Below are 57671 nucleotides of genomic sequence, written 5' to 3'. Positions count from 1 at the left end.
TCTCATGACCCAGGAGTACTTGAGCAGCCAAGCGGAAACCGATGTTCCGACATCCGTCGCTCCGGCGTCCACCTACCGTCTCCAGCTGTGTCCCGAGTTCCCGTTCGCGGCGGCCGGGGAGGTGGTTCCGTACCTCGCCTCGCTGGGCGTGTCCCACCTGCACCTGTCTCCGGTGCTGGAGGCCGTGCCCGGTTCCACGCACGGGTACGACGTCACCGACCACACCCGGGTGCGGGGCGAGCTCGGCGGGGAGCGGGGGCTGCGGGCGCTCGCCGCGACCGCGCGGGAACACGGGCTGGGCGTGGTGCTCGACATCGTGCCGAACCACATGGCGGTGCCGTCGCCGCTGCGGCTGAACCGGCCGCTGTGGGAGGTGCTGCGGGAGGGGCCGCAGTCCTCGTACGCGGCCTGGTTCGACATCGACTGGGAGGCGGGCGGCGGGCAGGTGCTGCTGCCGGTGCTCGCCGAACCGCTCGACCCGGGCGAGGTGAAGGTCGTCGGCGGGGTGCTGCGCTGCGGGGAGCACGAGTTCCCGCTGCGGGAGGGAACGGCCGCACTGCCGACGGCGGAGCTCCTGGCCGCGCAGTGGTACCGGCCGGCGTGCTGGCGCGAGGCCCGGACCGCACTGAACTACCGCCGTTTCTTCACCATTTCGGATCTGATCGGGGTGCGGGTGGAGGACCCGGAGGTCTTCGCGGCCACCCACGTCAAAGTGCTGGAGCTGGTCCGCGACGGGGTGGTGTCCGGCCTGCGGATCGATCACGTGGACGGGCTCGCGGATCCGCGGGAGTACCTGCTGCGGCTGCGCGCGGAGGTGGGCGAGGAGTGCTGGATCGTGGTGGAGAAGATCCTCGCGCCCCGGGAGCGGCTGCCCGCCGACTGGCCGGTCGCCGGGACCACGGGCTACGACGCGCTGCACCGGGTGGACGGGGTGTTCACCGATCCGGCCGGGGTCGACGAACTGGCGCGCCTGTACCGGGCGTCGACCGGGGCGCCCTCCTGGGAGGAGACCGCGGCGGCGGCGACCCGGGAGGTGTTGACCGGCGATCTGGCGGCCGAGCTGGCGACGCTCCAGCGGCTCGCCGGCGCCGATCTGGCCTCGGCGGTACGGGAGTTGCTGATCGAGTATCCGGTGTACCGGCCGTACCCCGGCGAGCCGGACATGCCGCCGCGGGCACTGGAGCGGGCCGCTTCCCGGGTCGGGGCCCACGCGGTGGCCGGCGTACGGGACCTGGTGGCGCGGGACCCCGCCTTCGCCGCCCGCTTCGCCCAGACCTCGGCCGCCCTGCGCGCGAAGTCGCTGGAGGACCGGGCCTTCTACCGCTGGGCCCCGTTGCTGTCGGCCACGGAGGTCGGCGGGGAACCCGGCCGACCGGCGGTGTCCGTGGCCGGGTTCCACGCGTACTGCGCCGACCTGGAACGGGACTGGCCCGCCTCGGGCACGGTGCTGTCCACCCACGACACCAAGCGGAGCGCGGACGTCCGGGCGCGGATCTCGACCCTCTCGCAGGCTCCGGGGCAGATGGCCGGACCGGGAGACGGGGGCCCGGACCCCCGGGCCGCGTGGGTGGCGCGGCAGACGGCCCTGGGCCTCGGGGAGGTCCCCGAACGCGGGCCCCGACTGTCGGCGGCCCTGCTGAAGGCGGCCCGCGAGGCCGGGCTGCACACCAGTTGGACGGAACCCGACGAGAGGTACGAGGCGGGCATCACCGAGGCGGCGTCCCGCCCCGGCGCGCTCCCCCCGGACCTCCCGCCGCAACTGCGGGAGGCCGCCCGGGCCAACCTCCTCGGGATGACCCTGCTCCACCTGACGATGCCCGGGGTCCCGGAGGTGTACCAGGGCGAGGAGAGCGAGTACCGGGCCCTGGTCGACCCCGACAACCGGCGTCCCGCCGTCCACCCGTACGAGGCCGCGGCCCTGCTCGACGCGGGCGGGACCCCGCGGGGCGTGGCGCAGGAGAAGCTGGCCCTGACCAGCACACTGCTGCGGCTGCGGCGTTCCCGACCCGACCTGTTCACCGGGTACGCGCCGTTGGCCGCGCGGGGCCCGGCCGCGGACCACTGCGTTGCCTTCGCCCGCTCGACCGGCCTGATCGCGGTGGCCACCCGGCTCTCGCACCGGCTCGCGGGCGCGGGCGGCTGGCGCGACACCGCGCTGACCCTGCCGGCGGGGCGCTGGACGTCCCTCCCGTACGGGGACGCGCACGAGGGCGAGGTCGCCTTGTCGGTGCTGCTGGCGGACCGCCCGGCGGTGGTGCTGCTCCGGTCGGAGTCGGCCGGGTAGCGCGGCCCCCTCCCCTCCCGGGGGCGAGCCCGGGAGGGGAGGGGTGGCGGCCATCTCGGAGCGGGTCAACGGACGTACGTTCGGGGGGACTTCAGCCGGAATGCCTGCGTCACCGCGCGCGGGGTGGGCAGAATCTCACGGGTCCGTCAGACGGCGTCCGCACCACCACCACTCTGGGAGCAGCCGGTGTCGCCTCAGGAGATCCCCCTCACGATCACCCCGCAGCAGGCCGCCCACGGCGTGATCCTCACGGTGGCCCTTGCGTCGGGGCCCGCCCGCCTGCGGATCCCCTCCTGCACGGACGGCCAACTCGTCCGGGCCCGCGTCGGCGACACCGACGTACTGCTGCGCATACGGGTGGGCCAGGTCGCAGGCGCGGCCCCGGGGCAACCCGCGGCCTCGGGCAAGTCGGGCGCGAAGGGGTGCCTGGTGGCGGTCGGGCTCCTCGCCGCCGTGGTGGTCGGCGTGGTCCTGCTGAACAGCGGGGACGACGACAAGGGCGTGGCCACCCCGACACCCACCACCACGCCCATCGCCACGCCCACGGCCGGCGTCTGGTCCCCCGCGCCGGCCCCGCCCCCCGTGGTCCTCCCCACGCCGACCACGTCGACCGGCGTGTCCGTGCCCGACCCCACGCCGTCGCCGTCCGAGGCCGCCCCGAGCCCCTTCGACCGGGGCACCTGCCTCAACGGGACGCTGCCGGACTCGACGACCGCCCAACGGGTCACCGGGGTCCGGGAGGTCCCCTGCTCGGCGTCCGACGCGCACTACCGGGTGATCGAGAGCATCCCGTTGACCTCCGACCTGGACCGTTGCAACGACAACCCGAAGACGGAGTACGCCTTCTCGTACAGCTACACCCGCAACGGGATCCCCCTCAACGAGTACGTCTACTGTCTGGTCGGAATGGACTGACCGCCACGGGGAGCCCGGGGACGAGGCGTTGGCCAGGGGTTTTCCTCGGGATTCGGGGAAGTGCGGGGCGCCCGGAGCAGTAGGGGGCGTGCGCGGCGGGCATGGCATGACATGTGACCCTCCTACGAGACATGTGCTACCCCACTCCGCACGAACTCGCCCTGGCCGCACGCGCCCTGGCGGACGAGCATCCGGCCCTGGTGCGGCTGCGCCAGGTCGGCGCCTCCCGGGCCGGCCGGCCGCTGTGGCTGCTGTCCGTCGGCGGGGAGCCCGACGGGGCGGGCGCGCCGGGCCGCAACGTCCTCGTCGTCGCCGGGGCGCACGCCAACGAACCCGTCGGCGGCCCGACGGCCCTCTCCCTGGCCCGGCGCGTCATCCGCGACCTCGCCCCCCGGGCCGGTTGCGGCTGGCACTTCCTGCTCTGCGCGGACCCCGACGGGGCGGCCCTGCACCTCACTCCCCGCCCGTACTCCCTCCTCGACTACCACCGGAACTTCTTCCGACCCCCCGGGCCCGAACAGCCCGAGTGGGCACCGTCCTTACTGCCCCCGGACCGACTGCCGCCCGAGACCCTGGCCCTGACCGCGCTCATCGACGAACTGCGCCCCGTACTCCAGATCTCCCTGCACGGCACCGACCTGGGCGGCTCCTGGGTCCAGCTCACGCAGGACATACCCGGGCTCTCGGAGCCCTTCACCAAGTCGGCGGCCGAACTGCGGATCCCGGTGGAGACGGGCGCCTCCGACGCCACCGGGTGGCCCTCCCCCGGGCCCGGCATCTTCGTGATGCCCGAACCGGGCACCGAGGCGGCCGGAGCCTTCCACCCTGAGGACACCCGGCTCAGCACCTGGTACCACGCCCACCGGTACGCGGGTACCACCGCGATCGTCGAGGTGCCCATGTGGGCCTCCGACCTGGTGGACGACCCGGCCCCGCACCCTGACCCGCGGCGCGCGCTGCGCATGCTGGCCGGGCGGCTCAGCGGGGACGCCGACCGGGTGGCCGCCGTACGCGAGGGGGTGTACACGGCGGACCCGGACGCCGCGCCGCTGCTGAGGGCGGTGGACTGGACACTCGCCCTGATCCCCCGGATCACCGTCGAGTGGACCGGCCCCGGGGCCCCCGCCGAGGCCACCACGGCGCACATCGGCAGCATCGACGCGTTCGGGCGGCGGCTGTCGCTGCGCGCAGCCGCGATGCTGCTGCGCGTGCTGCGGGCGCAGGGGCATCCGGCGGCGCAGGGTCTGGACCGCCTGGTGACGGGGTGGTGCGAGGAGTTCGCGGCCCGTTTCCAGGCGCGCTGGATCCCGGTGGCCACGCAGGTGGAACACCAGGCCCGCACGGTGCTGGCCACCTACGAACGGCTCACGGCGGTCAACCGGTAGCGGGCCACACCGGGCCGCTCGCCCGGTTCCCCCGGCACGGGCCCGAGGGTCACGTTCGCAACGTCCTCGGGCTCACCCACCGGCCGGCCGGAAGGACGCTCGTGACATGGTGAGCGCCGAACTCCCGCCGAAACGAACCCCGTTCACCCACGCCACCGACCCGGCCCGTCCGACGATGGAGTCCTCCCCAGGTCTCCCCCGGCGGGCGCGCCGTCCTCCGCCGGGGGGACATGACCCGCCGTGGCGGTTGACGCGCGGCCGGCGTGTCCAGGACCAGCATGTACGTCATGAACACAGCACCCGCTCCCCACTTGCCCGCCGCCGCTCCCGCCCCGGTTTGGGCTCGTCGCGCCGCCCACGCCATCGCCCTGTGCGCGGTCCCGTCCGGCCTGTGGCGCATCGCCATGGCGTCCGGCGTCCACGTGGGCTACAGCGAACAGGTACTGCGCGACGTCTTCGACATACCGGGCTGGGGCATCGCGTACGTCGTCGGCCTGTCCGTCCTCACCGAACTGGCCGCCTTGTTGCCGCTGTTACTCGTCAGCGACCGGTGGCGGCCGCTGCGCCCCAGGGCCATGAGAGCCGTGGCCTGGACCGCCTCGGCGGTCCTGGTCCTGGTGGCGCTGTGGCAACTCGTGGTCGCGTTCACCGTCGAGAGCCAGACGTACATGTCGAGTGACACGGCACAGATCGTGTGGGCCTTCGCCTTCGCCCCACTGTTCGCCATCCCGGTCCTGATGACCGCGGTGACCTGGTCGTACGCGAAGCGACACCGGGGACGGGCGTAGCCCCGGCCTGACGTCTCCCACCCCTTCACACCCCGAGAAAGAAGCACACCCGACGGCCGGGCGGGCCGTGTCGGCCCGCGGACCGGGCCCGGTCAGGGGACGAGTGGCCAGGCGTCGCCGAACGTCAGCACGTCGAGCCTGGACATGACCGCCCGACACCTCTCCAGCTCCGGGTCGGTGACTTCCCAGGTGTGGCCCCCCTGGTGGCCGAGGAACTGGCAACACCCGTCACCGGTCCCGCCGGGACCGGCATCACCGACCGGGCAGTCCGGCAGCCACATCAGTTCGTCGAGCGGGCCCTGATCCGTCCACCGCGCCCAGAGGGCCGACCCCTCTTCGTCGTTCTCGCACAGGATCTCGGCATGGGAGCCGTCATGCGTCTCCAATGCGCACCGCAGATCACCGCCGTGTGATGCCACGTCCCGGACGGTGTCGCCGTCGACGCCGGCCCGAAGCAGGAGCATCAGCAGCCCCGGAACGCTCACCCGGATTCGCGCGCCGCAGACGTACCGCCCGGGCGTCACGCGCTCCACCCCCGGGCGACGATGCACGCCACGACGGCGATCCAGGCGACGGCCCCGAGTGTGACGGCGAGCGCGCCTCTCCTGGTCCTTCGCACGTGGTCCCGGTGCTCGTTGTCGTCGGTCACCGGTCGCGCTCCCTCGCACGCCTCTGCATCACGGCGGTGGCCAGGGCGAGCGCTTCCGGGCAGCAATGGATGAGGGGCATGTCCCCCCAGTCCGGCCGCGGTTCGTCGCGCTCGATGGCGGCAGCCAGCTCCGCCAACGCGTCCCCCATGGTCACCAGGGCCCGCTGATGCCGTTCCGGCGACACCGGCTCCACGTTCTCGGGCACCGCGACTCCTCTCTGTAGTCGTTCCACTACCAAGAGGCTTCAGCGTGGCCTAGAGTCGGGAACCCTTCAAGTAGTCAGCAACGAAGGAAGGGTTGGAAAGGCATGGTCAACCGCAAGGAGTTGCGCCCCGAAAGTCGGCCCTCCGCAGCCTTCGGGGCTCGGGTGCGCAGTGCACGCGAGGATCGCGGCTGGAGTCAGGAAGACTTGGCCAGCCGGATGGCATATTCCAGTCAGCACATTTCCGCTGTCGAAACTGACCGCAAACCGCCGACCCTTCCGTTCTCACGCAAAGCTGATGCTGTTTTCGGTACTGCGGGGAGCAGTGGTTCCTTCGAACGCGAGTGGCGCGAGATCCGGCACGGTGTACTGCTCGAAGGCTTTCCGGAGTACGCCGAGTACGAGAGGCGGGCGGTAGAGATCAGACTGTTTCAGATCGGGATCGTCCCCGGCTTGCTTCAGACACCCGGCTACGCCATGGCGCTCGCACGGAGCGACATACAACGCGGCTCCATCACACCTGAACAAGCCGAGGAACGCGTTTCCTTCCTCGCGCAGAGGCAGACGGCATTGGGAAGGGATCGCCCTCCCATGGTGCTCGTGGTGATGGATGAAAGCTGCATCCTGCGTTCCGTCGGCGGCTCGGCAGTCATGAACGCACAACTGGCAAAGTTGACCGAGTTCGCCGCTCTGCCCAACACCGTCGTACAGGTGGCACCCTTCGCCATGGGCGAGCGACGGCCGTTCCATTTGCCAGTGAACCTGTTGACGCTGGCGGACCGCTCGCTCGTCGCGTACGCCGAAACACATGCGCAGGGGCACGTAGACCGCGAGAGCACAGCCGTTCTGCCTTTGCTCGCGGGCTACCATCACCTACAGGCCGAATCACTGCCCCAGGCGGCATCCGTAGCCATGATCGAAGAGCTTCGAAAGGGTTCACCGTGACGACCGAATCCCCCTGCTGGTTCACGTCCTCTTACAGCGCGAATGGTGGTGACTGCGTCCAGGTCGCAGTCAACCTTGTCGCCTCGCGCGGGACGGTTCCCGTACGGGACTCCAAGAACCCCGGTGGTCCGGTCCTCAGCATCTCTGCGGATGCGTTTGCTTCATTCGTGATCGGGGTCAAGTCCGACGGGTCGACTCCGGCCTGACCGTGGCTCGCACGCTACCCCGGCCCCCGCCACTCCACCCCCGCCGCCGCTCAGTCCAGGGAGAGGCGGAACGTCATCCGGCCGAAGCCGATCTCGTCGCCCTCCCGGACCACGGCCGAGCCCGTCACCCGGCGGCCGTTGACGGTGGTGCCGTTGGCGGAGCCGAGGTCCTTGAGCACCCACAGGCCGTCGCGCAGGCTCAGCTCGGCGTGCGCCCGGGACACCGTCTCGTGAGTGAGTCGCAGACCGTTGCCGGGGTCGCGTCCGATCGCGAGGGGCAGGGCGCTCGGATGCGGCAGCAGCAGCTTGGGCAGCCGCTCGGCGTGCCAGGCCTTGCGGACGCCGACGCTCACGGCCGAGGCCCGGCCCACCCAGCCGAACAGCCGACGGGTCCAGGGGCTTTCGGTGGCACGCCGGCTCTGGAGGTCGGCGGTGAGCACCGCGAGGTCCTCGGCGCGGCGGGCCACCAGGGCCAGCTCCATGCGCCGCAGGAAGGTGTCGTGGGACAGCTTTCCCAGGGCCGCGCCCTCTCTGAGCCGGCCCAGCGCCTGGTCGCGCTCGGCGTCGGAGAGGCGGGGCGCGGGGAAGCCGGGGTACTCGAAACTCGACGTCACAGGGTGATTGTCGGCCCGTCGGGGACGAAGTGTCCAGAACTCCCCCGCCGGGGCCGGGATGATGGGCGCAAGACGCAGGCTGGGTACCGCCGGAGACGAGGGGACCGTCCGTGCAGTTCGAGGTGTGGGCACCGCTGACAGGTCGGGTCGCCATGCGACTGAACGACACCGCCTACGAGATGACACCCGACCCGGAAACGGGCCGGGACGGCTGGTGGGTGGTCGACGCGCCGGCCGCCGACGGGGACGAGTACGGGTTCCTGCTGGGTGACGATCCGGTGGTGCGCCCGGACCCGCGCGGGCGCCGGCTGCCCCACGGGCCGGACGGCCACAGCGCGGTGGTCGACGTCGCCACGCTGCACCCGGGCGCGCCCGCGCCCCGCGTCACGCTCCAGGACGCGGTCCTGTACGAACTGCACGTCGGGACGTTCACCCCGGAGGGCACCTTCGACGCCGCCGCGGCCCGCCTGCCGTACCTGGTGGGGCTCGGTGTCACGCACGTCGAGCTGATGCCGGTGTGCCCTTTCCCGGGCCGGCACGGCTGGGGATACGACGGCGTGGCCCCCTGGGCGGTGCACGAGCCGTACGGCGGCCCGGCGGGCCTGGCCCGGTTCGTGGACGCGGCGCACACCGCCGGGCTGGGCGTGGTGCTGGACGTGGTCCACAACCACCTCGGGCCCTCCGGGAACCACCTCCCCGTCTTCGGCCCGTACTTCACGGAGTCCCACCACACGCCCTGGGGCGCGGCGGTGAACCTGGACGCGCCCGGTTCCGACGAGGTCCGCGCGTACTTCATCGGCAGTGCCCTGGCCTGGCTGCGGGACTACCGGATCGACGGCCTGCGCCTCGACGCCGTGCACGCGCTGGCCGACGGGCGGGCCCTCACCTTCCTGGAGGAGCTGGCGGCGGCGGTGGACGAACTGGCGGCGGAGACCGCCCGGCCGCTGTTCCTGATCGCCGAGACCGACCAGTGCGACCCGCGCGTCACGACCGCGCGGTCCGTCGGCGGCCTGGGACTGCACGCCCAGTGGAACGACGACTTCCACCACGCCCTGCACTGCACGCTGACCGGCGAGTCCCAGGGGTACTACGCCGACTTCGCGGAGGCCCCGATCGGCGCCCTCGCCAAGACCCTGACGCGGGCCTTCTTCCACGACGGCACGTGGTCCTCCTTCCGGGGCCGCACGCACGGCCGGCCCGTGGACCGCCGTCGCACGCCGGCGCATCGTTTCCTGGGCTACACCCAGACCCACGACCAGATCGGCAACCGGGCGCTGGGCGACCGGCTGTCGGCCTCCCTGTCCCCGGGCCTGCTGGCCTGCGCCGCGACGATCGCGCTGACCGGTCCCTTCGTCCCGATGCTGTTCATGGGCGAGGAGTGGGGCGCGGGCACGCCGTGGCAGTACTTCACCGACCATCCCGACCCGGAGCTCGCGGAGGCCGTGCGGACGGGCCGGCGGCGGGAGTTCGCGGCGCACGGCTGGAAGGCGGAGGAGATCCCGGACCCGCAGGACCCGGCGACCCGCGACCGGTCCTGCCTGAACTGGGACGAGCCCGAACAGCCGGCGCACGCACGCCTGTTGGACTGGTACCGGACCCTGATCGCACTGCGCCGCACCCATCCGGACCTGCGTGACCCGGACCTCGCGGCGGTGCGGGTCGCCCACGACGAGGAGCGCCGCTGGGTGACGTTCCGGCGCGGCGAGGTCCGGGTGGCGGTGAACCTCTCGCGGGAGCCGGTGACCATCGCGCTGGGCCGCAACGGGGTGCGGGTGCTGGCCGCCTGGGAGCCCGTCGACCACCCGGGCCCCGACGGCCGGATCCACGTGCCGGGCGAGTCGGCGGTGGTGCTGGGCCCGTAGGCCCTGTCGTCGAGGCGGCGCCGGCCGGCTACTCGACGATCGCCATCTCGCGCGGGGCGTTGTTGAGGCGGCGGACGCCGTCGTCGGTCACCGTCACGATGTCCTCGATGCGGACGCCGAAGCGGCCGGGCAGGTAGATGCCCGGCTCGACGGAGAAGCACATGCCGGGCAGCAGCGGCTGCTCCTCGCCCTCGATCATGTAGGGCGGCTCGTGGGTGGTGACGCCGATGCCGTGGCCGGTGCGGTGGATGAAACGGTCCCCGTAGCCGAACTCGGTGATCACCGCGCGGGCCGCCCGGTCCACGTCCTGGCAGGCGATCCCGGGCCGGACCACCTCCACGCCCGCCCGCTGCGCCTCGCGTACGACGTCGTGGACCCGCCGCTCCTCGGCGGTGGGCTCGCCGACGTGCACGGTGCGGGAGATGTCGGAGCCGTATCCGTGCAGGAGGCCGCCGAAGTCGAGGACGACCATGTCCCCGTGCCGGATGACGCGGTCGCCGGCCTCGTGGTGGGGGTTGGCGCCGTTCGGGCCGGAGCCGACGACGGTGAAGTCCACCTGCGAGTGGCCGTGGACGCGCAGCAGCGCGGCCAGGTCGGCGGCCACGTCGCTCTCCCTGCGGTCGGCGAAGGGGACGTGCAGGATCTGCGCGTACGCGGCGTCCGCCGCGGCCCCGGCGGCCGCCAGCCGGGCCAGTTCCCGCCGGTCCTTGACGGCGCGGAGCATCGGCAGGACGTCGGTGAGCGGGGCGTACGCGGTCCCGGGCAACTCGCGTTGGAGGCCGAGCAGGTGCAGGGCCCAGGTGTTGTCGCTCACACCGAAGCGGCCCGTCGCGTCGAGCAGCGGCGCGGTGGCGTCGTACGGGTTCTTCCCGTCGGCCCAGTCGCGCAGGGTCAGGGCTCCCGCGCCGGGTGCCTTCGCGGCGTCGGGGGCCTCCAGGGCGGGCACGACGAGCACCGGTTCCCGGTCGGCGGCGAGCACCAGCAGGGTCAGCCGCTCGGTGTCGACGGGCCGGTACCCGGTGAGGTGGGTGAGGTCGGGCCCGGGGGCGATCAGCAGCCCGGCCAGCCCCGCCTCGGCGGCGGCCCGCGCGGCGGCGGCCATCCGGGCGGCGTAGTCGGCGGCGGTGAAGGGCTCGGTGTCGGCGAGGAGCGGGTCGAGGTCCATGTCGGGATCCTGCCGTGCGGCACGCGACGGCGGCAGGGGCCGCGCCGCACGAATCCCGCCGGGGCGGGGCCGGCCGGCTGGGCGTGGCCGGCCGGCGGGCGGCGGGCGGCGGGCGGCGGGCGGCGGGCGGCGGGCGGCGGGCGGCGGGCGGCGGGCCGGGATATGGCGTCGCGGAGGCACCCCGCTGATCGGCTATGCTGTGCTTGCACATCGAACGGGTGGTCCGCCGCCCTTCGTGGTGGGTGTAGCTCAGTTGGTAGAGCACCTGGTTGTGGTCCAGGTGGCCGCGGGTTCAAGTCCCGTCACTCACCCTGTTTGATCCCGTGAGGGGTACGAGGTTTCCTCGTACCCCTCACGGGCGTTTCCGGGGTCGGAGACGGCCGCCGACCACCCCGCCTCAGCCGCGCAGGAAGGCCTCGATCGCGGCGGTGAACGCCACCGGTGTCTCGTGCGGCGGGTAGTGGCCGGCGCCGGGGAGCGGTTGGATCCGACAGTGCGGGTACCAGGTCTGCCAGGTGGCGCGCATCACCTCGACGCTCAGTGCCGGGTCGTACTCCCCGACGAGGGTCAGCACCGGCACGGTGTTGCCCTTGACCGCCGCGGACAGGTCGAGGGACTCCCAGCTCACGAGGTAGGCGGCGAAGGCCTCGGGCAGGGAGACGGCCATCGAGTGGGCGGCCATCCGGTCGATCCAGTGGCCGGTCGCGCGGTTGCCGGTGACGAGGTCGAGGATGGCGCGCCGGTTGTCCTCGTTCGCGGCGGCGCCGTGGAAGAGCGCGTGGGTGGCGTCGTCCATCGGGTAGGGGCCGGCGGGGACCGGATTGACGCCGATCAGCTTCTCGATCCGCTCGGGCGCCCGGACCAGCACCTGCTGGGCGGCCTTGCCGCCCATGGAGTGACCGAGGAGGGAGAAGGTGTCCCAACCGAGCTGATCGGCCAGTTCGAGGACGTCCTCGGCGATCTCGGCGAGGTCGTACCGGCCGACCACGTCGCGGCGGTCGCCGTAGCCGCGGTAGTCGAGGAAGGCGTAGCTGAACTCCCGCGGGTCCAAGTGGTCCAGTACCGAACCCCAGTTGGCGGACGTGCCGAACCAGTCGTGCAACACGATCACGCGGACGGGTCCGGTGCCGATCCTTCGGTGGGCGATGGCCATGCGTTCTCCCTCGGTGACGGAACGTGAGGACGTCGACGCCCTACGTTCTGCCCACCGGGCCTACCATCACACCGTGAGGTCGACATCCCGCACGGTGCGCGGCCACCGGCCCCGAGACCCTGCGGTCCCGGGGCGGCGACCGCCGCACGCGGCGGGCGACCGCGTCACACGGTCTTGATCGCCGGGTCGGAGACGCCCGGGGCTCCCGTCTCGACGTGGCCCGCGAAGCGGCGCAGGAAGCCCGCGTCGGCGTCCGAGACGACCTTCACGTCGTACCAGCGGCCCGTGGCCCGCAGGTCGACCGAGTGGGTCACCGTCGCGCCGGGGTTGACCTTGAAGGTCTGCGGCGCGCCGCCGTAGGTGTTGGTCACGGTGAGGTTCACGGCGGCCGTGCCCGCGTTGGCGAGGGTCAGCGCGAGGTTGCCGGCGGTCGCGTCGTGGCGGGCCGTGACCTCGGGGCCGGCCTTCTTCGCGGGACCCTTCCAGGTGCGCAGGAAGCCGTTCGGACCCCAGACGGTGAGGTTGACCTGGTTCCCGGTGGAGGCGCTGGTGCTCCAGGTGTCCGAAAGGGTCTTGCCCGCCTCGACCGTGTAGGGCCAGGGCCCGTCCGTGCGGTTGCCGGAGGTGCTGTGGAAGTGGGCCCCCAGGGCGGGCCCGGAGGCGAAGGTCAGGGTGAACTTGCCCGTCGAGACGGTGGCCTTGCCGTCCACGTACGGCTGGTAGCCCAGCGCGCGCGTCGGCTTGGAGCCCGCCTCCTGCTTCGGCAGGGCGCCGGTGGCCGGCGGCACCGGGTGGTAGGACGGGTGGGCGTCGTGGTCCGGCGGGAGGTAGCCGGCCGTGGGGGGCAGGGCCGCCGGGGAGGCGTCCGCCTTGGTGAAGTCGAAGGCCGAGGTCAGGTCGCCGCAGACGGCGCGGCGCCACGGAGAGATGTTGGGCTCGCGGACTCCGAAGCGCTGCTCCATGAAGCGGATCACCGAGGTGTGGTCGAAGGTCTCGGAGCAGACGTAGCCGCCCTTGCTCCACGGGGAGACGACGATCATCGGGACGCGGGGGCCCAGCCCGTAGGGACCGGCGGAGTAGCCCCCGCCGCCCGCGTACAGGTCCTTCGTGACGTCCGCCGTGGACAGGCCCCAGGCGGCCGAGGCGGGCGGGTACGGGGGCACCACGTGGTCGAAGAAGCCGTCGTTCTCGTCGTACGTGATGAAGAAGGCCGTCTTCGCCCACACCGCCGGGTTCGCGGTCAGCGCGTCGAGGACCTGCGAGATGTACCAGGCGCCGAAGTTGACCGGCCAGTTCGGGTGCTCGCTGAAGGCCTCGGGCGCGGCGATCCAGGAGACCTGGGGCAGGGTGCCGTTCACGACGTCGGCGCGCAGCCGGTCGAAGTACCCTTCGCCGGCCTTGGCGTCGGTGCCGGTGCGGGCCTTCTCGTACAGGGCGCTGCCGGGCTGGGCGTTGCGGTAGGAGTTGAAGTACAGCAGCGAGTTGTCGCCGTAGTTGCCGCGGAAGGCGTCGCCGATCCAGCCCCAGTGGCCCGCGGCGTTCAGGCCGTCGCCGACGTCCTGGTAGATCTTCCAGGAGACCCCGGCCGCCTCCAGCCGCTCGGGGTAGGTCTTCCAACCGTAGCCGGCCTCCTGGTTGCCGAGGACCGGTCCGCCGCCGGTGCCGTCGTTGCCCGTGTGGCCCGACCACAGGTAGTAGCGGTTCGGGTCGGTGGCTCCGATGAAGGAGCAGTGGTAGGCGTCGCAGACGGTGAACGCGTCGGCGAGGGCGTAGTGAAACGGGATGTCGTTCCGCGTCATGTACGACATGGTCGTGGCCGTCTTGGCCGGGACCCACTTGTCGTACTTGCCGTTGTTGTACGCCGCGTGGCCGCCGGCCCAGTCGTGGTTGAGGCCCTCGACGAACTGCATGCCCAGGTCGTCCACCCGCGGGTTGAAGGGGAGGATGTCCTTCGTCCCGTTGGACTGGTGGAAGACCGACTTTCCGTTGTCCTGGAGGACGGGGCGCGGGTCGCCGAAGCCCCGGACGCCCTTCATCGAACCGAAGTACTGGTCGAAGGAACGGTTCTCCTGCATGAGGACGACGATGTGCTCGATGTCCCGGATCGTTCCGGTGCCGCCCTGCGCCGGGATGGCGGCGGCGCGGGCGATGCTCTCGTTCAGCATCGTGGCGGCGGCCGTACCGCCCGCGATCTGCAGGAACCTGCGACGGTTGAGTTCAGCCATGGGGTGAGGTCCTCTGGGGGTGAGGGGAAGGCGAGGGGCGCCCCAAGGACAGCGGTCCCGGGGTACCGGACGGAGATCCCTGTCTGACCGTGCGCCGTACAGCCGGCGAACGGAAAGCCATCGGAAAGCTCCCGAAGCAGCCGTACATCTGCTGAAATGACCTCCACACACTGCACGGGGGGACGCGGACTGATGGCGGGGACCGAGTTCTGGCATGCCCTCGGGCCCTCCCACACCCGGCTCGGCCGCCCACCGGCGCCCCCGGTGGCACGGTACGGGGAACCGCTCGCCGCGCGACAGGGCCCGGACTTACGCCACCTTGACGCATTACCGACCCCGCCCGGCGGCTCGGAGGCGGGCGCGTGAACCTCGTACAACTCCACTACACCTGCGCCCCGACCGGGCCCGACGGCTCCGGCTTCCGCTTCACCGCGGTCAGTCCGGGAGCGCCCGTGTCCCTGCTCCGCGAGGCGGAACAGTTGATCGGGTACGAGCCGCCCCGGGGCGCGCCGGACCGTCCGACGGGCGAGCAACCGGCCCTCTTCCCCGAGGCGTTGAGCCTGAGCGTGCTGTCGGACGGCAGCCGACTGTTGGCCCGCTCGGTGTACACGGGCGCGGACCACGACGGCCGGCGGGGCAACTTCCACACGCACGCGGTGCACTTGCCACAGCCCGCCGACTCCGGTCCGGCGAAGGGCGCGCTGCCGATCACCTCCTGGGGTTCGGCGCAGTGGGCCTCGGACACCCCGCCGGGTGGCCCGCCCGCGCCGCTGGAGAGGGTTCCCCCGCCGGGCCGGCACGACGCGGCCGGGCTGGCGGAGTTCGTCGCCGCGCGCGGGCCCTGGCTGGCGGGCTTCTTCGCCGACGTGCGGAGGCTCGCCGAGGACCCGACGGCCCCGCGGGTGGTGCTGGTGGAGCGGGACAGCACGGCCGTGGCCCGTTGGATCATGCTGGCGTGCAGCGTGCTGCCGCACCAGCGGGGACAGTGGCTGACCTTCACCACGTACACCCGGCGGCCCCTGCTCGCCCGGCAGCGGATCATCGGCGTGCTGCCGGAGGACGCCGCCGGCCTGGGCGGGCAGGACCACCGGTACCGGTTGTACGACGCCACGCGCGCACTCGGCACGGACGCGGAGCCGGGCGTCGGCGCGGACACGGGCACCGGTTCGGGGGACGTGTGGGCCGACACCGCCGCACGGGTGTGGTCGGTGGGCCGTCAGGCGTTGTTGGCGGAGGTACGCCGGTTGCCGCCCGGCCGGCCCTACGATCCGGGCCCGCTGGCCGCGCTGGCCCTGGCCGCCGGGATCACCCTGGACTCCGCGGGCAGGGCGGCGGCGGCCGAGTGGGCGGCGGAGCACCGGGCGGCACTGGACGAGGGACGCCTGCACGCGCTGACCGAGGCCCTGGCGCGGCCGGTCGGGGGCCGCTCGCCCGCCGGGACCGCCGCCCGAGGGCCACTGCCGGCGGCGCCGGACGCCTGGGGTCGCCCCGCCGCGTACGAGTCGTGGGTGGCTTCGGCACTGACCGAGGCGGTGCGCGGCGCCGGTCCCCAGCCGCCGGTCGGCGCGCTGGGCGCGGCCACGCGTGGCCGGCTCGCGGCGGAACTGGGACCGGAACTGCGGGCGGCGCTGGCCGACCCGGAGCGCGAACCGGGCGAGCGGGCCGGACTGTTGCGGGTGGCCGCCGCGATCGGGGTGGACGCCACCGAGCTGGTGCCCGAGGTGGCGCGCGGGCTGGCGTTGGCCCTGCTCGCGGAACCGGAGCGGGCGTACGGGGAGGGTGCGCGGGCCGCGCTGACGGAGCTGCCCTCGCTGCGGCACCTGCTCCTCGACCGCCTGAACGCCTTCGCGGTGGGTGATCCCGCGGCGGGGGTGCGGGTGTTCGCCCGGACCGGGTTGCGCCTGCGGGCCGCGGACCCGGTGCGGTACCTGCACATGTGCGCGGCGGCCCCCGAGGTGCTGGCCTCGACGCCGGACCGGGTCGCGGCCCTGTCCACCCTGGTGGAGCGGAGCGGATCCACCGTCCACGCCGACCCGTTGGTGCTGCGGACGGCGATGCGGCTGGTGTGGGACGGGGAGCCGCCGAGCGCGGCCGAGGCCACGCTGCTGCTGTCGACGACCGGGGCCGAGCCGCACGTGGAGGCCGGCACCTGGGGAACGCTGGTCCAGGCCGCGGTGCGGGCGCCGGCCGAAGACGCGGCGGCGGCAGAGCTCGCCCCGAAGCTGCTGGAACACTTCCGGGCGGAACTGCCCGAACCGCTGCGGCCGTCGCTGCTGATGCTGGAGCTGGCCCGGAACCTGCGGGCGGGCACGGTCGGCCCCGGCTGGGTCCGGACGGCGCTGACCCTGCGGAGCCTGGACCCGGAACCGGGGCCGAGGGACCACGCGTACGCGGCGGTATCGGTGCGGCTGCTCGGCGAGGAACGGACCGAGGGCGAGCTGCGTGCACTGATCGAGAGCGACGACGTCGAGCTGCTGGCCGCGTACCGGCGGCTGGCCCGCGATCCGGCGGTAGTGGACCGGCTGCGGCGCTCCCCGCGCCGGCTCGCGGACTGCTTCGTCGCCTGGTCCTCCCAGCCCCAGGCGGGCCCGGTCTGGCAGGAGGCCCGTACGGACCTGCTCGACCGGGTGCTGCGGCCCGTCGTGCGGGGGCTGGCGCCCGCGGAGTCGACCGCGGTCGAGGAGGAGCTGAACCGGCTGGGCGGCCGCTGGGCCGAGGAGTTCCGCGCCTGGCGCCGCCCGGGCGCGTTCGACCGGCTGCGCGACCGGCTGAAGCCGTCCTCCCGGCGCCGGCGGCCGTCACCCGGCTCGACCGGCCGGGTCCCGTCGCCCCCGCCCGACGCCCCCGCCCGCCACGACGACCGCGTGGACGGAACGGCGGGGGGCGAGCCGGCGTGACGGATGCGGACGGTCGTTCCCGCGCGCCGGTGCCCGTGCCGTCACAGGGGTGTCGACACGGGCACGGGGTGGTGCGTCAGGACGCGTCGGAGGTCAGCCGCAGGGAGATGCTGTTGATGCAGTACCGCTGGTCGGTCGGGGTGGGGTACCCCTCGCCCTCGAAGACGTGGCCCAGGTGCGAGCCGCACTTCGCGCAGCGGACCTCGGTGCGGACCATGCCGTGCGAGGTGTCGGCGATCAGCTCGACCGCGTCGGTGTCCTTCGGGTCGAAGAAGGACGGCCAGCCGCAGTGCGACTCGAACTTCTCCGACGAGCGGAACAGCTCGGAGCCGCAGCCCCGGCAGGAGTAGACGCCTTCCGTCTTGGTGTCGGTGTACTCACCGCGGAAGGCGGGCTCGGTGCCGGCGAGGCGCAGCACCTGGTACTCGGACGGGGTCAGCTCCGCCTGCCACTGCTCGTCCGTCTTCTCGACCTCGTACGCCATGACGTTCCCGCTCCCTCAGTTCGACAGCCGGGCGAGGATCTGGGGACCCAGGTCCGTGACGTCGCCCGCGCCCATGGTGAGAACGAGATCACCGGGCTTCGCCATTCCCGCGATGACGTCGGCGACGGCCGCCTTGTCGTGCTCGGCGCTCACGTCGGCGCCCGCGGTGCGGGCGGCGGCGATGATCAGCTCGCTGGTGATGCCGGGGATCGGGTCCTCGCGGGCCGGGTAGATGTCCAGGACCACGGAGGCGTCGGCGAGGGCCAGGGCCCGGCCCATCTCCTTGCCGAGTTCCTGGGTGCGGGAGAAGAGGTGGGGCTGGAAGACCACCAGGATGCGGGAGTCCCCGGCGGCGCCGCGGATGGCCTCCAGGTCGGCGGTCATCTCCGTCGGGTGGTGCGCGTAGGAGTCGATGACCTGGACGCCGGCCTCCTCGCCCTTGAGCTGGAGGCGGCGCTTGACCCCGGTGTACTTGCCGAGGGCGGAGGCCAGGTTGTGCGCGGGGATGCCGAGCGCGACACCGGCGGCGAGGGCCGCGACGGCGTTGTGCGCGTAGTGGCGGCCGGGCACGGAGACGGTGAAGGTGAGCATCCGGCCGTCGATGACCACGGTGACCTCGCTGGTCAGGCCGCGCGGGGTGATCTTCGTGATCCGGACGTCGGCCTCGGGCTCCTCGCCGTAGGTGACGACGGTCAGGCCGTCCCGGTCGGCGACCCGGCGGGCGATCTCGGCGGCGCCCTCCTGACCGTGGGCGATGACGAGGGTGCCACCGGGGACGATCTTGCCGACGAAGGTCTCGAAGGACTCGTGGATCTCCTCCATCGACGCGTAGTTCGCGTGGTGGTCGAGTTCCGCGTTGAGGATGATCGCAACCTGCGGGGTGTACTTGTGGAAGCTGCGGTCGCTCTCGTCCGCCTCGGCCACGAAGATGTCGCCCGCGCCGTGGTGGGCGTTGGAGCCGGGGACGTCCAGGTCGCCGCCGATGGCGTACGAGGGGTCCAGGCCCAGGGCCGAGAGGGACACCGCCAGCATCGAGGTGGTGGTGGTCTTGCCGTGCGTGCCGGCGACGGCGATGGCGCGCGGGCCGTCCATCAGGCCGGCGAGGGCGTCGGAGCGGTGCACGACGGGGATGCCCAGTTCGGCGGCGCGGACCAGCTCCGGGTTGTCGGCCCGGATGGCGCTGGAGACGACCACGCAGGTGGAGTCGTCGGCGAGGTGCTCGGCCGCGTGCCCGATGTGGACCGTGGCGCCGTGGGCGCGCAGCGCCCGGGCGGTCTCGGAGTCACGGGAGTCGCTTCCGGCCACCTCGGCCCCGCGCTGGGCGAGGATCTTCGCGATGCCGGACATGCCGGCGCCGCCGATGCCGATGAAGTGGGGCCGTTCCATGGCGGTCGGCAGGCCGGGCTTCATTCAGGTCGCTCCAGGAATCGAGTACGAGAGGTGAACCGGGCCCAGCCTATTCGTTGTGGGCGAAGAGCTTGAGCACCGGAACACCGACCTTGTGCCGTGCGCGGGAGGCCCAGTCCCGGTGGAAGAACTCCTCGACGAAGTGCGGCGCGGTCAGGACGATCACCTCGTCGGCGTCGGTCTCCTCCACGACGGCCTTCAGCTTGTCCAGGGGGTGGGCCCCGATGATCTGGCCGGTGGCGTTGGCACCCTTGTGGCGCAGGGCGTTCAGGGAGTGCGCCAGGGCGTGCGCGGCGGGGCCTTGGGCGGCCGCCCCCTCAGGTTCCTCGCCCTCGTGGACGGCCTCGGGAAGTTCGCCGAGCGCGACGTCGTCGATGGCGCGGAGCAGGCGGTCCTGGTCACCCCGGGGTTGCATGAGGACGACGAAGGAGACCTGGTCGTCTCCGTGCAGGGTGGTGACGAAGTCCACGTCCACCGTGGTCAGCGGCTGCTCGATCATCAATACGCTCGTGAACACGGACGCCCTCTCCTTCATGGGCCGAGGCCGGTCGAGCCGGCCCCTGCGGAAACCATCCTGCCCCGCTGTCACACGGGGCCGCGCAGGTAGTGTGCCCAGCGGAAGCTAAGCGGAACGATAAATTCCGCCCCTTGTCAGATCCGACGGTAACTGGTGAAGAGGAACCCGGCCTCTTCCAGTACGCACGCGGGCGCGAGCCGGTGCGGAACCGTGACGGAAGGCCCTCCGGAGATCCGCTGGGCGCCCCCCGCGGTCATCGTCGGGGAGATCGTCAGACACAGCTCGTCCAGCACGTCGGCGGCCACGAACTGGCCCAACAGCCTCGGCCCGCCCTCGGTCAGCTGGCGGCGCAGCCCCCGCGCGGCGAGCTCCCCCACCGCCCGGGCGGGGTCCACGGCGGACCCGTCGCCCGCCACCACGACCTCGGCTCCGGCCCGGGTGGCCTCCGCGACCCGCTCCGCGGGCGCCCCGGCGCCGGTCAGCACCAGCGTGGGCACCAGGGGGGAGGTGAAGAGCGGCAGCGAGAAGTCCAGGTCCATGGAGGCGGTGATCACCGCGATGGCGGCGGCCGGGCCCTGACCGGCGGCGCTGCGACGGGCCGCGAACGCCTCGCGGGCGCGGGCCGGCCGGTACCCCTCCTGGCGAACCGTTTCCGCACCCACGACCACCACATCGGCCAGGGCCCGCAGGGTGCCGAAGATCCGCATGTCGGTCTCGCCCGAGATGGGCTGCGAGCGGCCGTCGTGCTGGGCGGCCCCGTCCAGGGTGGAGACCATGTTGGCCCGCAGCCAGTGGGCGCCGGCGTCGAGCGCGGGGTACGCGTACGCCTCCGCGAGCTCGTCGAACGACCATTCGCGGTCGCTCCGGGCTGCTGATGTCTGATCGGTCACAGGGAACAGGCGTCGCATCGGTGCAGTGTGGCACGCCCCGTAGAGTTAAGGGCTGTGTCCACCTCTGTCTCGACCTCTGGTTCCGCCGCCGCCGGGCAGCCGCCGATAGCCGACGAGGGCCCCCAGGCGCTGTGCGCCCGCGCCCCGCACGTGCCCGCCGAGCGGCTCGTCGCCGAGATGGTGCCGCCGCCGCGCTTCGACTCGGTGCGCTTCGAGACGTACGACCCGGACCCGACGCAGCCGAGCCAGTCCGAGGCCGTCACCGTCCTCGCCGGCTTCGCGGCCGGTCTGGGCGGGGCCCACGCGAGCGGCTCCGGCAAGCGGCGCTGGTTCGCGAAGAAGCCCGCCGCGCCCGCCGCCGCCCCGCGCGGGGTGTACCTCGACGGCGGCTACGGCGTCGGCAAGACCCACCTCCTCGCCTCCCTGTGGCACGCCACCCCCGCGGAACCGGCGCTGAAGGCCTTCGGCACCTTCGTGGAGCTGACCAACCTGGTCGGCGCCCTGGGCTTCCAGCAGACCGTGCGGACGCTGGGCGGGCACCGCCTGCTGTGCATCGACGAGTTCGAGCTCGACGACCCGGGCGACACGGTGCTGGTGTCCTCACTGCTGAGCCGCCTGGTGGAGCAGGGCGTGGCGCTGGCCGCCACCTCCAACACCCTGCCCGGCAAGCTCGGCGAGGGCCGCTTCGCCGCCGCCGACTTCCTGCGGGAGATCCAGGGCCTGTCCTCGCACTTCCGGCCGCTGCGCATCGACGGCCAGGACTACCGGCACCGGGGCCTGCCCGAGGCGCCCGCGCCGTTCTCGGACGAGCAGGTCACCAAGGCCGCGTACGCGACCCCGGGCGCGAGCCTCGACGACTTCCCGGGGCTCCTGGAACACCTGGCGAAGGTGCACCCCAGCCGCTACGGGGCGCTCACGGACGGGGTGTCGGCCGTCTGCCTGACCGATGTCGGCCCGATCCCCGACCAGTCGACGGCGCTGCGACTGGTCGTCCTGGCCGACCGGCTGTACGACCGGGAGATCCCGGTACTCGCCTCGGGACTGCCCTTCGACCGGCTGTTCAGTGAAGAAATGCTCAACGGCGGCTATCGGAAGAAGTACTTCCGGGCCATATCCCGGCTCACCGCCCTGGCGCGCGACGCGAAGCCGCTGGTGGCCCAGTAGGTTGGGGAGCGCCGGGCCCCTCCCGCACCGATCCGTCCGCGGATCCCCGTGCGGGTCGGCCCGGTCGTTGCCACCTCTGCGAAGGGATCCATCATGGCCACCACGCGTACCGCCCACACCGACTGGCAGGGCAGCCTCCTCAAGGGCGCCGGCGTCGTCACCCTCGACTCCTCCGGCCAGGGCTCGTTCGACGTCTCCTGGCCCTCGCGCGCCGAGGCCGCGAACGGCAAGACCAGCCCGGAGGAGCTGATCGCGGCCGCGCACTCCAGCTGCTACTCGATGGCGCTCTCGCACGGCCTGGACGGCGCGGGCACTCCCCCCACCCGGGTGGAGACCAAGGCCGACGTCACGTTCCAGCCCGGCGAGGGCATCACCGGCATCCACCTGACGGTGCGGGCCGAGGTCCCGGGTCTGGACGCCGAGGGCTTCGCCGCCGCGGCCGAGGACGCCAAGAAGAACTGCCCGGTGAGCCAGGCCCTGACGGGTACGACGATCACCCTCTCCGCCGAGCTGCTCTGACCCCGGCGCCCCGGGGCGCGGCCCGAGCGGGCCGCCCCCGGACCCCCCGACCGGCCCCCCGACCGATGCCGTGGACCGGGGTGCGTCGGGGGCGTCGACGGGAGCGCGGCGGGCACCCGGTGGGGTGACACCCCGCCGGTCGGAGCGGCGGCGGGCGGATGCGGGGCGGGCCGCGTGGTAACACGGCCCGGTCACATGTCAGACGCCACCGCCGGGAGTTGCCGATGTCCGTCACCCGCCGCAGCCTGCTCACCGCCGGCGGCATCGGCATCGCCTTCGGCGGATCCCTCGGCGCGCTGTTCGCCGGAGCCGCCGGCGCGGACCCGGTGACCCGGGGGTACGGACCGCTCGTACCCGACCCCCGCCGACTGCTCGACCTGCCCGCCGGATTCTCGTACCGGGTCCTCTCGCGCGCCGGTGATCCCCTCCGTTCCGGCGAGGGCCCCGTTCCCGCCAACTGCGACGGCATGGCCGCCTTCGCCGCGGGCCCCGGCGGCGCCGTCCGCCTGGTGCGCAACCACGAGAACCGGACCACCGCCGCGCTGCGGGTCCCCGCCGTCGAGGGGCTGACCTACGATCCCCGGGCGCTCGGCGGCTGCACCGTCCTGGAGCTCGACCGCACCGGCCGGGTGACCGCCGAACGCGTCGCCCTCGCCGGCACCGCCGTCAACTGCGCGGGGGGCCGCACCCCCTGGAACACCTGGCTCAGTTGCGAGGAGACCGAGGACCGGGCCGGTACCTCCGGGTACACCGAGGACCACGGGTTCGTCTTCGAGGTGGACCCCGTCGACCCGCTCCGCTCGGGCGCGGTCCCCCTGACCGCGATGGGCCGCTTCGCGCACGAGGCCGTCGCCGTGGACCCGTACACCGGGGTGGTCTACGAGACCGAGGACGCCTTCGTGCGGCCCTTCGGGCTGTTCTACCGCTTCCTGCCGGCCCGCCCCCTCGCCGGCCCCGGGTCCCTGCGGGCCGGCGGGACCCTGGAGGCCCTGCGGGTCCGGGGGCTCCCCGACCTGGCCGTGGTGGACGAGCCCGGGGCCGAGTTCCCGGTCGAGTGGGTGCCCGTTCGGGACCCCTCGGCGGCCGACACCCCGATCCGACTCCAGGACTTCGGCCGGGGCGGGATCACCCACGCCCAGAAGCTGGAGGGCTGTTACTGGGGCGGCAGCGGCGTCCACCTCGTGTCCAGCTACGCCCGCACCGGCGAGGGCGCCGGCGCCGACCACCACGGGCAGGTCTGGTTCTACGACCCGCAGCGGGCCCGGCTCCGGCTCGACGTGCTCTTCGGACCGGCCTCCGACGTGGAACTGCCCGGGGACTCCCCCGACAACATCTGCCTGGCACCGGACGGCGGCCTGATGGTGTGCGAGGACGGCGGCGGCGCCCAGTACGTGTTCGGCGTGACCCTCGGCGGGGAGGTCTACCCGATGGCCCGCAACGCCGACGACATCGGCGGGCCCGGCGCCCCGGCGTGGGGCGAGTTCGCCGGGGTCACCTTCTCGCCCGACCGGCGGACGATGTACGTCAACGCCTATGCCCCGGGGACCACGTTCGCGGTGACCGGCCCCTGGCACTGAGCCACCGACCTCGCATCGCGAGCGCGTTCGATGTGTTGCACCATCGGACGGAGCCGACGCGATTGGGGTAGAGGTGGCCAGGAAGCGCAGCACGCCCGAAGCCGAGGACGAGACCGGGACCAAGAGCGGGAAGAAGGAGAAGGACAGGAACGGGAAAGGGAAGGGGAAGGCCCGGCGCGGGGACGGGAGCAGGGCCGGGAGCGCCCCGCCGCTGCGGGAGGTCCTGCGGGTCCCCGCGGGTGAGCGGCTCGACCTCCGCCGTTTCGACCCCTCCGGTACCCCGGCCGGTCCCGGCGGCAAGGCGGCCGGTCGGGAGGCGATCGCCCGGATGGCCGAACCGCTGGCCTCCCTGCAGGAGCGGCTGTACGCGGCGTCCACCGCCGGGGACCGTCGGCGGGTACTGCTCGTGCTCCAGGGCATGGACACCAGCGGCAAGGGCGGCACGGTCAAGCACGTGATCGGCCAGTTCAACCCGTCCGGCTGCCGGATCAGGGCGTTCAAGGCGCCGACTCCCGAGGAGCTGAGCCACCCGTTCCTGTGGCGCGTCACGAAGGCCCTGCCGCTGCCGGGCGAGATCGGCATCTTCGACCGCTCGCACTACGAGGACGTACTGATCGCCCGGGTCCGCGAGCTGGTGCCGCGCAGTCAACTGGGCCGCCGGTACGCCCAGATCAACCGGTTCGAGGAGTCCCTCGCGCAGGACGGGGTGACGGTGGTGAAGGTGTTCCTCCACATCGGCTACGAGGAGCAGCGGAGCCGGCTCCTGGCGCGCCTCGACAACCCCGACAAGCACTGGAAGTTCAACCGGGGCGACATCGAGGAGCGCCTCCTGTGGCGCGATTACCGGCACGCCTACGAGCTGGCCCTGGAGCGCTGCTCCACCGACGCCGCGCCGTGGTTCGTGGTCCCCGCCGACCGCAAGTGGTACCGCGACTGGGCGATCAGCACCCTGTTGCTGGAGCACCTGGAGGGCTTGGCGCCCCGGTACCCGAAGGGTGACTTCGACGTGGACGAGTGCCGCAAACGACTACTTGCCACATAGTCATATATTTTGCTCATGTGACCATTTCAGCCTCAGTGCGCAACGTCGCGGTCGTGACCGCCCTCGGTGCCGCCCTCGCAGGATGCGCGGGCGGCACCGGCACGTCGAAGGCCGGCGGCGAGGCCCGTATGGGCACCCCCGCGGCATCGCCCCCCGCGTCCCCCTCCACCTCCCCCGGCACCCCGGGCTCCTCGGCGGCCCCCCGGCCCGGCGCGCCCGGCAAGGCCCCCACCATCGCCCCCGGCCCGAACGGCCTGACCCCGGTCTTCGAACGGGCGAAGCGGCAGGCCGACAAGACGGTGGCGTTGACCTTCGACGCCGACATGACCTCCGATCAGGGGCCGCGCGCCGCCTCGGGGGAACGTTTCGACAACCCGGAGCTGATCTCCACCCTGCGCACCCTCAAGGTGCCCTCGACGATCTTCATGACGGGGCGCTGGGCCGAGGAGTACCCGGACCAGGCGAAGGCGATCGGCACCGACCCGAACTTCGAGATCGCGAACCACTCGTACAGCCACCACGCCTTCAAGTCCCCCTGCTACGGACTGCCCACCCTCGACGGAGCCGCCGCCCGCGCCGACGTGGACCGGGCCTTCGCCGCCTTCCGCACGGCGGGCGCCGTCAACACCGTCCCGTACTTCCGCTTCCCCGGCGGCTGTTACGACGACCAGGCACTGCGGGCCATCGCCACGGCCAAGGTGACGGCCGTCCAGTGGGACGTGGTCAGCGGGGACGCCTTCGCCAAGGACCCCGACGCGGTGGCCGAGCAGGTGCTCGCCGGGGTCAAGCCGGGCTCGGTGGTGGTCATGCACTGCACGCGCAGCGCCGCACCGGTCACCGAGGAGGCCATCCACACGATCGTCCCGGAGCTGCGCAAGCGCGGCTACCGCTTCGTGAAGGTGTCCGAGCTCATCGGGAAGTGAGCGGGACCCGGCGCGCGGGCCGGGGACGGGGTGTCCGGGTACGGGGTGTCCGGGGACGGGTGGTCCGGGTACGGGGTCAGCCCGAGCAGGCGGTGCGCTGCGCCTCCTGCCACTCGCACACCGGGCACAGCACGACGCCCGGGGTCGCCACCCCGTACTCGGTGGGCTTGCCGCACTCCAGGCAGTCCGCGTAGGGCGGTCCGGGCACCACCACGGACTGGGCGGGCGCGGCCGGGGCGGCGCAGTACGAGGTCTCCTGCCGGGGCTGGTCCATGCCTTCGAGCGTACTCAGCCGCGCCGCGCGGCGACACGGCAGGCCACCGCGCCCGCCGCGCCGGCCACGACCGCCGCCACCGCGAGGGCTCCGACCGGGACCGCCGTCGATCCGGTGACCAGCCCGGTCACCGCGGCGCGGGCCGGGGAACCGGCCGTGACCAGGGCCAGGAGGCTGCCGAGCCCGGCCGCGGCGACGGACAGGCCGGGGCCGCGCAGCAGGGGCCGACCGCTCAGCGCCCCCACGGCCGTGCCGGTCAGCGCGCAGACGAGGACGGCGCCGGCCCCGGCGAGGGCGGCCGGGCCCCGGCCCGCTCCGGCCGGCGCGCACACCGCCAGTACGGTCGCGGCCCCGGCGCACCCGATGATCGTGGCCCCGCCGAGGGCGGTGAGCAGGGCGGCCGCGTGGACCCGCACGGGCCCCCGCGCGGCGGCGGCGCAGTCCCGGGCCGCGTCGGGCTCGCCGGTGAGGCAGACCCGCACGAGCCAGGCCGCGACCGGGACCAGCGCGGCCGACGCGAGACCGAGCGAGTCGGTCATCGGGTCCCCGGGTCGGACCCCGATCGCCAGCAGGGCCGCGTACAGCAGGAGGGGCGCGAGCCAGCGCTGGGAGCGCAGCAGCAGCTCCGCCTGGTAGCGGAGCAGGGCGGTCACGGGAGCTCTCGCAGGCCGCGGACGTGCCAGGGCGGGTCCGCGGTGAGCAGGGCGCGCAGCGCGGCGTCGGAGCGCGCGGCGGGCACCGTGAGCAGCAGGCCCCCGTCCGGGGCGGGTTCGGCCGGCAGCCCGGGAGGGGGCGCGGCGCCCGGCGGCCCCGTCACGTGGACGCGTACGTACGGTCCCTCGTCCCCGGCCCGCGGCGGCGCGGGCACCAACGCGCCGCCCTCGATCCGGTGGCGCTCGTCGGCGGCGCCCGCGAGCCGGCGCGGGTCGTGGTCGACGAAGAGCACGGTGCCCCCGGCGGCGGTCCGTTCCAACACGGCCCGGTCGAGCTCCGTGCGGGCGGCGGCGTCCAGTCCGGTCCAGGCCTCGTCGAGGACGAGCAGGGCGGGATCGGCGAGCAGCGCCTGGGCGACGGCCACCTTCTGCGCGGAGCCCTTGGACAGTTCGGCGAGCGGGGTACGGGCGTACTCGGCCGCCCCGAACCGTTCCAGCCATGCGGCGGCCCGGTCGGCCGCGGTGGCGCGCGGCAGGCCGTGCACCGCGCCCATGCGGGTCAGGTAGGCGGCGGCCGTGAGCGGCAGCGCGGCAGGGAAGCGTTCGGGCACGTACGCCGTGCGGAGCGGGCGGCCGGTGATCCGGCCCTCGGTCGGGGTGTCGATGCCGGCGACGAGCCGCAGCAGGGTGGACTTGCCGTCGCCGTTGCGGCCCTCGACGCGTACGAGGGCGCCCGGCGGCAGCTCCGTCGAGACGCCGCGCAGCACCCAGGGCCGCCGCCGGCCGTGGCGGCGGCCCACCTCCGTCAGTCTCAATGTCCCGCGGTCGTCTCGGTGACCTCGCTCGGGCGGACGATGACGAAGCCCTCGCCGCTGAGCTTGAGTTGGACGGCCTCGCCGGAGCCGCCGCGGATCATCGAACCGACGGACTGGGAACGGTGCAGTCCGGTGTCGAGGGAGGCGCTCCAGCCGACGACCGCGTCCGTGTCGACGAACACCGGGGCCTGAGCGGTGACCGGGATGATGATCGGGTTGCCGTCGCAGACGACGGCGAGCTTGCCGACGCCGGTGAAGAGGCTGTTGAAGAGGCCGCCGCCGGTCATGCCGGCGCCCTTGACCATCTTGATCTCGTAGGACAGGCCGGAGTCGAAGCACAGGACGTTGCGACCGTTGATGGTGAGCGCGTCGCCCGGCTCGAAGTCGATGATGAAACAGTTGCCGGCCTGGTGGGCGAACCAGGCCTCGCCCTGGCCGCGTACGGACATCAGCGCGAGGCCCTCGCCGGTGACGGCGCGCTTGAGCATGCCGCCTATGCCCTGGCCCTTGCGCTCGAACTGGAGGTTGCCTCGGAAGGCAACCATGGAGCCCTGACGGGCGAGCATCTCGCCGTTGACGGCGTACTTGACGGATTTGGCGTTCTGCAGGGTCATGCCGGGGGCGGCTGCGGGCTGGACCAGGTGCTCGGACGCGAAAAGATCACTCTTCATGCGCCCGATCCTCGCCCGCCGGGGACCCCTGCGACATCATCCTGGAGTCGGAGGCCGGCAAACTTGGCCGGATGAGCACCGACGACACCCAGGCCGCGCGGGGACCCGCGCGGGACACCCTCCGGGACCCCGCCCCCACCCCCGTGCCCGCGGTCACCCCCGTGCCCGCGGTCGGGGCCGACAGTCCCTTCCGGCGGGAGCACGCCGCCCGTGACGAGGCCCCGCAGTTCGTGCTGCCGTTGGTCGTGCGGATCGAGAAGGCGGCGCCGCCGGCCCGGACCGCCGCGCTGGAGACGGCGGCCCGCGCGGTGCTGGTGCTGCTGACGGACGAACGCGCCCACGGCGAGGGCGAGTGGGCGGAGGCCGTACGGGACTGGCAGGACGCCCGGATCCGCAAGGTGGTGCGACGGGCGCGCGGGGCGGAGTGGCGCAAGGCGGGGACCCTGCCGGGCGTGACGGTCCGCGGGGAGTCCGCCCCGCGGACCTCCGCACCTGCCTGGCCGGACGCGCCCGCCGAGGCCTCGCCGGAGCCGTCCGCCGATGCGTCGCCGGCGGCTCCCGCGCAGGCGTCCGGGCAGACCTCGCCCGAGGCCGAGGTGCGGGTCTTCCCGCCGGTGCCGCTCGACGGCTGGCCGAAGGAACTGGCCAAGCTCCAGGTGTCGGGCACCGACCTGGACGACCCGGAGCCGGTCCCCCCGGCCGCGCCCGGCGTACCGGTGCTGTGGCTCAACCCGGACCTCGACATGTCGGCCGGCAAGGCGATGGCCCAGGCCGGGCACGCCGCCCAACTGGCGTGGTGGGAGCTGGAGCCCGCCGAACGCTCCGCGTGGCGCGACTCCGGCTTCCGGCTGGCCGTACGGACCGCCCCGCGCGAGCGGTGGGCCGAGCTGAGCGGCAGCGGGCTGCCGGTGGTCCGGGACGCCGGTTTCACCGAGATCGCGCCGGGATCCTGCACGGTGGTCTCGGACCACCCGGCGCTGCGGGCGCGGCTGTAGGGGCGCGCCCCACCGGAAGGGCGCACCCGCGGGGCGGGCGCCCCGGCATCCGGACTCCCACCGTCCGCGAGGAACCTCAAATGTTGCTCTGAACGTCCCCTCCTGCGGGTTGGCGCGACTGCGTCGGGGCCATGACACCGGCAGAGGGACCGAGGAAAGGGGGCGGGGGACATGAAGCCCATGGCACACCTGGGAGTGGGCATCGGCTGGCGGCCTGAGATCGCGGACGCGGTGGAACGGCTGCCGGGCCTGGACTGGGTCGAGGTGGTGGCCGAGAACATCTGCCCGGGCCATCTGCCCGCGTCGCTCCGCCGCCTGCTCGACCGGGGCGTCCGCGTGGTCCCGCACGGCGTCTCGTTGGGGCTCGGCGGAGCCGAGCGCCCCGACGCCGGGAAGCTCGCCGCGCTCGGGGAGCGGGCGGTGGCGCTGGGGGCGCCGCTGGTGACCGAGCACATCGCCTTCGTACGGACCTCCTCGCCCGCGTTGGAGGCCGGGCACCTGCTGCCCGTGCCGCGCACCCGCGACGCCCTGGACGTGCTGTGCGAGAACGTCCGGATCGCCCAGGACGCGCTGCCGGTGCCGCTGGCGCTGGAGAACATCGCCGCGCTGTTCTCGTGGCCCGGGGAGGAGCTGACGGAGGCCCGGTTCCTGACGGAGCTGGTGGAGCGCACCGGCGTACGGCTCCTCATCGACGTCGCGAACCTGCACACGAACCGGGTGAACCGCGGCGAGGACCCGGCGGCGGTGCTGGACGCGATCCCGCCGGAGGCCCTGGCGTACGTGCACGTGGCCGGCGGCGTGGAGCGGGGCGGCGTGTGGCACGACACGCACGCGCACCCCGTGCCGCCGGTGGTGCTGGACGTGCTGGCGGAGCTCCGCCGGCGGTTCGAGCCGGCCGGCGTGCTGCTGGAGCGGGACGACGACTTCCCGCCCGAGGGCGAGCTGGAGGGCGAACTCGCCGCGATCCGGGCCGTCCTGGACGCCGGCCCCGCCGCCGTGCGCCCCGCCGGTCCGCGCACCCCCTCCACCCGCCCCGCACCGGCCCCGCCGGAGCCCTCGCGGACGCGGGTCGGGTTGCAGCAGGCCGCGCTGCTGTCGGCGCTCGTGGCCGGCACGCCGGTGCCCGAGGGGTTCGACCGGCAGCGGATCCGGGTGCAGGCGCGGGCGCTTGCCGCCAAGCGGGCGTCGGTCGTGGCGAAGGTGGCGCCCGAACTGCCCGAGATCCTCGGCGGGGAGGAGGCGTACCGCACCGCCTTCCTCGGGTACGCGCGCCACCGCCCCATGACGGACGGGTACCGCCGGGACGCCCTGGACTTCGCCGAACACCTGCTGATCCAGGACCTTCCGGCCGACCCGGCCGCCCGTCGGCGGCTGACCCTCTGGTGGCGGGACCGGGCCGGGGCCCGGCCGCCGCTGCGCATCGTGCGCTGGGCGCGGAAGCTGGTGGGGAGAGCCGCGTGAACATCCTCGCCGTCGCCGTCTGGATCGGCGTCATCGTCTCCACCGTCCTGCTCCTGCGGGGGCTGCGGGCCTCGCGGCCCCCGGCCTCGGCTCCGTCCGAGCGCCTGCACGACCTGTCGGAGGCCGCGTTCATGGCGGGCGGGCCCGGCGCGGTCGTGGACAGCGCCCTCGTGTCGCTGCTCGGCGACGGCCGTCTGGTGGTCGGCGGCCCGGGCATCGCCTCGGCCCGGCCGGGCGCCCGCGCCCACGACGCCGCCGAGCGCGCGGTCCTGCTGGCGCTCCGGCTGGCTCCCTCGGGATGGCTGTACCAGGTGCGGTACGCCGCCATGTCGGACCCTGCCGTGCAGGAGATCGGGGACGCCCTGGCCCACCGGGGGCTGCTCTCCCCGCCCGGTACGGGACGCACCTGGCGGCGCTGGGGCGCCATCCAGGCCGCGGTGTGCGGCCTGCTGCTGGTGTTGGCGCTGCCCCTCACCATCGTCTCCTGGGCCCTGGCGACCGACCCTCAGGTGCCGTTCATCGTGAAGGTGTTCCCGGCCCTGCTGAGCGGGATCGTGCTCGGCGTCGTGGCGGCCAAGCGGGCCGGGCGGCGGATCACGCCCTCGGGGCAGGCCGCGCTCGGCGAGTTCCGGGCCCACTACCTCAACGACCACACCCCGTACGTCCAGACCGCCCTGTTCGGGTTGCGGGGCCTGCGCGACCCGTTCCTGCGCCAACAGCTGGTGCCGGCGGCCCGCGGCACCCGACTGGCCGCCGCCCAGTCCCGGGCCAGGACGGGCCCGTACCGGTCGCGCTCCTCGTCGGGGTCGGGGGACGACGTGCTGCCCGTCCTCGTGTGGTGCGCGAGCAGCGCCACCGGCACCTCGGGCTGTGGATCCTCCGGGTCAGGGTCGGGCTGCGGTGGCGGCGGGGCGAGTTGCTCCGGCGGCGGGTCCGGCTGCGGATCCTCCGGGTCCGGCTGCGGCGGGGGCGGGGGCGGTTCGAGCTGCTCGTCGTCGAGTTCGAGCTGCTCGTCGTCGAGTTCCAGTTGCGGCGGCTCGTCCGGGTCCAGTTGCTCCAGCAGCTCCTGACGACCTGATCGGCGACGCCCCCTACGGCAAGCGGGGGGCGCGGGGCGCGGCAACGGGGGGACGGGAGCCGACACCGGCGGGCGATCCTTTACAGGGGACTCGAGGCGGCATCTGATCGGACCAGCCGATGAGATGAAGGGGCCGCCATGCGGACGACGCGCGCACGCCACGGGGCCGCCGCCGCGGTGGCCCTCTCCCTCGCCCTCGCCGCCCCCGCGCCGGCCCTCGCGGCCGGGTCGGCGCCGCCGATCGGCGGGGATCGGGAAACCGAGGCCGGCGCCGCGCTCGTCGCGGGGCGCGCCGCCCGCAGCCCCCTCGTCTTCCGCGCCTGCCCCGACGTCGAGGAGCTGCCCGAGCCGGTCCGCTGCGCCACCCTGCGGGTGCCGCTCGACTACGCCCGCCCCGACGGCCCGCAGATCTCCCTCACCGTCAGCCGGGCCGCCGCCACCGGCCGGGCCGGGGCGCCCCGGCAGGGCTCACTGGTCCACAATCCCGGCGGCCCGGGCGGCTCCGGGATGTTCTTCCCGCTCGTCGCCGCGCAACCCGCCTGGAGGGACGTCGCCGCCGCCTACGACCTGGTCGGCTACGCCCCGCGCGGCGTCGGCCGGTCCGCCCCGCTGTCCTGTCGGGCCCCCGGGGAGCGCCCGAAGGCTCCCACCCAGGTCCCGGCCGACCCCTCGGCGGCGTACAAGACGGAGCGTCGCGCCGCCGCCCGGTCCTACGCCCGGGGCTGCGCGCGGCGCTCCGGCGAGGCCCTGCCGCACTACACGACGCTGAACAACGTCCGGGACCTGCACGTGCTCCGTGCCGCGCTCGGCGACCGGAAGCTGACCTTCATGGGCGCCTCGTACGGCACCTACCTCGGGGCGGTCTACGCCACCCTGTACCCGGGGCACGTCCGGCGGATGGTCTTCGACTCGGCGGTCGACCCGGACCCGCGCCGCGTCTGGTACCGAGACAACCTCGATCAGGCCCTCGGCTTCGAGCGGCGCTGGTACGACTTCCGCGCCTGGGTGGCCCGCCACCACGCCACCTACCGACTGGGCCCCACCCCCGAGGCCGTGCGGGCGAGTTGGGAGCGGGTACGGGGCGCGGTGGCCCGGGTGCCCGCCGGCGGGGTGGTCGGGACCGGCGAGCTGCAGTCGGCCTTCCTGCGGGCCGCGTACTACGACGACGTCTGGCCGGACCGGGCCGCGGCCCTGGCGGCGTTCCTGCGCGGCGATCCCGGCCCGCTCGTGGAGCAGGCCGGACCGGATCCCGACCCGGCCGCGGTGGCCGGGGCGGAGAACGCGACGGCCGTGTACACGGCGGTGTTGTGCAACGACGCCTCCTGGCCCGCCGATTGGGCGACCTGGGACCGTGACGGCACGGAGCTGGCGCGCCGGGCGCCCTTCGAGACCTGGGCGAACACGTTCTTGAACCTGCCGTGCGCGAGCTGGCCGGTACGGGAGCGGCAGCGGCCGGTCGAGGTGGGCGAGCGGCCGGGCTCCCCGCTGCCGCGGACCCTGATCGTCGCCGCGGAACGGGACGGGGCCACGCCGCACGCGGGGGCCCTGGAACTGCAACGGCGGCTCGGCGCGCGGGCCGCCCTGGTCACGGAGCTGGGCGCGGGCGCCCACGGGGTGGCCGGCGGTCGCAACGACTGCGTCGACGCCCACGTGGCGCGGTACTTGCTGAGGGGTGACACCGGCGGCCGGCATCTGACGTGCGCGCCGCATCCGGAGCCCGCACCGGTGTCGCTGGACGACGGGGCAACACGCGCCCCGGGGAATGCTCCCAGGGCCCTGCTGCCGCCTGTCGTCTGAACTTCCGGGCGGATCTCCGGCTGCGTCGTTTCGGGGGCAGGGCCTCCCGATCCACCGAAGGCCCGCCCCTGTGTCAGGGGTGCGTCCCTCCGGTTCCTTCCCCCCAGGGGAGGTCTCAGGCGAGCCCGGCCACCAGATCGGCGACGGACTTGCGGCGTCCGGTGTAGAAGGGGACTTCCTCACGGACGTGCATGCGGGCCTCGGAGGCACGCAGGTGACGCATGAGGTCGACGATGCGGTACAGCTCGTCGGCCTCGAAGGCCAGCATCCACTCGTAGTCGCCCAGGGAGAAGGACGCGACGGTGTTGGCGCGCACGTCGGGGTAGCCGCGCGCCATCATGCCGTGGTCCTTGAGCATGCGGCGACGGTCCTCGTCGGGCAGCAGGTACCAGTCGTAGGAGCGCACGAACGGGTACACGCTGACGTAGTCGCGCGGGTTCTCGTCGGCCAGGAAGGCCGGGATGTGCGACTTGTTGAACTCGGCCGGGCGGTGCAGGGCCATGTTCGACCAGACCGGCTCCAGGGCGCGGCCCAGCCGGGTGCGACGGAACAGGTTGTACGCGGTCTGCAGCTCGTCGGAGGTCTCCGCGTGCCACCAGATCATGACGTCCGCGTCGGCGCGCAGGCCGGAGACGTCATAGGTGCCGCGGACGGTGATGTCCTTGGCGGCCAGCTGGTCGAACAGCTCCTGGACCTCGTCGGCGAAACCGGCGCGGTTCTCGGGCAGGACGTCCTTCAGCTTGAAGACGGACCACAGGGTGTAGCGAATGACCTCGTTCAGGTCCTTCGCCTTCTTCCCCGCGTTGGGAATCTTCTCTGGTGCAGTCATGTGCCTATTGTCCCGTGTGCTGATCAGTGGTCGTTGCCAGGGGTCCCGAACGCGTTCGAAGCCCCGCGAGCACCGTGTCCGCGGCCTTGCCGGCGCTCGCGACACAGGCCGGGACGCCGACCCCGTCGTACAGCGCCCCGCACACCGCGAGGCCCGGCAGGGCGCCGACGGCGGCCCGGATCCGGGCGACGCGGTCGAGGTGCCCCACCGGGTACTGCGGCAGTCCGGCGTCCCAGCGGGTGACGGTGGAGGCGACGGGCCGGGCCGCGAGGCCCACGGCGGCGCCGAGATCCCCCAGCGAGACCTCGACCAGGTCGGCGTCCTCGCGCTCCAGGTCGCCCTCGTCGCCGTGCCGGCCCACGGAGGTCCGCAGCAGGAACAGGTCGGGGTCGGCCCCGGCCCACGCCCACTTGTTGGAGGAGAAGGTGGACGCCTTGATGGTCCGGCCGTCCACCGGCGGTACGAGGAAACCGCTGGCGCCGCCGTCGGAGATCGCGGCGGGCAGGTCGGAGCGCCGGAAGGCCATGGTGACCAGGGCCATGGAGGCGTACTCGACCTCGCGCAGTTCGACGGCCGCGGTGGGCGCGAGGGCGTCGAGCAGCCGGGCCGCGGCCCCGGCCGGAACGGCCAGGACCACCCCGTCGGCCTCGATGACCTCGGATCCGGCGAGCACCCGCCACCCTTCGGCCGTGCGGACGATCTCGCGCACGGGGGTGTCGGACGAGATCCGCGCCCCGGCCGCGCGGCAGGCGTCGGCCACGGCGAGCGGGAGCCGCCCGATGCCGCCGTCGATGCCGGCGAAGACCGGCCCGGCGGGGACGGGTTGCGCCGCCGCCCGGCGCTGGATCTCCCGTACCCCGTCGCCGAGCAGCGCGTGGGCGCGGGCCGCCTCGAAGAGCTGGGGGACGGCGGCGCGCATCGAGATGCGGTAGGCGTCGCCCGCGTAGACCCCGCCGAGCAGCGGTTCCACCAGACGGTCGACGACCTCGCGTCCCAGCCGTGCGGCGACGTACTCGCCGACGGCGACGTCCTCGCCGATCTCGGCGGGCGGCAGCGCGTGTTCGGCCTCGATCCGGGCCAGGCCCTCGGCGGAGAGCACACCGGAGGCGGCGAGCGGTCCCACGTCGCCGGGCACGCCCATGACGTGGCCGCGCGGCATGGGGCGCAGCGCGCCCCGGGTCCACAGGTGGGCGGTGGCGGTGGCGGGCGGCTGGAGGGCGTCCCCGAGCCCGACGGCCTTGGCGAGGGCGACCGCCTCGGGGCGGCGGGCGAGCACCGATTCGGCGCCGAGGTCGACGGGCAGGCCGGCGAGTTCACCGGCGCGCAGTTTGCCCCCGAGGCGCGGGCCGGCTTCCAGGAGGGTGACGCGGAGCCCGTCGGCGAGGAGTCGGTGGGCGGCCGCGAGGCCCGCGATACCGCCACCGATGACGACGACGTGACCGGTGGGTGCCGGTCGATCCGTACGCGTGTCCGCTTCGTGCATGGACACATCGTCTCAGATCGATCAACGAGGCCGGACCGTGACCGCATCGGGATCACCTCGGGACCGCGGAAGCGAAACCCGCGGCCGGACCCTGTACGTCGAACGGGCAACGACGGCCGAACCTCGGGGGTATCACTGATGGGCACCACACGCGGGACCACCCACGCGAACCGCACTGCGGCGGCCCTGGCCGCACTCTCCCTGGCCGGGGCCCTCGCGCTGACCGGCTGCTCGGCCTCCTCCGGCGACGAGGCCCGGTCCTCGTCCGCCGACAAGGCCGCGGTCGGACCGCGCGAGGCCGCCCCTCAGCAGGGCGCGGCCCAGGGCAAGCCCGGGGCGGCGGCCCCCTCCGCGGGGGCGGACGCGGGTCAGAAGCCGGTCACGGTCCGCCCGCACGTCATCCGTACGGCGACCTTGGCGATCGAGACGACGAACGCGCAGAAGGCGCTCTCCGCGGCCCGTACGGCGGCCGAGAACGCGGGCGGGTACGTCGGCAACGAATCCACGCGGCGCGACGACGACGGCCGCATGACCTCGACGGTGACCCTGCGGGTGCCGGGCGAGCGCTTCGACTCCGTCCTGGGCGCGATGGAGGGCGGCGGGAAACTGTTGAACCGCAAGGTCGAGGCGCAGGACGTGACGGAGAAGGTCGCGGACGTCGACAGCCGGGTCCGGTCGCAGCAGGCCAGCGTGGCGCGGGTGCGGGAGATGATGGAGAAGGCCTCGGCGCTCTCCGACGTGGTCATGCTGGAGAGCGAGTTGAGCCGGCGTCAATCCGACCTGGAGTCGCTGCTGGCCCAGCAGACGGCGCTGAAGGACCAGACGGCGCTCGGCACGATCACCCTGGAGGTCTCGGAGCCGGCCCCGAAGCGGGCGGCCCCGGAGAAGAAGGAGAAGGACGAGCCGGCGTTCATGGACGCGCTGCGCGGCGGCTGGGACGTCTTCACGACCCTGGTGCGGTACCTGGCCCTGGCGGTGGGCGCCGTGCTGCCGTTCGCGCTGGCGGCGGCGCTGGTGGCGGTGGGCGTCCGGGTGTACCGCAGGTTCCGCCCGGCGGCGCCGAAGACGGGCCTGACCCGCAAGTGGGTGCCGGCGCAGACGCGGGCCGCGGACTCCCCCGAGGCGGCCGACGCCGACGCCGGGACCGACTCCGACCGCTGAGGGAACACCCTTTCGGGCGAGGGCCCGTAGCGTGTCCCCCACCTGACGGCGGCGGTGGAGGACGGTGCGGACGATGGCGGCGGAACGACTGGTGGTGATCGGCGGTGACGCGGCGGGCATGTCCGCCGCGTCACAGGCCCGGCGGCTCAAGGGCCCGGCGGAGCTGGAGATCACCGCCTTCGAGCGGGGGCACTTCACCTCGTACTCCGCGTGCGGGATCCCTTACTGGATCGGCGGGCAGGTCGCCGGCCGGGACGAGTTGATCGCCCGTACGCCCGAGGAGCACCGCGCCCGGGACATCGACCTGCGCACCCGGACCGAGGTCGTGGAGCTGGACCTCGCGGGCCGGCGCGTCCGCGCCCGGGACCTGGATTCGGGCGCCGAGTCCTGGACGGCGTACGACAAGCTCGTCCTGGCGACGGGCGCCCGCCCGATCCGCCCCCGGCTGCCCGGCATCGGCGCGCACGGGGTCCACGGGGTCCAGTCCCTGGACGACGGGCAGCGCCTGATGGACGGCCTGGAGCGCACGGAGGGCCGCCGGGCGGTCGTGGTTGGCGCGGGCTACATCGGCGTGGAGATGGCGGAGGCGCTGGTCGGCCGGGGCTTCGAGGTCACCGTCCTGCACCGGGGCGAGCAGCCGATGGCCACCTTGGACCCGGACATGGGCGGCCTCGTGCACACGGCGATGAACGGCATGGGCATCCGTACGGTGTCCCGCGCCGAGGTGACGAGGATCCTCACGGACGAGGACGGTCGCGCGCGTGCGGTGGCCACGGCGGCGGGGGACGAGTACCCGGCGGACGTGGTGGTGCTGGGCATGGGCGTGGAGCCCCGGACGGCCCTGGCCCGCGCGGCGGGTCTTCCCCTGGGCGACTCGGGCGGGCTGCTGACGGACCTCTCGATGCGGGTCCGGGGCCACGAGGACATCTGGGCGGGCGGCGACTGCGTGGAGGTCCTGGACCTGGTGGCGGGCCGCTCGCGGCACATCCCCCTGGGCACGCACGCCAACAAGCACGGCCAGGTCATCGGCTCGAACGTGGGAGGCGGTTACGCGACCTTCCCCGGGGTGGTCGGCACCGCCGTGAGCAAGGTGTGCGACCTGGAGATCGCCCGCACGGGGCTGCGCGAACGCGACGCGCGGGAGGCGGGCCTGCGTTTCGTGACGGCGACGATCCGCTCGACGAACACGGCGGGCTACTACCCGGGCGCGACCGAGATGACGGTGAAGATGCTGGCGGAACGCCGCACGGGCCGGCTGCTGGGCGTCCAGATCGTGGGCGGGGCCGGCGCCGCGAAGCGCGTGGACATCGCGGCGGTCGCCCTCACGGCCGGCATGACGGTGGACCAGGTCGTCTCGCTGGACCTGGGCTACGCCCCGCCGTTCTCCCCGGTCTGGGACCCGGTCCTGGTGGCGGCCCGCAAGGCGGTCACCGCGGTCCGCTCGGCCGGCGTCTGACCCCCGCCCACGCACCGGAGCCCCTCTCGTCGTCGACGGGAGGGGCTCCTGTTGGTCACGCGTGGCGACGCGGCCCGGTGAAGGGCTCCGCGTCAGCGCCGGGTGCTGGTGTGGACGTGCTCCACCAGGCGGGTCAGGGCGTCGGGGTCGGTGGTCGGCAGGACGCCGTGCCCGAGGTTGAAGATGTGGCCCTCCAGGCCGGCGGCGGCGTCCAGGACCTCGCGGGTCTTGGCCTCCACGGCCTCCGTGGTGGAGAAGAGGACCGCCGGGTCCAGGTTGCCCTGGAGCGCCTTGCCGGGGCCGACGCGGCGCACGGCCTCGTCCAGCGGGACCCGGTAGTCGACGCCCATGACGTCCGCGCCGGCCTCGCCCATCAGGCCGAGCAGCTCGCCGGTACCCACGCCGAAGTGGATACGCGGGACGCCGTACGAGGCCACGGACTCCAGGACCTTCGCCGACGCCGGCATCACCGAGCGGCGGTAGTCCGCCGGGGCGAGGGCGCCGACCCAGGAGTCGAAGAGCTGGACGGCGGAGGCGCCGGCCTCGATCTGGACCTTGAGGAAGGCGGAGGTGATCTCGGCGAGGCGGTCCAGCAGGTCGGCCCAGAGCTGCGGGTCCCCGTACATCAGGGCCTTGGTGTGCTCGTGGTTCTTCGAGGGGCCGCCCTCGACGAGGTAGCTCGCGAGGGTGAAAGGCGCGCCGGCGAAGCCGATCAACGGCGTGGAGCCCAATTCACCCGTGAGCATGCCGATCGCCTCGGTGACGTACGAGACGTCCTCCGGAGTGAGGTCGCGCAGTTGTGCGAGGTCCTCGCGGCGGCGGATCGGCTGGGCGACGACGGGGCCGACGCCCGGCTTGATGTCGAGGTCGACGCCGATCGCCTTGAGGGGCACCACGATGTCGGAGAAGAAGATCGCGGCGTCCACGCCGTGCCGCCGCACGGGCTGCATGGTGATCTCGGTGACCAGGTCGGGCCGCATGCAGGACTCCAGCATCTGCGTGCCCTCGCGCAGCTTCCGGTACTCCGGGAGTGAGCGCCCCGCCTGCCTCATGAACCACACCGGGGTGTGCGGAACCGGCTCCCGCCGGCACGCCTTCAGGAAGGCGGAATCGTACGTCTGACTCGGCTGGCCCTTGGGGCGGTCGTTGGCGCTCACGACCCAAATCTTCGCACGTACGAAGAAGTGCCCGACCCGGCGCGGGTGTCCCTGCGCCGTCCGACCGCTCGTTCCGCCTAGTCTTCCCCGCATGGCTGCGGCTCAGGGACGATTTTCAGATGGCGCTGACGGTGTGGACAGCGCGAAGGAGAGCTCCGTCCCGCTCCCGTTCCGGCGGGCGGTCGACGGCTTGAAGAAGGCGCGGCTGCGGCAGGGGATCGAGATCGACCCCACCAAGCCGCCGCAGAGACTGGCGCCGTACGCGTACGCGCTGGAGGCGGCGGTCGTCGACGGCGAGGACGATCTGGCCGACGGCCGGCTGATCCTGCTGCACGATCCGTCCGGGCACGACGCCTGGCAGGGCACCTTCCGCCTGGTGACGCTGGTACGGGCGGAACTGGAGCCGGAGATGGCCGCGGACCCGCTCCTCCCCGAGGTGTGCTGGTCCTGGTTGACGGGGGCGCTGGAGGCGCGCGGGCTGACGTACGGCGAGCCCAGCGGGACGGTGACCATGGCGGGCTCGCACTATTTCGGCGGGCTCTCGGAGCGGCGGCCGGCCACCCAGATCGAGATCAGGGCCTCGTGGACGCCGCGCGAGGGGGTGGGTGGGGTGCCGGACACCTCGGCCCATCTGTCGGCCTGGTGCGAGCTGCTGTGTCAAATCGCGGGGCTGCCTCCGGTCGGCCCCACGGACACCGTCACCGGCGTGGTGTCCCTGCCACAGCGGCGCGGTCCGCACCACCCGTAGTCAAGGGGCCGCTCGGCCGCACCGCGGGCCCCGTCCGGGGGTTCCCCGGGTCGGCGCCCCCGGTCGAGTCGACCGATCGAGCCCGCATAGGAGTGCCAGAACGTGCATTCGTTGCGGGCTTCTGATCACCCGTTGATCGATCGTGCGTCCGAATTGCCCGAATTGTTACTCACCAAATCGTGATCATTCCCTAAAGCCGGGCGGGTGACGTGCCGAAGGAGTCAATGACCATCAGCACGGAGCGCACCGGCTTCCTTCCCCCGGCCGAGACGTTCCGCCACTCCCCCAGGAGGCCTAGGTGTCCGTTCTTCTCGAGCAGCCCGCAAGCCTGGTCGCCTACCGCCCGAACAAGCCGACGGCCATGGTCGTCGTGGCCGACCCGCGCGTCCGTTCCACCGTGACCCGCCATCTGTGGGCCCTCGGAGTACGTGATGTGATCGAGGCGTCGTCCATCGCGGAGGCCCGCCCCCGCGTCGGCAGCCCGCGCGACATCTGCGTGGCCGACGTACACCTGCCCGACGGTTCCGGTCTCACCCTGCTCTCCGAGACCCGTGCCGCCGGCTGGCCGAACGGCCTGGCCCTGTCCGCCGCCGATGACATCGGCGCCGTCCGCAACGCCCTCGCGGGCGGAGTGAAGGGCTACGTCGTCACCGGCACCCGGACCAACATCGGGCTCCCCACCCGGCCCGGCGCCGCCCCCATCGGTGCCGCCGCCGCCCGCATGCACCGCCGCCCCCCGGGTGCCCCGAGCCACCCGGGCGGCTACCGAGAGCTCTCCGGCCGCGAGGTCGAGGTCCTGCGCCTCGTCGCGGAGGGCCAGTCCAACAAGGCCATCGGCGTCTCGATGGGCCTGTCCGCACTGACCGTGAAGTCCCACCTCGCCCGGATCGCCCGCAAGCTGGGCACCGGCGACCGGGCCGGGATGGTCGCCGTCGCCCTGCGGACCGGAATCATCCACTGATCCCGCCCGGTGGCTCCCGGGGGACGTCCCGGGGAAAACCCCCGGGACACGTTCGAGCCCACCCCGCCCACTCCCTCCCGCCCCACCCCCGCGCTTCACCAGGTCTCACCCTCACGCTTCACCAGGTCTCACCCTCGCGCCCGTCGCCGGAACGTTCCGGCGACGGGCGCGCCACATCCACGGATACCCTTGACCGGTGACCGACGCCCAAGAGACCGCAGCACACCTGCGCACCACCACCGGGGGCGGCCCCCCGGACGAAGAGGTTTCGTCCGATGGGTTGCCCGTTCCCTTGCTGGAGCCCCGCGAGGGCATCCCCCCGGTGGTCGCCGACGCGGAGTCCCTCGCCGAGGTGGTCGCGGCCTTCGCCGCGGGCACCGGCCCCGTCGCCGTCGACGCCGAGCGCGCCTCCGGCTACCGCTACGGGCAACGCGCCTACCTGGTGCAGTTGCGCCGCGAGGGCGCGGGATCGGCGCTGATCGACCCGGTCGGCTGCCCGGACCTCTCCGGCCTGGGAGAGGCGCTGTCGGGGACCGAGTGGATCCTGCACGCCGCCACCCAGGACCTGCCGTGTCTGCGCGAAATAGGCATGGCCCCCACCTCCCTGTTCGACACCGAACTGGCCGGCCGGCTGGCGGGCTTCCCGCGGGTCGGACTCGGCGCGATGGTCGAGAGCGTGCTCGGCTACACGCTGGAGAAGGGCCACTCCGCCGTCGACTGGTCCACCCGCCCCCTCCCGGAGCCGTGGCTGCGCTACGCCGCGCTGGACGTGGAACTGCTGGTGGACCTGCGGGACGCGCTGGAGAAGGAACTGGACCGGCAGGGCAAGCTGGACTGGGCCCACCAGGAGTTCGACGCCATCGCCTCCGCCCCGCCCGCGCCCCCGCGCAAGGACCCGTGGCGCCGCACCTCCGGCATGCACAAGGTGCGCCGGCGCCGGCAGATGGCCGTCGTGCGCGAGCTGTGGGAGTCCCGCGACCGGATCGCGCAGCGGCGGGACGTGTCCCCCGGCAAGGTGCTGGGCGACGCGGCGATCGTCGAGGCCGCGCTGGCCATGCCGCTCAACGCGAGCGCGCTGTCCGCCCTTCCCGGCTACGGGCAGCGGATGGGCCGGCGCCAGTTGGAGCAGTGGATGGCCGCCGTGGACCGGGCCAAGGCGCTGCCCGAGAACGAGTTGCCGCAGCCGGGCGCGACCCCGGCCGGCCCGCCGCCGCCGCGCTCCTGGGCCGACAAGGACCCGGCCGCCGCCGCCAGGCTCTCGGCGGCCCGGGCCGCCGTCACGGCGCTGGCCGAGGGGCTGAACCTGCCCCAGGAGAACCTGATCACCCCCGACACGGTCCGCAGGCTGTGCTGGGAGCCGCCGCAGCGCCTGGAGGCGGACACGGTGTCGGCGGCCCTGGCGGCCCACGGAGCCCGCGCCTGGCAGATCGAGCAGGTGACCCCGGCGCTGGTCGAGGCGCTCACCGCCACCGACTGACGCCCTCGACGAGGAAGGAAGCCCCCCGGCCCCCGCCGGGGGGCTTCCTTCGTCACCGCAACCGATGAGGGCCGGCGGCGGAGTGTGACCTTCGCCGCTCCTCCCGGAGAGGGTGTGCACATTGGTTACCCGCAAGTAGCATGGGGCAGGTGAGCGGGCGCTCAGCAAACAACGCCGACCGCGCCCCCGCGCAGCAGTGCACACCCGCACCTGGAGGAGAGCCAACGTGCCTCGTACCGTCAGGGACGTCGTCTTCGTCGACGGCGTCCGCACCCCGTTCGGCAAGGCGGGCCCCAAGGGCATCTACAACGGGACCCGCGCCGACGATCTCGTCGTCAAGGCGATCCGGGAGCTGCTGCGCCGCAACCCGGACCTGGACCCCGCGAAGATCGACGAGGTCGCCATCGCCGCGACCACGCAGATCGGTGACCAGGGTCTGACCCTGGGTCGCACCGCCGGCATCCTGGCGGGCCTCCCGCAGTCCGTGCCCGGCTACTCCATCGACCGCATGTGCGCCGGCGCGCTGACCGCCGTGACCGCCGTCGCGGGCGGCGTGGCCTTCGGCGCGTACGACGTCGCCCTCGCCGGCGGTGTCGAGCACATGGGCCGCCACCCCATGGGTGAGGGCGTCGACCCGAACCCGCGCTTCGTCTCCGAGAAGCTGGTCGACGAGTCCGCCCTGTTCATGGGCATGACCGCCGAGAACCTGCACGACCGGTACCCGACGATCACCAAGCTCCGCGCCGACGAGTACGCCGTGCGCTCGCAGGAGAAGGCCGCCAAGGCGTACGCCGACGGCAAGATCCAGCAGGACCTGGTCCCGATCTCGGTGCGCAACACCAACGAGGCCGCCGGCGAGACGGGCTGGGGCCTGGTCACCACCGACGAGCCGATGCGCCCGGGCACCACCCTGGAGAACCTGGCCGGCCTGAAGACCCCGTTCCGTACCCACGGCCGGGTCACCGCGGGCAACGCCGCCGGTCTCAACGACGGTGCCACCGCCGCGATCATCGCGTCCGAGGACTTCGCCCGGGAGAACAACCTCCCGGTCAAGATGCGCCTGGTGGCGTACTCCTTCGCCGGTGTCGAGCCGGAGGTCATGGGCTACGGCCCGATCCCCGCCACCGAGAAGGCCCTGGCCCAGGCCGGTCTGACGATCGATGACATCGGCCTCTTCGAGGTCAACGAGGCGTTCGCGGTCCAGGTCCTCGCGTTCCTGGAGCACTACGGCATCGCCGACGACGACGCGCGCGTGAACCAGTACGGCGGCGCCATCGCCTTCGGTCACCCGCTCGCCTCCTCCGGCGTCCGCCTGATGACGCAGCTGGCCCGCCAGTTCGAGGAGCAGCCGCACGTCCGCTACGGCCTGACCACCATGTGCGTCGGCTTCGGCATGGGCGCCACGGTCATCTGGGAGAACCCGAACTTCAACGCCGAGGGAGACTCCAAGTGAGCACCACCGCTGAGCTCCTGAAGGGTGCGGCCGAGCTGTTCCCGGACGAGGTCGTCACGTCCGCGCACGTCCGCCACCTCGACCTGCCGTTCGGCGCCGGGCGCTTCGCGCTCATCACGCTGGACAACGGCTTCGACCACACCAAGCCGACCACCTTCGGCCCCCAGTCCCTCGCCAACCTGAACGCGGCGATCGACCAGGTCGAGCAGGAGGCCCTCGCGGGCTCCATCGTCGGCGCGGGCATCACCGGCAAGCCGTTCATCTTCGCGGTCGGCGCCGACCTCAAGGGTGTCGAGCTGCTCAAGAAGCACGACGAGGCGCTGGCCATCGGCAAGGGCGGCCACGACGTCTTCAAGCGCCTGTCGGCGCTGGCCGTCCCGTCCTTCGCGTACTACAACGGCGCGGCCATGGGCGGCGGTGTCGAGGTCGGTCTGCACTGCACCTACCGCACCGTCTCCAAGGCCATCCCGGCCTTCTCGCTGCCCGAGGTCTTCCTCGGCCTGGTACCGGGCTGGGGCGGCTGCGCCCTGCTGCCGAACCTGATCGGCGCGGACCGCGCGGTCTCGGTGATCATCGAGAACTCGCTGAACCAGAACCGCCAGCTCAAGGGCAAGCAGGTCTTCGAACTGGGCATCGCCGACGCCCTGTTCGAGGGTGCCGACTTCCTGGAGCAGTCGCTGATCTGGACGGCGAACGTCCTGAACGGCACCACCGAGGTCGTACGGGCCGACGTGGACCGCGCCGAGGGCTGGGACGCGGCGGTCGCCCGCGGCCGTGCCATCGCCGACTCCAAGGTGCACGGTGCGGCCCCGGCCGCCTACCGGGCGCTGGAGATCATCGAGGCGGCCAAGGACGGCGACCTGCAGAAGGGCTTCGACGCCGAGGACGCGGCCCTGGCCGACCTCATCATGGGCGGCGAACTGCGCTCCGGCATCTACGCCTTCAACCTGGTCCAGAAGCGCGCCAAGCGCCCGGCCGGCGCCCCGGACAAGTCGCTGGCCCGTCCGGTGACCAAGGTCGGCGTCGTCGGCGCGGGCCTGATGGCCTCGCAGTTGGCGCTGCTCTTCCTGCGCCGCCTGGAGGTGCCGGTGGTCCTCACCGACATCGACCAGGAGCGCGTGGACAAGGGTGTGGGCTACGTCCACGCCGAGATCCAGAAGCTGCTCGGCAAGGGCCGCATCAACCAGGACAAGGCCAACCGCCTGACCGCCCTGGTGAGCGGTGTCCTGGACAAGGCCGAGGGCTTCGCGGACGCGGACTTCATCATCGAGGCCGTGTTCGAGGAGATGTCCGTCAAGCAGAAGGTGTTCGCGGAGGTCGAGGCGGTCGCCCCGGCGCACGCGATCCTCGCCACCAACACCTCCTCGCTGTCGGTCTCCGAGATGGCCTCGAAGCTCCAGCACCCGGAGCGCGTGGTCGGCTTCCACTTCTTCAACCCGGTCGCGATCCTCCCGCTGCTGGAGATCGTCCGCGGTGAGCAGACCGACGACGCCTCGCTGGCCACGGCCTTCGGTGTCGCGCGGAAGCTGAAGAAGACCGCGGTCCTCACCAAGGACGCCCCGGCGTTCGTGGTGAACCGCATCCTGACCCGCTTCATGGGCGAGATCCAGAACGTCATCGACGAGGGCACCCCGGTGGTCACCGCCGAGAAGGCGATCGAGCCGCTCGGCCTGCCCATGTCCCCGCTGGTGCTCCTGGAGCTCGTGGGTCCGGCCATCGGCCTGCACGTCTCCGAGACCCTGAACCGCTCCTTCCCGGAGCGTTTCACCGTCTCCCCCAACCTCAAGCGGGTCGTCGAGGCGGGCAAGCGCGGCTTCTACGTCTACAACGCGGAGAACGGCTTCAAGCCGGAGCTCGACCCCGAGGTCGCCGCGCTCCTGGTCCAGGGCGACAGCGTCCTGACCGAGGAGCAGGTCCGTGACCGCGTCCTGGACGCGGTGGCGCAGGAGATCGGTCTGATGCTGGAGGAGGGTGTCGTGGCCGAGGCCCAGGACATCGACCTCTGCCTCATCACCGGCGCCGGCTGGCCCTTCCACCTGGGCGGCGTGACGCCGTACCTGGACCGTGAGGGCGTCTCGGAGCGGGTGAACGGCAAGAAGTTCCTCGCCCCGGGTCTGGCGAGCGTCCCGGTCTGACCTTCGCGTCCCCGACGCGCATGACGGACGCCCGTCCCCCGAGCGGGGGCGGGCGTTCGTCGTCTCCGCCGGTGGCGGGCGCTGCGGGGTCTTGCGCGGGGGCGGCGACGTCGGCTCGCAGGGGGGCCGGCAGAATGACCGCATGGCGGATGACACGACACTTTTCAGCCGCCGGACCCTGATGTTCGGCGGCGGCGCGGTCGCCGCCGGGTTGGCCGCGAGCGGTCTGACGTGGGCGCTCTCGTCGGAACCGGACGAGCCCGACCGGGAGGAACCCGACCCTCAGCCGACGGCCGGGGACTTCGACATGCGGACGGGCGCCGAACTGCTGGCGCCGACGCCGCTATTCAATACGACGGGTCCGCAGTCGTTCGCCTTCGACGATGCCAACGGTTTGGTCTACACCCTTCAGACCATTCAGAGCGGCATTCGACTGGAGGACGAGTCGGAGCCGTTGACTTCCGGCGACCGAAAGACCGCCGGCGATATGTGCCTGACCAGGATGAGCAGTACGGGAATATCTCTCGGGCACATGTATCTCCGCGGCTTCGGCCATGGAATTTCCTTCGGTGTCGAGCCGGTCGGGAAGCACACCTACATATGGGTGGAGAGCAGGCCCGACGCGGACAGCGGCTACGGGACCCAGATCGCCCGCGTGCTGTTCGACGACGGTGGCGTGGTCGACGGGTCCGACCGTCGGGTTCCGCACTACGATCCGGTCCCGGGCGCGTCCGACGTGTCCCCCGCGCTCGACCTGGCCGGCGGGCGCGTGCTGGTGAGCCACGAGATCGACGGGGAGCACCGGCTGTCCGTGTACGGGATGGCGGACTTCCTCGCCGGTCGCTTCGACCCGGTGCACGCCGTGCGGGCCGGTGTCCAGGTGAAGGAAGAGGAGTGGTTCCAGGGCTGCGCCCTGCACGGGAACTTCGTCTACATCCTCACCGGCCGCCCGTACACGACCAAGGACGGGAACAATCCGCGGAAGTCCGGCGGGAACACGCACGTCTCGGCGATCGACATCCGTACGGGACGGGCCCAGGGCCGGCACAAGGTCATCGTGGCACCGGATCTGCCCTTCCGGGAGCCGGAGGGAATGGCGATCGGCTCCGCGGATTCCCGCCCCGCATTGTGCGTGGGCTTTTCCATCAAGGCCGAGGACCGGCGCGAGCTGACGGTGTATCGCTTTACGGGGTGAGCAATCGGACCTTGGGGGACGAAGGTCACACGCATGTACACAAGGGCCACGAACCATTGGCCCGAGCGTCACCTCGTGTTCTTAACTCGTCCATACGGCTGCTTATACTACTGCGACACTTCCGCCGAATCTCAACACCTCCACGGGGAGGCCTTCCACGATGGGCCCCAAACGACTGCAGGCCGTCACAGGCGTTCTGATCAGCGCCGGGCTCATCCTCAGCTTCCTCGGGATGATGGCGGCGGTCGCGACCGTCTCCCTGCCGATGTTCGCGTACTGCGCGGCCCTCAGCTACGCGGCCGACCTGATGCTCCACAGCACCGAGTCGACCACTCTGGAGCGGCTGCGCGACTCGCGCTTCGGCCTGACCATGCGCTTCCTGATCCGGCAGTTCCTGCTGCTGGGCCTGTGCGGGGCCATCGCCGACATCGAGTCGTTCGTGGCGCAGATGACGACCATCGGCCTGCTCCTCCTGTTCATCCTGCAACTCGCGTACGGCGCCCTCCTCAAGCACGTCCGCAAGCAGCGCAACGAACTGCCCTTCACCACCCGCGGGCTGGACCTGGACGCGCTGGGCATCCGTCGCATGCCGCACCCGTTCCTGGTGGACAAGCACGTCCGCAAGACGCTGCACCTGGACATCCCCCTGGTCGCCGGGGCCCTCGCCACCATCGCGACCGACAACTGGCGCTGGGTCACGTACGGGATGATCATCACGGTCTTCCTCGCCTACCTGTCCCTCCTGGTGCTGCTGCCCGACGCGCGCAACGCGCTCAAGCTGCCCACCACCGACGAGGCCATCGACGAGCTGAACCACCAGCTGGCCGAATACCGCCCCCAGGTCGCCCTCTACTTCACCTTCGCCGCCATCTCCAAAGACTTCATGTACCAGGTGAACATGTGGTTGGAGGCCCTGGAGGCGTTGGACCTGCGGCCCCTGATCGTGCTGCGCGAGCGGGCCACCCTGCGGTACCTGGACGCCACGTCGGTTCCCGTCATCTGCGTGCCCAAGGCGGACAACCTCGCGCGCATCGAGATGCACGAACTCCGCGTCGCCCTCTACCCCGGCAACGCGGGCAAGAACGTGCACATGCTCCAGCGCGCCGAGGTCAAGCACGTCTTCATCGGACACGGCGACAGCGACAAGCTCGCCAGCAGCAACCGCGTCAGCAAGGTCTTCGACGAGATCTGGGTGGCCGGCCGGGCGGGCCGCGACCGCTACGAGCGCATCAAGCACGCGGTGACGCACAACCAGATCGTCGAGGTCGGCCGGCCCCAGCTGATGCCCCTGCACAGTTGGACGGGCCGGGCCGTCAACCCCGTACCCACCGTCATCTACGCCCCCACCTGGGAGGGCTGGACCGACGACGCCTGCTACACCTCGGTGCTGCCGGCCGGCGAGAAGCTGATCCAGGCGCTCCTCGACCACAAGCTCGACATCCGTGTGATCTACAAGCCGCACCCGCTGACCGGTTCCCGCTCGCCGCAGGCCGCCGCCGCGCACCGACGCGTCATCGCCCTCCTGGAGGAGGACAACGCCCGGCGCTTCGGCCGCAACGTGAGCGACTCCAAGGCCGCGAGCCGCAAGCTGGCCCGCCTCGACCAGCGCATCGCCGACCTCTCCGAGCGCGGTGTCCGTTCCCCGTACCCCGACCTCACCGAAGAGGAGCGGACCGCCCGCATCCGGCGCACCCGCAACCAGGCCGGGACCCTGTACTGGAGCGCGATGCCCGACGCCGCGCACCATGTGGTGACGAACCGGATCCCCGCGCTGTACGACTGCTTCAACCATTCCGACCTGCTCATCGGCGACATGTCGAGCGTGGTGTCCGACTTCGTCGCCACCCTCAAGCCGTACGCGATCTTCAACCTCGACGGTCTGCCGGACCAGGAGTTCCGCAACGAGCAGCGCACGGCGTACGCCTCGTACCTGCTCGACGCCGACTGCAACGGCCTGTCCGAGGCGATCGAGGCGATGCTCAACCCGGCCGAGGACCACATGGCCCCCTACCGGGAGCAGCTCAAGGAATACCTCCTCGGCGCGGAGTACCCGCCGTCGGTCGTTCGCTTCAACGACGCCGCGAACGATCTCTACCGTCGTGGAGTCGCCGACTTCCCGATCGAGTACCCGGAGCCGGCGCCCTTCCCCGCCTAGCCGGCGCACCCTGTCACGGCCGAACCACACCCGCCCGGCCGTGGCCCCCATCCCCAGCTCAGAGGAAGAAGGAGACCGTGCCGTCCAGTACCACCCCCCGCCGTACCATCGCCGTTGTTCTCGCAGGGGGGACCGGCCAACGCATCGGGCTCGAGATACCGAAGCAGTTGCTCAAGATCGCCGGAAAGTCGATCCTGGAGCACACGCTGCACATCTTCGAGTCCGCGGCCGACGTGGACGAGGTCCTCCTCCTCATGACGCCCGACCACGTGGCGGAGGCCCGCCGGATCGTCGAGCACGCGGGCCTGACCAAGGTCTCCCGGGTGCTGGCCGGCGGGACGACGCGCAGCGAGACCACCCGCATCGCCATCGCCGCCGCCTCGCAGGGGCGGGAGGCCGACGAGCACGTCAACCTGCTCTTCCACGACGCCGTGCGCCCGCTGCTCTCGCAGCGCGTGGTCCGCGAGTGCGTCGAGTCCCTGGAGCGCTACCAGGCCGTCGACGTGGCCATCCCGTCGTCCGACACCGTGATCGTGACGCGCACCCACGGGGACGACGGCGAGTTCATCACCGAGGTCCCCGACCGCTCCCGGCTGCGCCGGGGCCAGACCCCCCAGGGCTTCCGGCTGTCCACGATCCGCAACGCCTACGAGCGGGCGGCCGCCGACCCGTTCTTCCAGGCCACCGACGACTGCTCCGTGGTCGTCAAGTACCTGCCCGACGTGCCGGTCCACGTGGTCACGGGCGACGAGTACAACATGAAGGTCACCCAGCCCGTCGACGTGTTCATCGCCGACAAGCTGTTCCAGCTCGCCTCGCACGCCGCTCCCGCCCACGCCGACGAGGCCGCCTACCGCGAGCAACTGTCCGGCAAGACGATGGTGGTGTTCGGCGGCTCGTACGGGATCGGCGCCGACATCGCGCGGATCGCCGAGAGCTTCGGTGCCCGGGTCTTCGCTCTGGGGCGCTCCACCACCGGCACCCACGTGGAGAACCCCGACCACGTCGAGGCGGCGCTGGCCGACGCGTACGCGCAGACCGGCCGGATCGACCACGTGGTGAACACCGCGGGCGTGCTGCGGGTCGGCCGCCTCGACGAGACGGACGACGACACCATCCGGCAGGCGCTGGAGGTCAACTACCTGGCCCCCGTGCAGATCGCCCGGGCCGCCCACAAGTACCTCGGCGAGACGCGGGGGCAACTGCTGCTGTTCACCTCCAGCAGCTACACCCGGGGCCGCGCGAACTACAGCCTGTACTCGTCGACGAAGGCCGCCATGGTCAATCTGACGCAGGCGCTGGCCGACGAGTGGGCCGAGGACCACATCCGCGTGAACTGCGTGAACCCGGAGCGCACCGCCACCCCGATGCGCGTCAAGGCCTTCGGCGAGGAGCCGACCGGTTCCCTGCTCAGCTCCGAGGCGGTGGCCCTGACCTCGCTGGACGTCCTGCTGTCCACGATGACCGGGCACGTCGTCGACGTGCGCCGGCAGGACCCGACCACGAACGCGGCGCAGCGGTCGGCCTTCGAGGCGGCGCTGGCGGCGGTCCTGGTGCAGACGGCCGGGGACGAGGGAGTCTAGGCGTGACGTACGCACCCGGACCGGGCCAGGAGCACCGCCCGAGGATCTTCGTGGCGGGCGGGTCGAACTCGGTCCACCGGCCCTACAGCTTCCTGCCGATGGCGGGCTGGACCCAGGCACTGCCGCTGTTCCTCAACGAGGCGGTGGAGGTGGTGAACTGCTCCCGGGCACGCGCCAGCTCCAAGAGCTTCCGTGAGCGCGGCCGGCTCCAGTGGATCCTGGACACCATGCGGCCGGGTGACTACCTGCTCTTCGGTTTCGGGCAGACGGACTGGAAGCCGGACCCCGGCCTGCACACCGAGCCGTTCTCCACCTTCCTGGAGCACATGACGGCGTACGTCCACGGGACCCGCGAGCGTGGTGGGCACCCGGTGATCCTGCTGCCGTACGAGCGGCGGCGGATCGACCGGCACGGCAACGTCGCCCGCTTCCTCGGGGACTATCCGGTCGCCGCGCGGCAGTTGGCCGAGGACGAGCACGTTCCGGTGGTCGACCTGTACGAGCAGAGCCTCCAGTGGTGGGAGGAGCTCGGGCCGGAGGCCACCAAGGCCGTCTTCACCTACCTGCGGCCGGGCGAGCCCCTCCAGGAGCACGTGCTGGACGGGGACAACGTGCACCTGCGGGCCGAGGGCGCGATCGAGTGCGCGCGGTTCATCGCCCGCAGCATGCTGGAGCAGGGCGTGATCCCCGCGCACTGGGGCCGTGGCCTCGACCGGACCCGTTTCTCTTACGAGGAACTGGGCTGGCTGGACGAGGAGACCTTCTGGCACCGCACCAAGACCCGCGTGTCGAAGATGCCGGCGGCCCCGGCCGGCGCCCCCGCGAACAAGGAGTCCGGCGCGTGAACCACCTCCTCGGCCGGGGCCGGGCCCTCGGCTCGGATCCCTCCCAGGGCGCCGCCTACGCGGGCCTGTACTCCTCGGCGGACCCGCGACTCGGCGTGGCCCCCGGCGAGGTCGTCCAGTTCGGCCTCTCGGTCGCGGTGGACCGGACGGGCTCGCGCGGCTGCGCGTACCTCCTGGCCGCCCCGCTGACCGCCGCCGGCGAGATCGTCGGCCTGCAGGGGCTGGAGTACTTCCCCCGGCAGCGCTGGTTCCGGGTGCGCGCGGAGGCGGGTGAGACCGGTACCGGTGTCCTGCACCTGCGGGCCGCCGAGAACGCCAAGGCTCCCCGGATCCGTCCCCAGATCATGGTGGGCGTCCCGGACGCGACCGGACGCAAGATGGTCCGCACCGCCCGACTCGACACCCAGGCCCTGCCGTTGCGCCGGCCCGCCGCGCGCGGCCTGCGCATCGCGACCGGGCCGAACACCCCCGGTGCGGTACACGTGCTGTCGGGCGCGCCCGCCGGGTCCGCCGCGATCTCCGTGACCCGTCCGGGCCACGGCGACGCGCAACTGTCGTACGACGGGTGGGTGACCTACACGCCCGACCCGGGCTTCGTCGGCTACGACCGGTTCGCGTACGTGGTGGGCACCCCCGGGGCGGGCGAGCAGACCTCGCACGTCAACGTCTTCGTCGGCGAACTCGCCGCCACTCCGGGCGCGTTCCCGGAACACACGACGGACGTCGCCTTCCGCCCCTGGCAGTGGCCGGAGCTGACCGGCGAGATGCCGTGGCCCGTGCCCGCGCCCCAGCGGTCCCCGCAGAACTGAAGAGGATCACTCGACCATGAACACAGCCGTCGTGAACGTCGTGGACGTGACGGTCGCCGTCCGGGTCCGCGATCAGGCCGCCGAACTCGACGCCTGTCTGGCCTCCCTCGTCGGGCAGTCGATCGGCACGGACCGGCTGGAGATCATCGCCGTCGACGACGGGTCCACGGACGACAGCGCATCGGTCCTGGCCAGGGCCGCGCACCAGTACCCCTTCCTGCGCATGGGCCTGGTCACCCACGGGCAGAGCCCGGCGGCCGCCCGCAACTGGGCGCTGAGCCAGGTCCGCGGACGGTACGTGATCTTCCTGGAGGCCTGCGACCGGCTGACGCCCGACGCGTTGGAGCGGATGGTCGCGGCGGCGGACACCAACGAGGCCGACGTCGTACTCGGCAAGTTGGAGAGCTCGGGCCGGCACACCGTCGCCACGTCGATGTTCCGCAAGAACCAGCCCTACACGGACGTGGACACCTCCCGCGTCTACTGGTCGCTGACCCCGGACAAGCTGTTCCGCACCAGCATGATCCAGCGGCGCGGGCTGGCGTTCCCCACCGACATGCTGATCGGCGACGACCAGGCGTTCACCGCCGCCGCGTTCATCGGGGCGGACAACGTCTCCGTCGTCGGCGACGCGACCTGTGTGGTCAAGGGGGCCTCGCCCGCGTCCCCGGCGGGGCTCGCCGACCGGGTGGCGCTGGTCTCGCGCATGCTGGCGCTGGTCGACGCGCAGGTGCCGCAGGGGCCGCGCCGGGACCGTCTGCACTCCCGCCACCTGGAGGTGGAGCTCGGCAAGGCGACCGCGGCCGCGCTGTTGTCCGCCACGGATCCGACGGAGGCCGAGCAGGCCCTGTGGGCGGCGGCCGAGGTGCTGCGGACCCAGGCCCGCGCGGGGGCGCTCGCGCTGCTGCCGCGCATGCTCGCGGTGCGGTTCGCGCTGCTCGCGCAGGGCAGGATCGCCGAGGCCCGGTCGATGGCCGCCTTCGAGGCGGACAAGAACCGGCCGGGCGTCCGCAAGACCGTGGAGGGCGGCCGGGTCTACACCGGGCTGCCGTTCTTCCGCGATCCGCAGGTCGGCCTCCCGGACGAACTCTTCGACATCACCGACGACATGACGGTCAGTCACGAATTGCAGAAGCTCCGCTGGGACGGGGCGATGCTGCTGCTCGACGGGTACGGGTTCTTCGAGCAGTTGTCGACGAAGGAGCGGGCCACCCGCGTGGTGCTGCGGGAGCGGACCACCGGCGCCCAGGAGACGCACGCCGTGACCGCTCGGCGGGACGACACCCTCACCAACGCCAAGGGCAACGCGCGGGCGATGGGCCGTTTCTCGGCCCGGATCAACCTGGCGCAGACCGCGATCGGCCGGCCGCTCCCGCCGGGCGTCTGGGAGGTCCACCTCGCCGTGAGCTTCGAGGGGGTGTCCCGGGAGGTGCGGCTCGGCCCGAAGCGGGCGGCCGAAGTGGACACGACGGCCCGGATGCCGGTCCGCATCGCGCCCTCGCCCGACGCCCCGGAGACGGAGCTGGTCGCGACGCCGTTCTACTCCGAGTCGGGCGGGTTGTGCGTCGAGGTCTCTCAGCGGTTCCCGGTACCGGGTCGCGCCTGAGGGGATCCGACGGCGGCCCAGGGGCCGAAGACCAGCCCCTGGGCGGGGTCCTGCAGCGTGCGGATCAGCGCGCCGTCCCGGTCGAAGGCGGCCACCACGATCCGCCCGGCCGCGTCGACGGCCGGCTGCGGGGACAGCGCGCCGTGACCGCCCAGGGAGGCCCGCCAGGTGCCGTAGCCCTCGTTCTCGGTGACGTAGGCGGTGAGTTCGACGCCGCCGTCCGCGCCGATGTGGGTGAGGACCGTGCAGTCGTAGCCGCCGAGCATCGTGCGGACCACGCCCGGCGCGCCCCGTCCGCCCGCGTCTCCGAGGCCCACCAGGGTCCCCTGGAGCCCCTGTTCGCCGGCCCGCCAGGCGACCAGCGAGCCGTCGCCCGGGTAGCGCCAGAAGTACGTGGCCCGGCGGGGGCCCGTCTCGCACACGGCGGCCGTGCCGGGGACCACGGGGGACGGCACCCGGTCGGCGTGCCGGAACCGACCCTGTCCCGCGCCCGTCCAGCGGTCGGCGCCGGCGGGGCCGAGGGCGAGGAGTTCCAGCGGGCCGCCCGCGGGCATCAGCGGGGTGACCTCGCCCTCGTAGAGGTCCGGGGAGAGCTGCTTCCAACCGCCCCACACGCCCTCGGCGTTGCGGCTGCACCGCAGGATGCCCCCGTGGCGCAGGGACACGAGGACGTGTACGGAGCCGGAGCGCTGGTTGACGGCGATGCGGGGCGGGCCGGTCGGCAGGTCGTGGGTGGGGCCGCCGCGGACCTGGGGAACGCCGAGGCCACGCCAATCGGTGAGGGCGCGGCCGGACTGGAACTGGGTGGAGACGGCGATCTCCGGTCTGCCCGAACCGTCCCGCGCGGCGACCGGCGCGGCGAAGTGGACGTATCCCTCGCGGCTTCGGGCCATGGCCGCGGAGCCGGTCCACCCGGGTACCTCGAACCTCTCCGGGCCCGTCCACCCGGAGGCGGGGGCGGCGGCCTCGGTCCAGCGCAGCAGTCCGTCGGGCCCGCAGGCGTAGGCCGTCAGGCGGCCGTCGCCGCCCGTGAACAACCATGTTCCGGCCGGGGGTCGGACCGGCGGGGGGACCGGTCGGCCCGGGTCACCGGACGCCGCCCCGCGGGCGGAGAAAGCCGTCCGACCGGCGCTGTTGCCTCGCATCACGCCGTCCATCCGCCCTTCCGTCGAGTGCTGTCCGTCGTTCCTCCGACGGCCTTTCACCGAAAAGGACCAGCCACTCGAAAGCGTGTCCTATGATTCACCCCATCTATAATAGAAGGGCTCCGCCTCCATGATTGACCGGCCCTCGGCACCGGCCTCCTCCCCTGTCTCCCGGCGAAAGCCGCGGCGCGGCAGGCGCGTCCTGTGGATCGTGCTCTCGGTGGCGGCCCTGCTCGTCCTCGCGGTCGGCGGCGCCGGCTGGTGGACCTACAGCCACCTCAACTCGAACATCTCCAGCGTCGACCTGAACCAGGCGATCGGCGACAACCGCCCGAAGAAGGTCGTCGAGAACGCCCAGAACGTCCTGGTCCTCGGGTCCGATTCACGAGCCGGGGCCAACGGCGACCTCGACCACGGCGACGTCAGCGGCGCCCGCTCCGACACCGCCATGCTGGTGCACATACCCGAGGGCCGCTCCAGGGCCACCGCGGTGAGCATCCCCCGCGACACCCTGATCAGCCGGCCCGAGTGCAAGGACAACGACGGCGGCACCGCGCCCGCCGCGAAGCGGGTCATGTTCAACTCGGTCTACTCCCTCGGCGGCCCCGCCTGCGTCGTGAAGACCGTGGAGCAGTTGTCCGGAGTCCGCGTGGACCACTTCGTCGAGGTGGACTTCGCCGGCTTCAAGGGCCTGGTCGACGCCCTCGGCGGAGTCACCGTCACCCTCGACCAGCCGATGAGCGGCGCCAAGGGCGGCCTCAAACTCGACGCGGGCACGCACCGGCTGAACGGCACCGACTCGCTGAAGTTCGTACGGACCCGCTACGGCTACGGCGACGGCAGCGACCTCGGACGCATCGGCCTCCAGCAGCAGTTCATGCTCGCCATGCTGACGGAGATCAAGAAGCAGGACGCCCTCGGCAACCCGGCCCGGCTGTACAAGCTGGCCGACGCGGGGACCAAGTCGCTGACCACCGACTCCGATCTGGCGTCCCTCACCGCGCTCTCCGACTTCGCGCGGAGCATGAAGGCCGTGGACCCGGCGACGATGGAGACCATCATGCTGCCGGTGGCCTACGACAAGGTCGACCCGAACCGCGTGGTCGTCGCCGAACCGCAGGCCGGCCAACTGTGGGAGGCCCTGCGCACCGACCAGAAGGTCCCCGCGTCGGCGAAGAAGTCCCCCGCGAAGGGCGGCACGGCCGGGAAGGGCGACACGGCCACCAAGCCGTAGGCCGATCCGCTCCGGCCACAGCGCTAGCGGAGCACCGTGCGCCAGTCGTTGCTCGTGTCCCAGTGGCCCGGGGGGTACTCGAACGGGACCTCGCCGAGCAGGACGAAGCCGGCCTTGCGGCAGACGGCGTTCGACGCGCCGTGGTCGACGGGCGGGAAGGCGTGCAGGTGGCGGCGCGTGCCGTGCTCGGCCGCGTGGGCGACGAGGGCGCGGGCCGCCGCCGCGGCCAGGCCGCGGCCCTGGTGTTCGGGCAGGATGCCCCAGCCCGTCTCGTAGACCTCCTCGTCCCTCCAGGCGCGCTCCCAGAAGCCGATGCTGCCCACGCTCTCCCCGTCGGCGACGATGCGGAACATCCGGCCGGCCGCCGGCTCCCGGGCACTGAGAGCGAGGTAACGGCTCTGCCGGTCCCGGAGCTTGGCCTCGGTCTCCGGGCCGCCGAGGTGTGCGGTCATGGCCGGCTCGTTCTTGCGGAGCAGCAGCCAGTAGTCGTCTTCCGCCCAGGCTTCCAACGTGATCTTCATGGCGCCCAGGCTAATCGCGGGTCGCGCCGCGGGACAGATCCGGGTGCGGACGTACGGACGGGGCCCCGCGGGGGGCGGGCCCCCCGGGCCCCGCCCCCCGCCGGGGGTGGGGGGGGCCGGGGGGGGGGGGGGGGCCCCCCCCCCCCCCCCCCCCCCCCCC

Annotated in this window: 51 protein-coding genes and 1 tRNA gene; 32 read left to right on the top strand and 20 right to left on the bottom strand. The window is 73.0% G+C overall.

The annotated features are described in order from the left end of the window. Positions 1-4: 4 nt before the first annotated feature. The 4 genes from treY (at position 5) to ACFYW3_RS01340 (ending at position 5372) form a co-directional block, all read left to right on the top strand. Positions 5-2284 (top strand): malto-oligosyltrehalose synthase, encoded by a 2280-nt coding sequence (gene treY / locus ACFYW3_RS01355; RefSeq protein ID WP_389385189.1) that lies wholly within the window; start codon positions 5-7, stop codon positions 2282-2284. Between the two features lie 186 nt (positions 2285-2470). After that, complete coding sequence (locus ACFYW3_RS01350; RefSeq protein WP_389385188.1) at positions 2471-3199, top strand: hypothetical protein; 729 nt, start codon at positions 2471-2473, stop codon at positions 3197-3199. Positions 3200-3312: 113 nt separating this feature from the next. After that, the gene (locus tag ACFYW3_RS01345; protein ID WP_351753261.1) at positions 3313-4584 is read left to right on the top strand and encodes a M14 family zinc carboxypeptidase; all 1272 of its coding nucleotides are present in this window, start codon (positions 3313-3315) and stop codon (positions 4582-4584) included. Positions 4585-4862: 278 nt separating this feature from the next. Beyond that, a complete protein-coding gene (locus tag ACFYW3_RS01340; protein ID WP_389385187.1) occupies positions 4863-5372 on the top strand; it encodes a hypothetical protein in 510 nt (169 codons plus the stop codon). 92 nt (positions 5373-5464) lie between these two features. On the opposite strand, the gene ACFYW3_RS01335 is transcribed toward ACFYW3_RS01340, so the two are convergent. The 3 genes from ACFYW3_RS01335 to ACFYW3_RS01325 are packed head-to-tail and all read right to left on the bottom strand — an operon-like array spanning position 5465 to position 6227. Beyond that, on the bottom strand, positions 5465-5896 hold the full coding sequence (locus ACFYW3_RS01335) for a hypothetical protein (protein ID WP_389385186.1): 432 nt from the start codon (positions 5894-5896) through the stop codon (positions 5465-5467). Next, positions 5893-6021, bottom strand: coding sequence for a hypothetical protein (locus tag ACFYW3_RS01330; protein ID WP_389385185.1), 129 nt, complete (start codon positions 6019-6021; stop codon positions 5893-5895). Before ACFYW3_RS01330 ends, ACFYW3_RS01335 begins: the two co-directional genes overlap by 4 nt. Continuing rightward, positions 6018-6227 carry a hypothetical protein gene (locus ACFYW3_RS01325; protein WP_389385184.1) on the bottom strand — a complete coding sequence of 70 codons (210 nt, stop codon included), beginning with the start codon at positions 6225-6227 and terminating at the stop codon, positions 6018-6020. Before ACFYW3_RS01325 ends, ACFYW3_RS01330 begins: the two co-directional genes overlap by 4 nt. Before the next feature lie 102 nt (positions 6228-6329). Here ACFYW3_RS01325 and ACFYW3_RS01320 point away from each other — a divergent pair, with 102 nt between their 5' ends. Further along, a complete protein-coding gene (locus tag ACFYW3_RS01320; protein ID WP_389385183.1) occupies positions 6330-7169 on the top strand; it encodes a Scr1 family TA system antitoxin-like transcriptional regulator in 840 nt (279 codons plus the stop codon). Then, a complete protein-coding gene (locus ACFYW3_RS01315) occupies positions 7166-7375 on the top strand; it encodes a DUF397 domain-containing protein (RefSeq protein WP_389385182.1) in 210 nt (69 codons plus the stop codon). The genes ACFYW3_RS01320 and ACFYW3_RS01315 overlap by 4 nt, the downstream gene beginning before the upstream one ends. A 50-nt stretch (positions 7376-7425) precedes the next feature. Here ACFYW3_RS01315 and ACFYW3_RS01310 read toward each other — a convergent pair whose 3' ends face one another. Next, on the bottom strand, positions 7426-7989 hold the full coding sequence (locus tag ACFYW3_RS01310; RefSeq protein WP_351373613.1) for a DUF1707 and FHA domain-containing protein: 564 nt from the start codon (positions 7987-7989) through the stop codon (positions 7426-7428). Between the two features lie 110 nt (positions 7990-8099). Between ACFYW3_RS01310 and treZ the strand changes: the two genes are divergently transcribed. Further along, the gene (gene treZ, locus ACFYW3_RS01305; RefSeq protein ID WP_389385181.1) at positions 8100-9851 is read left to right on the top strand and encodes a malto-oligosyltrehalose trehalohydrolase; all 1752 of its coding nucleotides are present in this window, start codon (positions 8100-8102) and stop codon (positions 9849-9851) included. Positions 9852-9879: 28 nt separating this feature from the next. Here treZ and ACFYW3_RS01300 read toward each other — a convergent pair whose 3' ends face one another. After that, entirely contained in the window at positions 9880-11016 is a 1137-nt protein-coding gene (locus tag ACFYW3_RS01300; protein ID WP_389385180.1) for an aminopeptidase P family protein, read from the bottom strand. A gap of 238 nt (positions 11017-11254) precedes the next feature. Between ACFYW3_RS01300 and ACFYW3_RS01295 the strand changes: the two genes are divergently transcribed. Continuing rightward, positions 11255-11327, top strand: a tRNA-His gene (locus ACFYW3_RS01295). 86 nt (positions 11328-11413) lie between these two features. Here the strand turns inward: ACFYW3_RS01295 and ACFYW3_RS01290 are convergent. Beyond that, the gene (locus ACFYW3_RS01290) at positions 11414-12169 is read right to left on the bottom strand and encodes an alpha/beta fold hydrolase (RefSeq protein ID WP_389385179.1); all 756 of its coding nucleotides are present in this window, start codon (positions 12167-12169) and stop codon (positions 11414-11416) included. A gap of 164 nt (positions 12170-12333) precedes the next feature. Then, positions 12334-14394 (bottom strand): phosphocholine-specific phospholipase C, encoded by a 2061-nt coding sequence (locus ACFYW3_RS01285; RefSeq protein WP_389385178.1) that lies wholly within the window; start codon positions 14392-14394, stop codon positions 12334-12336. A 362-nt stretch (positions 14395-14756) separates the two neighbouring features. On the opposite strand from ACFYW3_RS01285, the gene ACFYW3_RS01280 reads away from it, so the two are divergent. Further along, positions 14757-17291 (top strand): GTPase-associated protein 1-related protein, encoded by a 2535-nt coding sequence (locus ACFYW3_RS01280; RefSeq protein WP_389385177.1) that lies wholly within the window; start codon positions 14757-14759, stop codon positions 17289-17291. Between the two features lie 76 nt (positions 17292-17367). On the opposite strand, the gene msrB is transcribed toward ACFYW3_RS01280, so the two are convergent. From msrB to ACFYW3_RS01260, 4 genes are all read right to left on the bottom strand, one after another. Further along, the gene (gene msrB / locus ACFYW3_RS01275; protein WP_351753286.1) at positions 17368-17775 is read right to left on the bottom strand and encodes a peptide-methionine (R)-S-oxide reductase MsrB; all 408 of its coding nucleotides are present in this window, start codon (positions 17773-17775) and stop codon (positions 17368-17370) included. A 15-nt stretch (positions 17776-17790) separates the two neighbouring features. Further along, positions 17791-19185 carry a UDP-N-acetylmuramate--L-alanine ligase gene (gene murC / locus ACFYW3_RS01270; protein ID WP_053684757.1) on the bottom strand — a complete coding sequence of 465 codons (1395 nt, stop codon included), beginning with the start codon at positions 19183-19185 and terminating at the stop codon, positions 17791-17793. A 46-nt stretch (positions 19186-19231) separates the two neighbouring features. After that, complete coding sequence (locus ACFYW3_RS01265) at positions 19232-19699, bottom strand: indole-3-glycerol phosphate synthase (protein WP_351753290.1); 468 nt, start codon at positions 19697-19699, stop codon at positions 19232-19234. Positions 19700-19833: 134 nt separating this feature from the next. Beyond that, on the bottom strand, positions 19834-20607 hold the full coding sequence (locus tag ACFYW3_RS01260) for a pyrimidine reductase family protein (RefSeq protein WP_389385176.1): 774 nt from the start codon (positions 20605-20607) through the stop codon (positions 19834-19836). 36 nt (positions 20608-20643) lie between these two features. Between ACFYW3_RS01260 and zapE the strand changes: the two genes are divergently transcribed. From zapE to ACFYW3_RS01235, 5 genes are all read left to right on the top strand, one after another. Next, positions 20644-21753, top strand: a complete 1110-nt coding sequence (gene zapE / locus ACFYW3_RS01255; protein WP_351373635.1) for a cell division protein ZapE — start codon at positions 20644-20646, stop codon at positions 21751-21753. Between the two features lie 93 nt (positions 21754-21846). Beyond that, a complete protein-coding gene (locus ACFYW3_RS01250; protein WP_351753295.1) occupies positions 21847-22272 on the top strand; it encodes an OsmC family protein in 426 nt (141 codons plus the stop codon). Positions 22273-22496: 224 nt separating this feature from the next. Further along, a complete protein-coding gene (locus ACFYW3_RS01245; protein WP_389385175.1) occupies positions 22497-23849 on the top strand; it encodes an alkaline phosphatase PhoX in 1353 nt (450 codons plus the stop codon). A gap of 211 nt (positions 23850-24060) precedes the next feature. Beyond that, complete coding sequence (locus tag ACFYW3_RS01240; protein ID WP_351753392.1) at positions 24061-24891, top strand: PPK2 family polyphosphate kinase; 831 nt, start codon at positions 24061-24063, stop codon at positions 24889-24891. Between the two features lie 23 nt (positions 24892-24914). Next, positions 24915-25814 carry a polysaccharide deacetylase family protein gene (locus tag ACFYW3_RS01235; RefSeq protein WP_351753395.1) on the top strand — a complete coding sequence of 300 codons (900 nt, stop codon included), beginning with the start codon at positions 24915-24917 and terminating at the stop codon, positions 25812-25814. Positions 25815-25890: 76 nt separating this feature from the next. Here the strand turns inward: ACFYW3_RS01235 and ACFYW3_RS01230 are convergent, their stop codons facing one another. From ACFYW3_RS01230 to ACFYW3_RS01215, 4 genes are read right to left on the bottom strand one after another with little or no spacing between them, the layout of a single operon-like run. Next, a complete protein-coding gene (locus ACFYW3_RS01230) occupies positions 25891-26088 on the bottom strand; it encodes a hypothetical protein (RefSeq protein WP_351753300.1) in 198 nt (65 codons plus the stop codon). 14 nt (positions 26089-26102) lie between these two features. Continuing rightward, positions 26103-26741, bottom strand: coding sequence for an ABC transporter (locus ACFYW3_RS01225; RefSeq protein ID WP_351753303.1), 639 nt, complete (start codon positions 26739-26741; stop codon positions 26103-26105). Continuing rightward, a complete protein-coding gene (locus ACFYW3_RS01220) occupies positions 26738-27556 on the bottom strand; it encodes an ATP-binding cassette domain-containing protein (protein ID WP_351753305.1) in 819 nt (272 codons plus the stop codon). Before ACFYW3_RS01220 ends, ACFYW3_RS01225 begins: the two co-directional genes overlap by 4 nt. Continuing rightward, positions 27553-28227, bottom strand: a complete 675-nt coding sequence (locus ACFYW3_RS01215) for an AIM24 family protein (protein ID WP_351753308.1) — start codon at positions 28225-28227, stop codon at positions 27553-27555. The genes ACFYW3_RS01220 and ACFYW3_RS01215 overlap by 4 nt, the downstream gene beginning before the upstream one ends. 71 nt (positions 28228-28298) lie before the next feature. Here ACFYW3_RS01215 and ACFYW3_RS01210 point away from each other — a divergent pair, with 71 nt between their 5' ends. From ACFYW3_RS01210 to ACFYW3_RS01195, 4 genes are all read left to right on the top strand, one after another. Beyond that, positions 28299-29222 (top strand): aminoacyl-tRNA hydrolase, encoded by a 924-nt coding sequence (locus tag ACFYW3_RS01210; RefSeq protein WP_351753310.1) that lies wholly within the window; start codon positions 28299-28301, stop codon positions 29220-29222. A 180-nt stretch (positions 29223-29402) separates the two neighbouring features. Beyond that, on the top strand, positions 29403-30683 hold the full coding sequence (locus ACFYW3_RS01205; protein ID WP_351753397.1) for a DUF692 domain-containing protein: 1281 nt from the start codon (positions 29403-29405) through the stop codon (positions 30681-30683). Then, positions 30680-31753 (top strand): TIGR04222 domain-containing membrane protein, encoded by a 1074-nt coding sequence (locus ACFYW3_RS01200; RefSeq protein ID WP_351753313.1) that lies wholly within the window; start codon positions 30680-30682, stop codon positions 31751-31753. Before ACFYW3_RS01205 ends, ACFYW3_RS01200 begins: the two co-directional genes overlap by 4 nt. A 146-nt stretch (positions 31754-31899) precedes the next feature. After that, positions 31900-33558 (top strand): alpha/beta fold hydrolase, encoded by a 1659-nt coding sequence (locus ACFYW3_RS01195; RefSeq protein ID WP_389385174.1) that lies wholly within the window; start codon positions 31900-31902, stop codon positions 33556-33558. A gap of 115 nt (positions 33559-33673) precedes the next feature. On the opposite strand, the gene hemQ is transcribed toward ACFYW3_RS01195, so the two are convergent. Further along, complete coding sequence (hemQ, locus tag ACFYW3_RS01190) at positions 33674-34387, bottom strand: hydrogen peroxide-dependent heme synthase (RefSeq protein WP_053684732.1); 714 nt, start codon at positions 34385-34387, stop codon at positions 33674-33676. A 4-nt stretch (positions 34388-34391) separates the two neighbouring features. After that, positions 34392-35870, bottom strand: coding sequence for a protoporphyrinogen oxidase (hemG, locus tag ACFYW3_RS01185; RefSeq protein WP_389385173.1), 1479 nt, complete (start codon positions 35868-35870; stop codon positions 34392-34394). 138 nt (positions 35871-36008) lie between these two features. Here hemG and ACFYW3_RS01180 point away from each other — a divergent pair, with 138 nt between their 5' ends. Both ACFYW3_RS01180 and ACFYW3_RS01175 read left to right on the top strand, forming a co-directional pair. Continuing rightward, complete coding sequence (locus ACFYW3_RS01180) at positions 36009-37031, top strand: DUF4349 domain-containing protein (protein WP_351753320.1); 1023 nt, start codon at positions 36009-36011, stop codon at positions 37029-37031. Between the two features lie 73 nt (positions 37032-37104). Further along, complete coding sequence (locus ACFYW3_RS01175) at positions 37105-38487, top strand: FAD-dependent oxidoreductase (protein WP_389385172.1); 1383 nt, start codon at positions 37105-37107, stop codon at positions 38485-38487. A 92-nt stretch (positions 38488-38579) separates the two neighbouring features. Here the strand turns inward: ACFYW3_RS01175 and hemE are convergent, their stop codons facing one another. Next, positions 38580-39644: a uroporphyrinogen decarboxylase gene (gene hemE / locus ACFYW3_RS01170; protein ID WP_351753325.1), complete on the bottom strand. Its 1065-nt coding sequence runs from the start codon at positions 39642-39644 to the stop codon at positions 38580-38582. Between the two features lie 91 nt (positions 39645-39735). Between hemE and ACFYW3_RS01165 the strand changes: the two genes are divergently transcribed. The 11 genes from ACFYW3_RS01165 (at position 39736) to ACFYW3_RS01115 (ending at position 54611) form a co-directional block, all read left to right on the top strand. After that, on the top strand, positions 39736-40392 hold the full coding sequence (locus ACFYW3_RS01165; RefSeq protein ID WP_351753328.1) for a DUF3000 domain-containing protein: 657 nt from the start codon (positions 39736-39738) through the stop codon (positions 40390-40392). A 298-nt stretch (positions 40393-40690) separates the two neighbouring features. Then, on the top strand, positions 40691-41353 hold the full coding sequence (locus ACFYW3_RS01160; protein ID WP_007267191.1) for a response regulator transcription factor: 663 nt from the start codon (positions 40691-40693) through the stop codon (positions 41351-41353). A 196-nt stretch (positions 41354-41549) separates the two neighbouring features. Then, entirely contained in the window at positions 41550-42830 is a 1281-nt protein-coding gene (locus ACFYW3_RS01155) for a ribonuclease D (protein ID WP_351753331.1), read from the top strand. A 226-nt stretch (positions 42831-43056) separates the two neighbouring features. Beyond that, positions 43057-44283 carry an acetyl-CoA C-acyltransferase gene (locus ACFYW3_RS01150; RefSeq protein WP_351753334.1) on the top strand — a complete coding sequence of 409 codons (1227 nt, stop codon included), beginning with the start codon at positions 43057-43059 and terminating at the stop codon, positions 44281-44283. Beyond that, positions 44280-46418, top strand: coding sequence for a 3-hydroxyacyl-CoA dehydrogenase NAD-binding domain-containing protein (locus ACFYW3_RS01145; protein WP_389385171.1), 2139 nt, complete (start codon positions 44280-44282; stop codon positions 46416-46418). The genes ACFYW3_RS01150 and ACFYW3_RS01145 overlap by 4 nt, the downstream gene beginning before the upstream one ends. 142 nt (positions 46419-46560) lie before the next feature. Further along, positions 46561-47613 (top strand): signaling protein, encoded by a 1053-nt coding sequence (locus ACFYW3_RS01140; RefSeq protein WP_389385170.1) that lies wholly within the window; start codon positions 46561-46563, stop codon positions 47611-47613. 160 nt (positions 47614-47773) lie between these two features. Next, the gene (locus ACFYW3_RS01135; protein WP_351753340.1) at positions 47774-49768 is read left to right on the top strand and encodes a hypothetical protein; all 1995 of its coding nucleotides are present in this window, start codon (positions 47774-47776) and stop codon (positions 49766-49768) included. A gap of 77 nt (positions 49769-49845) precedes the next feature. Further along, on the top strand, positions 49846-51351 hold the full coding sequence (locus tag ACFYW3_RS01130) for a bifunctional cytidylyltransferase/SDR family oxidoreductase (RefSeq protein WP_351753343.1): 1506 nt from the start codon (positions 49846-49848) through the stop codon (positions 51349-51351). A 2-nt stretch (positions 51352-51353) separates the two neighbouring features. Next, positions 51354-52196 (top strand): rhamnogalacturonan acetylesterase, encoded by an 843-nt coding sequence (locus ACFYW3_RS01125; protein WP_351753346.1) that lies wholly within the window; start codon positions 51354-51356, stop codon positions 52194-52196. Continuing rightward, positions 52193-53005 carry an Ig-like domain-containing protein gene (locus ACFYW3_RS01120; RefSeq protein ID WP_389385169.1) on the top strand — a complete coding sequence of 271 codons (813 nt, stop codon included), beginning with the start codon at positions 52193-52195 and terminating at the stop codon, positions 53003-53005. The genes ACFYW3_RS01125 and ACFYW3_RS01120 overlap by 4 nt, the downstream gene beginning before the upstream one ends. Positions 53006-53021: 16 nt before the next feature. Continuing rightward, positions 53022-54611, top strand: a complete 1590-nt coding sequence (locus ACFYW3_RS01115; protein ID WP_351753351.1) for a glycosyltransferase family 2 protein — start codon at positions 53022-53024, stop codon at positions 54609-54611. On the opposite strand, the gene ACFYW3_RS01110 is transcribed toward ACFYW3_RS01115, so the two are convergent. Then, on the bottom strand, positions 54581-55648 hold the full coding sequence (locus tag ACFYW3_RS01110) for a hypothetical protein (RefSeq protein ID WP_351753354.1): 1068 nt from the start codon (positions 55646-55648) through the stop codon (positions 54581-54583). The two genes, ACFYW3_RS01115 and ACFYW3_RS01110, sit on opposite strands and share 31 nt — an antisense overlap. 238 nt (positions 55649-55886) lie before the next feature. Between ACFYW3_RS01110 and ACFYW3_RS01105 the strand changes: the two genes are divergently transcribed. Continuing rightward, the gene (locus ACFYW3_RS01105; protein WP_351753356.1) at positions 55887-56990 is read left to right on the top strand and encodes an LCP family protein; all 1104 of its coding nucleotides are present in this window, start codon (positions 55887-55889) and stop codon (positions 56988-56990) included. Positions 56991-57013: 23 nt separating this feature from the next. Here ACFYW3_RS01105 and ACFYW3_RS01100 read toward each other — a convergent pair whose 3' ends face one another. Then, positions 57014-57511, bottom strand: a complete 498-nt coding sequence (locus tag ACFYW3_RS01100) for a GNAT family N-acetyltransferase (RefSeq protein WP_389385168.1) — start codon at positions 57509-57511, stop codon at positions 57014-57016. Positions 57512-57671: the final 160 nt, after the last annotated feature.

The sequence above is a fragment of the Streptomyces sp. NPDC002602 genome (genome assembly GCF_042889445.1).
Lineage (GTDB): Bacteria > Actinomycetota > Actinomycetes > Streptomycetales > Streptomycetaceae > Streptomyces.
This window is presented reverse-complemented; position numbering and strand designations above follow the sequence as displayed.

Excerpts from the sequence above, each read along its gene's own strand:
- ACFYW3_RS01135 (WP_351753340.1), top strand. The coding sequence starts at position 47,774 with ATGGGCCCCAAACGACTGCAGGCCGTCACAGGCGTTCTGATCAGCGCC.
- hemG (WP_389385173.1), bottom strand. The coding sequence starts at position 35,870 with ATGCACGAAGCGGACACGCGTACGGATCGACCGGCACCCACCGGTCAC.
- ACFYW3_RS01245 (WP_389385175.1), top strand. The coding sequence starts at position 22,497 with ATGTCCGTCACCCGCCGCAGCCTGCTCACCGCCGGCGGCATCGGCATC.
- ACFYW3_RS01195 (WP_389385174.1), top strand. The coding sequence starts at position 31,900 with ATGCGGACGACGCGCGCACGCCACGGGGCCGCCGCCGCGGTGGCCCTC.
- ACFYW3_RS01100 (WP_389385168.1), bottom strand. The coding sequence starts at position 57,511 with ATGAAGATCACGTTGGAAGCCTGGGCGGAAGACGACTACTGGCTGCTG.
- ACFYW3_RS01115 (WP_351753351.1), top strand. The coding sequence starts at position 53,022 with ATGAACACAGCCGTCGTGAACGTCGTGGACGTGACGGTCGCCGTCCGG.
- ACFYW3_RS01105 (WP_351753356.1), top strand. The coding sequence starts at position 55,887 with ATGATTGACCGGCCCTCGGCACCGGCCTCCTCCCCTGTCTCCCGGCGA.
- ACFYW3_RS01250 (WP_351753295.1), top strand. The coding sequence starts at position 21,847 with ATGGCCACCACGCGTACCGCCCACACCGACTGGCAGGGCAGCCTCCTC.
- ACFYW3_RS01230 (WP_351753300.1), bottom strand. The coding sequence starts at position 26,088 with ATGGACCAGCCCCGGCAGGAGACCTCGTACTGCGCCGCCCCGGCCGCG.
- ACFYW3_RS01210 (WP_351753310.1), top strand. The coding sequence starts at position 28,299 with ATGAGCACCGACGACACCCAGGCCGCGCGGGGACCCGCGCGGGACACC.
- treY (WP_389385189.1), top strand. The coding sequence starts at position 5 with ATGACCCAGGAGTACTTGAGCAGCCAAGCGGAAACCGATGTTCCGACA.
- ACFYW3_RS01140 (WP_389385170.1), top strand. The coding sequence starts at position 46,561 with ATGGCGGATGACACGACACTTTTCAGCCGCCGGACCCTGATGTTCGGC.
- hemQ (WP_053684732.1), bottom strand. The coding sequence starts at position 34,387 with ATGACTGCACCAGAGAAGATTCCCAACGCGGGGAAGAAGGCGAAGGAC.
- ACFYW3_RS01165 (WP_351753328.1), top strand. The coding sequence starts at position 39,736 with ATGGCTGCGGCTCAGGGACGATTTTCAGATGGCGCTGACGGTGTGGAC.
- ACFYW3_RS01260 (WP_389385176.1), bottom strand. The coding sequence starts at position 20,607 with ATGCGACGCCTGTTCCCTGTGACCGATCAGACATCAGCAGCCCGGAGC.
- ACFYW3_RS01285 (WP_389385178.1), bottom strand. The coding sequence starts at position 14,394 with ATGGCTGAACTCAACCGTCGCAGGTTCCTGCAGATCGCGGGCGGTACG.
- ACFYW3_RS01340 (WP_389385187.1), top strand. The coding sequence starts at position 4,863 with ATGTACGTCATGAACACAGCACCCGCTCCCCACTTGCCCGCCGCCGCT.
- ACFYW3_RS01175 (WP_389385172.1), top strand. The coding sequence starts at position 37,105 with ATGGCGGCGGAACGACTGGTGGTGATCGGCGGTGACGCGGCGGGCATG.
- ACFYW3_RS01320 (WP_389385183.1), top strand. The coding sequence starts at position 6,330 with ATGGTCAACCGCAAGGAGTTGCGCCCCGAAAGTCGGCCCTCCGCAGCC.
- ACFYW3_RS01300 (WP_389385180.1), bottom strand. The coding sequence starts at position 11,016 with ATGGACCTCGACCCGCTCCTCGCCGACACCGAGCCCTTCACCGCCGCC.
- msrB (WP_351753286.1), bottom strand. The coding sequence starts at position 17,775 with ATGGCGTACGAGGTCGAGAAGACGGACGAGCAGTGGCAGGCGGAGCTG.
- ACFYW3_RS01290 (WP_389385179.1), bottom strand. The coding sequence starts at position 12,169 with ATGGCCATCGCCCACCGAAGGATCGGCACCGGACCCGTCCGCGTGATC.
- ACFYW3_RS01180 (WP_351753320.1), top strand. The coding sequence starts at position 36,009 with ATGGGCACCACACGCGGGACCACCCACGCGAACCGCACTGCGGCGGCC.
- ACFYW3_RS01215 (WP_351753308.1), bottom strand. The coding sequence starts at position 28,227 with ATGAAGAGTGATCTTTTCGCGTCCGAGCACCTGGTCCAGCCCGCAGCC.
- ACFYW3_RS01205 (WP_351753397.1), top strand. The coding sequence starts at position 29,403 with ATGGCACACCTGGGAGTGGGCATCGGCTGGCGGCCTGAGATCGCGGAC.
- murC (WP_053684757.1), bottom strand. The coding sequence starts at position 19,185 with ATGAAGCCCGGCCTGCCGACCGCCATGGAACGGCCCCACTTCATCGGC.